This is a genomic window from Acidimicrobiales bacterium (genome assembly GCA_040219085.1).
GTDB lineage: Bacteria > Actinomycetota > Acidimicrobiia > Acidimicrobiales > JAVJTC01 > JAVJTC01.
Genome location: JAVJTC010000009.1, coordinates 1 through 57,671 on the forward strand (window position 1 = coordinate 1; position 57,671 = coordinate 57,671).

At 67.7% G+C, this 57,671-nt stretch carries 53 protein-coding genes (1 of these 53 running past the window's edge); 16 read left to right on the forward strand and 37 right to left on the reverse strand.

The window, feature by feature from the left end; all coding sequences use genetic code 11:
• Positions 1–235 precede the first annotated feature (235 nt).
• The 10 genes from terL to RIE08_03765 all read right to left on the reverse strand — a co-directional run bounded on the left by terL (position 236) and on the right by RIE08_03765 (position 9,782).
• The gene (gene terL, locus RIE08_03720) at positions 236–1,597 is read right to left on the reverse strand and encodes a phage terminase large subunit (GenBank protein ID MEQ8716694.1); all 1,362 of its coding nucleotides are present in this window, start codon (positions 1,595–1,597) and stop codon (positions 236–238) included.
• A complete protein-coding gene (locus RIE08_03725; protein MEQ8716695.1) occupies positions 1,594–2,136 on the reverse strand; it encodes a hypothetical protein in 543 nt (180 codons plus the stop codon). The genes terL and RIE08_03725 overlap by 4 nt, the downstream gene beginning before the upstream one ends.
• Positions 2,137–2,443: 307 nt before the next feature.
• Complete coding sequence (locus tag RIE08_03730; protein ID MEQ8716696.1) at positions 2,444–2,650, reverse strand: hypothetical protein; 207 nt, start codon at positions 2,648–2,650, stop codon at positions 2,444–2,446.
• A gap of 108 nt (positions 2,651–2,758) precedes the next feature.
• Positions 2,759–3,535 carry a GntR family transcriptional regulator gene (locus RIE08_03735; protein MEQ8716697.1) on the reverse strand — a complete coding sequence of 259 codons (777 nt, stop codon included), beginning with the start codon at positions 3,533–3,535 and terminating at the stop codon, positions 2,759–2,761.
• 216 nt (positions 3,536–3,751) lie between these two features.
• Complete coding sequence (locus RIE08_03740) at positions 3,752–4,891, reverse strand: amidohydrolase family protein (GenBank protein ID MEQ8716698.1); 1,140 nt, start codon at positions 4,889–4,891, stop codon at positions 3,752–3,754.
• On the reverse strand, positions 4,888–5,643 hold the full coding sequence (locus RIE08_03745) for an ABC transporter ATP-binding protein (protein ID MEQ8716699.1): 756 nt from the start codon (positions 5,641–5,643) through the stop codon (positions 4,888–4,890). Before RIE08_03745 ends, RIE08_03740 begins: the two co-directional genes overlap by 4 nt.
• A complete protein-coding gene (locus RIE08_03750) occupies positions 5,640–6,485 on the reverse strand; it encodes an ATP-binding cassette domain-containing protein (protein ID MEQ8716700.1) in 846 nt (281 codons plus the stop codon). The genes RIE08_03745 and RIE08_03750 overlap by 4 nt, the downstream gene beginning before the upstream one ends.
• Positions 6,475–7,569: a branched-chain amino acid ABC transporter permease gene (locus RIE08_03755; protein MEQ8716701.1), complete on the reverse strand. Its 1,095-nt coding sequence runs from the start codon at positions 7,567–7,569 to the stop codon at positions 6,475–6,477. Before RIE08_03755 ends, RIE08_03750 begins: the two co-directional genes overlap by 11 nt.
• 6 nt (positions 7,570–7,575) lie before the next feature.
• Positions 7,576–8,436, reverse strand: coding sequence for a branched-chain amino acid ABC transporter permease (locus RIE08_03760; protein ID MEQ8716702.1), 861 nt, complete (start codon positions 8,434–8,436; stop codon positions 7,576–7,578).
• Positions 8,437–8,495: 59 nt separating this feature from the next.
• The gene (locus RIE08_03765; GenBank protein MEQ8716703.1) at positions 8,496–9,782 is read right to left on the reverse strand and encodes an ABC transporter substrate-binding protein; all 1,287 of its coding nucleotides are present in this window, start codon (positions 9,780–9,782) and stop codon (positions 8,496–8,498) included.
• A 252-nt stretch (positions 9,783–10,034) separates the two neighbouring features.
• Between RIE08_03765 and RIE08_03770 the strand changes: the two genes are divergently transcribed.
• Positions 10,035–11,117 carry an aldo/keto reductase gene (locus RIE08_03770; GenBank protein ID MEQ8716704.1) on the forward strand — a complete coding sequence of 361 codons (1,083 nt, stop codon included), beginning with the start codon at positions 10,035–10,037 and terminating at the stop codon, positions 11,115–11,117.
• A gap of 67 nt (positions 11,118–11,184) precedes the next feature.
• Here the strand turns inward: RIE08_03770 and RIE08_03775 are convergent, their stop codons facing one another.
• The 3 genes from RIE08_03775 to RIE08_03785 all read right to left on the reverse strand — a co-directional run bounded on the left by RIE08_03775 (position 11,185) and on the right by RIE08_03785 (position 14,589).
• The gene (locus tag RIE08_03775; protein MEQ8716705.1) at positions 11,185–11,979 is read right to left on the reverse strand and encodes an enoyl-CoA hydratase/isomerase family protein; all 795 of its coding nucleotides are present in this window, start codon (positions 11,977–11,979) and stop codon (positions 11,185–11,187) included.
• A 512-nt stretch (positions 11,980–12,491) separates the two neighbouring features.
• Positions 12,492–13,802, reverse strand: coding sequence for a helicase-related protein (locus RIE08_03780; protein ID MEQ8716706.1), 1,311 nt, complete (start codon positions 13,800–13,802; stop codon positions 12,492–12,494).
• A complete protein-coding gene (locus RIE08_03785; GenBank protein MEQ8716707.1) occupies positions 13,795–14,589 on the reverse strand; it encodes a CBS domain-containing protein in 795 nt (264 codons plus the stop codon). The genes RIE08_03780 and RIE08_03785 overlap by 8 nt, the downstream gene beginning before the upstream one ends.
• Before the next feature lie 774 nt (positions 14,590–15,363).
• On the opposite strand from RIE08_03785, the gene RIE08_03790 reads away from it, so the two are divergent.
• Positions 15,364–16,332 carry a 2-dehydropantoate 2-reductase N-terminal domain-containing protein gene (locus RIE08_03790; GenBank protein MEQ8716708.1) on the forward strand — a complete coding sequence of 323 codons (969 nt, stop codon included), beginning with the start codon at positions 15,364–15,366 and terminating at the stop codon, positions 16,330–16,332.
• 46 nt (positions 16,333–16,378) lie between these two features.
• Positions 16,379–17,053 carry an isochorismatase family cysteine hydrolase gene (locus RIE08_03795; protein MEQ8716709.1) on the forward strand — a complete coding sequence of 225 codons (675 nt, stop codon included), beginning with the start codon at positions 16,379–16,381 and terminating at the stop codon, positions 17,051–17,053.
• Positions 17,054–17,073: 20 nt separating this feature from the next.
• Here RIE08_03795 and RIE08_03800 read toward each other — a convergent pair whose 3' ends face one another.
• Positions 17,074–17,931, reverse strand: a complete 858-nt coding sequence (locus RIE08_03800; protein ID MEQ8716710.1) for a hypothetical protein — start codon at positions 17,929–17,931, stop codon at positions 17,074–17,076.
• A gap of 242 nt (positions 17,932–18,173) precedes the next feature.
• Here RIE08_03800 and RIE08_03805 point away from each other — a divergent pair, with 242 nt between their 5' ends.
• Positions 18,174–18,809: a hypothetical protein gene (locus RIE08_03805; GenBank protein ID MEQ8716711.1), complete on the forward strand. Its 636-nt coding sequence runs from the start codon at positions 18,174–18,176 to the stop codon at positions 18,807–18,809.
• A gap of 3 nt (positions 18,810–18,812) precedes the next feature.
• A complete protein-coding gene (locus RIE08_03810; protein MEQ8716712.1) occupies positions 18,813–19,829 on the forward strand; it encodes a hypothetical protein in 1,017 nt (338 codons plus the stop codon).
• Between the two features lie 36 nt (positions 19,830–19,865).
• On the opposite strand, the gene RIE08_03815 is transcribed toward RIE08_03810, so the two are convergent.
• The 3 genes from RIE08_03815 to RIE08_03825 are packed head-to-tail and all read right to left on the reverse strand — an operon-like array spanning position 19,866 to position 23,169.
• A complete protein-coding gene (locus RIE08_03815) occupies positions 19,866–21,071 on the reverse strand; it encodes a cyclopropane-fatty-acyl-phospholipid synthase family protein (protein MEQ8716713.1) in 1,206 nt (401 codons plus the stop codon).
• Positions 21,068–21,919: a DUF1365 domain-containing protein gene (locus tag RIE08_03820; protein MEQ8716714.1), complete on the reverse strand. Its 852-nt coding sequence runs from the start codon at positions 21,917–21,919 to the stop codon at positions 21,068–21,070. The genes RIE08_03815 and RIE08_03820 overlap by 4 nt, the downstream gene beginning before the upstream one ends.
• Complete coding sequence (locus tag RIE08_03825; GenBank protein MEQ8716715.1) at positions 21,916–23,169, reverse strand: FAD-dependent oxidoreductase; 1,254 nt, start codon at positions 23,167–23,169, stop codon at positions 21,916–21,918. The genes RIE08_03820 and RIE08_03825 overlap by 4 nt, the downstream gene beginning before the upstream one ends.
• Before the next feature lie 91 nt (positions 23,170–23,260).
• On the opposite strand from RIE08_03825, the gene RIE08_03830 reads away from it, so the two are divergent.
• Positions 23,261–24,151 carry a mechanosensitive ion channel family protein gene (locus RIE08_03830; GenBank protein MEQ8716716.1) on the forward strand — a complete coding sequence of 297 codons (891 nt, stop codon included), beginning with the start codon at positions 23,261–23,263 and terminating at the stop codon, positions 24,149–24,151.
• A gap of 5 nt (positions 24,152–24,156) precedes the next feature.
• Here RIE08_03830 and RIE08_03835 read toward each other — a convergent pair whose 3' ends face one another.
• Genes RIE08_03835 through RIE08_03850 form a run of 4 tightly spaced genes read right to left on the reverse strand, consistent with a single transcriptional unit; the run spans position 24,157 to position 27,492 of the window.
• A complete protein-coding gene (locus RIE08_03835) occupies positions 24,157–24,657 on the reverse strand; it encodes a copper resistance protein CopC (GenBank protein ID MEQ8716717.1) in 501 nt (166 codons plus the stop codon).
• 7 nt (positions 24,658–24,664) lie between these two features.
• Entirely contained in the window at positions 24,665–25,339 is a 675-nt protein-coding gene (locus RIE08_03840; protein ID MEQ8716718.1) for a hypothetical protein, read from the reverse strand.
• Between the two features lie 53 nt (positions 25,340–25,392).
• A complete protein-coding gene (locus tag RIE08_03845; protein ID MEQ8716719.1) occupies positions 25,393–25,923 on the reverse strand; it encodes a hypothetical protein in 531 nt (176 codons plus the stop codon).
• 57 nt (positions 25,924–25,980) lie between these two features.
• Positions 25,981–27,492 carry a carboxypeptidase M32 gene (locus tag RIE08_03850; GenBank protein MEQ8716720.1) on the reverse strand — a complete coding sequence of 504 codons (1,512 nt, stop codon included), beginning with the start codon at positions 27,490–27,492 and terminating at the stop codon, positions 25,981–25,983.
• A gap of 100 nt (positions 27,493–27,592) precedes the next feature.
• Between RIE08_03850 and cysS the strand changes: the two genes are divergently transcribed.
• The 4 genes from cysS to RIE08_03870 all read left to right on the forward strand — a co-directional run bounded on the left by cysS (position 27,593) and on the right by RIE08_03870 (position 34,093).
• Positions 27,593–28,966, forward strand: coding sequence for a cysteine--tRNA ligase (cysS, locus tag RIE08_03855; protein MEQ8716721.1), 1,374 nt, complete (start codon positions 27,593–27,595; stop codon positions 28,964–28,966).
• A 38-nt stretch (positions 28,967–29,004) separates the two neighbouring features.
• Positions 29,005–30,042 carry an aminoglycoside phosphotransferase family protein gene (locus RIE08_03860; protein MEQ8716722.1) on the forward strand — a complete coding sequence of 346 codons (1,038 nt, stop codon included), beginning with the start codon at positions 29,005–29,007 and terminating at the stop codon, positions 30,040–30,042.
• A 39-nt stretch (positions 30,043–30,081) separates the two neighbouring features.
• Positions 30,082–32,181, forward strand: coding sequence for a prolyl oligopeptidase family serine peptidase (locus RIE08_03865; protein MEQ8716723.1), 2,100 nt, complete (start codon positions 30,082–30,084; stop codon positions 32,179–32,181).
• A gap of 148 nt (positions 32,182–32,329) precedes the next feature.
• Entirely contained in the window at positions 32,330–34,093 is a 1,764-nt protein-coding gene (locus RIE08_03870; GenBank protein MEQ8716724.1) for an ATP-binding protein, read from the forward strand.
• A 215-nt stretch (positions 34,094–34,308) separates the two neighbouring features.
• Here RIE08_03870 and RIE08_03875 read toward each other — a convergent pair whose 3' ends face one another.
• The 10 genes from RIE08_03875 to RIE08_03920 all read right to left on the reverse strand — a co-directional run bounded on the left by RIE08_03875 (position 34,309) and on the right by RIE08_03920 (position 44,268).
• The gene (locus RIE08_03875; protein MEQ8716725.1) at positions 34,309–35,268 is read right to left on the reverse strand and encodes a transglutaminase family protein; all 960 of its coding nucleotides are present in this window, start codon (positions 35,266–35,268) and stop codon (positions 34,309–34,311) included.
• A gap of 1 nt (position 35,269) precedes the next feature.
• A complete protein-coding gene (locus RIE08_03880; GenBank protein ID MEQ8716726.1) occupies positions 35,270–36,235 on the reverse strand; it encodes an alpha-E domain-containing protein in 966 nt (321 codons plus the stop codon).
• Positions 36,235–37,725, reverse strand: coding sequence for a circularly permuted type 2 ATP-grasp protein (locus tag RIE08_03885; protein MEQ8716727.1), 1,491 nt, complete (start codon positions 37,723–37,725; stop codon positions 36,235–36,237). Before RIE08_03885 ends, RIE08_03880 begins: the two co-directional genes overlap by 1 nt.
• A 102-nt stretch (positions 37,726–37,827) precedes the next feature.
• Positions 37,828–38,847, reverse strand: coding sequence for a glycine betaine ABC transporter substrate-binding protein (locus RIE08_03890; protein MEQ8716728.1), 1,020 nt, complete (start codon positions 38,845–38,847; stop codon positions 37,828–37,830).
• Positions 38,844–39,650, reverse strand: a complete 807-nt coding sequence (locus RIE08_03895) for an ABC transporter permease (GenBank protein ID MEQ8716729.1) — start codon at positions 39,648–39,650, stop codon at positions 38,844–38,846. The genes RIE08_03890 and RIE08_03895 overlap by 4 nt, the downstream gene beginning before the upstream one ends.
• Positions 39,647–40,336, reverse strand: a complete 690-nt coding sequence (locus RIE08_03900; GenBank protein MEQ8716730.1) for an ABC transporter permease — start codon at positions 40,334–40,336, stop codon at positions 39,647–39,649. Before RIE08_03900 ends, RIE08_03895 begins: the two co-directional genes overlap by 4 nt.
• Positions 40,333–41,481 carry an ABC transporter ATP-binding protein gene (locus RIE08_03905; protein ID MEQ8716731.1) on the reverse strand — a complete coding sequence of 383 codons (1,149 nt, stop codon included), beginning with the start codon at positions 41,479–41,481 and terminating at the stop codon, positions 40,333–40,335. The genes RIE08_03900 and RIE08_03905 overlap by 4 nt, the downstream gene beginning before the upstream one ends.
• Before the next feature lie 93 nt (positions 41,482–41,574).
• Complete coding sequence (locus RIE08_03910) at positions 41,575–42,750, reverse strand: MFS transporter (protein ID MEQ8716732.1); 1,176 nt, start codon at positions 42,748–42,750, stop codon at positions 41,575–41,577.
• 66 nt (positions 42,751–42,816) lie between these two features.
• Complete coding sequence (locus tag RIE08_03915; GenBank protein ID MEQ8716733.1) at positions 42,817–43,536, reverse strand: TSUP family transporter; 720 nt, start codon at positions 43,534–43,536, stop codon at positions 42,817–42,819.
• A 3-nt stretch (positions 43,537–43,539) separates the two neighbouring features.
• Positions 43,540–44,268, reverse strand: a complete 729-nt coding sequence (locus tag RIE08_03920; GenBank protein MEQ8716734.1) for a hypothetical protein — start codon at positions 44,266–44,268, stop codon at positions 43,540–43,542.
• Positions 44,269–44,391: 123 nt separating this feature from the next.
• Here RIE08_03920 and RIE08_03925 point away from each other — a divergent pair, with 123 nt between their 5' ends.
• The 6 genes from RIE08_03925 to RIE08_03950 all read left to right on the forward strand — a co-directional run bounded on the left by RIE08_03925 (position 44,392) and on the right by RIE08_03950 (position 53,316).
• Entirely contained in the window at positions 44,392–45,321 is a 930-nt protein-coding gene (locus RIE08_03925) for a DMT family transporter (protein MEQ8716735.1), read from the forward strand.
• A gap of 75 nt (positions 45,322–45,396) precedes the next feature.
• On the forward strand, positions 45,397–46,296 hold the full coding sequence (locus RIE08_03930; protein MEQ8716736.1) for a TIGR03620 family F420-dependent LLM class oxidoreductase: 900 nt from the start codon (positions 45,397–45,399) through the stop codon (positions 46,294–46,296).
• Between the two features lie 42 nt (positions 46,297–46,338).
• On the forward strand, positions 46,339–49,236 hold the full coding sequence (locus RIE08_03935) for a hypothetical protein (GenBank protein ID MEQ8716737.1): 2,898 nt from the start codon (positions 46,339–46,341) through the stop codon (positions 49,234–49,236).
• Positions 49,237–49,401: 165 nt separating this feature from the next.
• Positions 49,402–50,625, forward strand: a complete 1,224-nt coding sequence (locus tag RIE08_03940) for a sugar ABC transporter substrate-binding protein (protein MEQ8716738.1) — start codon at positions 49,402–49,404, stop codon at positions 50,623–50,625.
• A gap of 118 nt (positions 50,626–50,743) precedes the next feature.
• Positions 50,744–51,751 (forward strand): ABC transporter permease, encoded by a 1,008-nt coding sequence (locus RIE08_03945; protein ID MEQ8716739.1) that lies wholly within the window; start codon positions 50,744–50,746, stop codon positions 51,749–51,751.
• The gene (locus RIE08_03950) at positions 51,748–53,316 is read left to right on the forward strand and encodes a sugar ABC transporter ATP-binding protein (protein MEQ8716740.1); all 1,569 of its coding nucleotides are present in this window, start codon (positions 51,748–51,750) and stop codon (positions 53,314–53,316) included. The genes RIE08_03945 and RIE08_03950 overlap by 4 nt, the downstream gene beginning before the upstream one ends.
• Positions 53,317–53,352: 36 nt before the next feature.
• On the opposite strand, the gene RIE08_03955 is transcribed toward RIE08_03950, so the two are convergent.
• The 6 genes from RIE08_03955 to RIE08_03980 form a co-directional block, all read right to left on the reverse strand.
• Positions 53,353–53,745, reverse strand: a complete 393-nt coding sequence (locus RIE08_03955; protein MEQ8716741.1) for a MaoC/PaaZ C-terminal domain-containing protein — start codon at positions 53,743–53,745, stop codon at positions 53,353–53,355.
• On the reverse strand, positions 53,745–54,191 hold the full coding sequence (locus RIE08_03960) for a MaoC family dehydratase N-terminal domain-containing protein (protein ID MEQ8716742.1): 447 nt from the start codon (positions 54,189–54,191) through the stop codon (positions 53,745–53,747). Before RIE08_03960 ends, RIE08_03955 begins: the two co-directional genes overlap by 1 nt.
• A gap of 65 nt (positions 54,192–54,256) precedes the next feature.
• Positions 54,257–55,339: an LLM class flavin-dependent oxidoreductase gene (locus tag RIE08_03965; GenBank protein ID MEQ8716743.1), complete on the reverse strand. Its 1,083-nt coding sequence runs from the start codon at positions 55,337–55,339 to the stop codon at positions 54,257–54,259.
• Positions 55,340–55,352: 13 nt separating this feature from the next.
• Positions 55,353–56,912, reverse strand: coding sequence for a long-chain-fatty-acid--CoA ligase (locus RIE08_03970; GenBank protein MEQ8716744.1), 1,560 nt, complete (start codon positions 56,910–56,912; stop codon positions 55,353–55,355).
• Between the two features lie 91 nt (positions 56,913–57,003).
• On the reverse strand, positions 57,004–57,408 hold the full coding sequence (locus tag RIE08_03975) for a nuclear transport factor 2 family protein (protein ID MEQ8716745.1): 405 nt from the start codon (positions 57,406–57,408) through the stop codon (positions 57,004–57,006).
• A gap of 56 nt (positions 57,409–57,464) precedes the next feature.
• Positions 57,465–57,671 carry the end of an SDR family oxidoreductase gene (locus RIE08_03980; protein MEQ8716746.1) on the reverse strand. Its footprint extends 606 nt past the window's final position, so only the last 207 of its 813 coding nucleotides appear in the window; the start codon falls outside the window, past its right edge; it ends in the stop codon at positions 57,465–57,467.

Consider the following 57,671-nt stretch of genomic DNA (forward strand, 5'->3'; position numbering starts at 1 on the left):
CGACGGCACCGACCACGGCTCGCACCGCGAGCAGGCCTCAATGATCCGCCGCTACATCATCTGGCGGAACCGCAACGCTCAGGACCGAGCACTACGAGAACTCGTCAACCGCGCAAACGTTGCCTGACACGGCACTAGCCCTAGGAATCTTCGAAGAGCTCCAGGGACACCAAGTGCTCACCGGCCAGCGGCCCGGCACCAGCATCACCCAGTCGGCAACACCGGTCGAGTCCCATTAGGTGACGCGGTGGGGGCTGGGCCGGGTGAACAGCTCGAGGGACAGGCCCGCGGCAAGTTCCACGTCGGAGGGAGCCTTGCTTGCGAGCCATCCGTAGGCGCCGGTGAGGGCATCGACCTGGTCGTCGTGCGCGCCGTCGGGGAACATGACGATCTCGTCGAGGAACGCGTCGTTCCAGCCGCCGGCGACAATGCGCACCCGCCCGGTCTCGGCCGCGGACGCGACCGGGGCGGCCCGGACCGTCTTGGGGTCGGTCGGACGCACCGAGTGGACGGTGTAGCCGTCCACGACGTTGCGCTTGTAGTGATCGACGAGAGCCTTGCCCGCCGCAGGGCCTTCTTCGATGAGGATCGTCACGGCGCGGCCATCGGCCTCAGCGATGCGAGCAACCCTGGCTTCGACTTCGGCGGGAGTCCCACGGAACCGGACGATGTTCTCGACGTGGTAGTCGCGACGAGACCGGTCCAAGGCGACCAGACATCCCACGGTCCAGTCGGGGTCGGTCGTCGGCGTTGCCGGGGTCGCGGCGAGGTCCCAGAACCTGACCCGGCGGACGTCACCGGGGACGTCGGTGGCGGCCACGGTGGTGAACCATTCGCGGCGGAAGAGGCGACCGTTTGGGGTGCTGTCCCAGTCGCCGTGGAGGAGCTGCGCGCGGTTGTGGGAGTCGAGACACATCAGGGTCTCGCGGTAGGAGTGGGGGTCGAGGTGGGGGTTATCGTCGAGCCGCGCCGGGTAGAAGCGACGGCGGGGGTCGGCGCCGTCGTTGGTGATGAAGCGGTGCTTCACCCAGTCGTGGCCCTCACCGCCCGGGTTCGACGCTGCACGCATCCGCAACGGCACACGTTCAAGACCGCCGGGGGCCTGCGAGGGGCGGCGCAACCGCGAGAACAGGTACCGGTAGTGGTGTTCGGGAAACTGGGTGAGTTCGTCGAACGCGATGTACTGCCACTGCATCCCCTGGTAACGGTCGCGGCTGCGGTCGGACTCGAGGTAGCCGAAGGTGAGCGTCGCGCCGGTGGGAAACGTCCACGTGGCGGTATCAGAGTCCCAGCGCGCCCGCCCGCTCAACCACTGGTGCGCTAAATCCAACAGCCCGCCCGGCAGGGACTGATGGGTGAGCTGACGGCGGATGACCAGCGCGGAATAGCCCGGCGTGTCAACGTACTGCAAAGCACCCATGAGGAGCGCGACCGACTTGCCACCACCAACTGCACCGCCGTAGAGGGCCTCGCGTTCGAAGTCCAACAAGAACTCGCCCTGAGTACCCGTGGGAGTCAGCGGACAGAAGGGGATGTCCAATAGCTCACGGGCAGGGAGAGTGAGATCGTCGACGTCTGCCTCGTCGGAGCCGGTCACGACGCGATCCCGCCGGCGAAGTCGTCACCGTCGTGGCCGACGCGGACGTTGAACGGCTCGGCACGGCCTGCGTCGAGCTGGGCGCGCTCGCGCTCGACCATCCCGACCACCGCGGCGCGCAGCGCGTCGGTCGCGTCGAGCTTCGCGGTGTTGACCGTCGCCGTCACCGCGACGCCGACCTGGTGCTTCGCAGGGGCGTACAGCCCGGTGATGCGTGCCCGGTAGTCCATCACCCGCATCGCCGAGTTCACCGCTGCCAAGTCCAGTGACTCGCGGTCGATGCGGGGCCACAGCCGGCGCAGCATCGTCTCGGTGCGCTCCAACTCCAGGGCCCGCAGCTCCTCAGAGGCACCGGTGGACATCCACCGCGACAGACCCCGGGTGACCGCCTTGTGGGCGCCGCCCTTGTTCGCATAGCCCAACTGGTCGGCGATCTCGTCGTAGGTCAAACCCGCCCGGCGCATCTCCACCGCCTGGCGGTCACGGTCGGCCCGGGCAATCGCCTCGGGTGACGTCGAATTCCGCTTCTTCTTGCTCATCGAATGGCCCCTTTCGTGACCGTCTCGGAGTCCGGGCCCCACCTCGACGCGTCGATCTAGAAAGATCGACAGCGGCGAGCCGGGCACTCACGGACACGAAGGTCACTCGGCCACTCAGAAACTCGAACGTCTGTTTGGTCGGACCGTAGCATCACCTTCGCCTGCTGGCGTGCCACTAGATTCCGGCGCTCCGAAGTAGGCCCACGCGCCGACGATCCGACCGCCTTCTTCACTACGCCGGCGGCCTGACCGGCCCGGCACCGGATCGTGAGCAGATCCGGACGCGCACGTGCGTGATCGCGCGTGGCTACCGGTTCAGAAATCGCGGCGCTCGCCCTTCCACCTGGGCGGCAACGGCTTCTTTGAAGTCCGACGAGTACAGCGTCACGCGTTCCTTCTCGCCGGCGTACTCGAGTGTTCCCGCGCCGAGGAGTTCGGTGACCTTGCTGAGGATGCGCGTGGTGCTGCGGATGGCGAGGCCGGCGCCGTCAGCGAGTCGTCGAGCGAGCTGCATGGCGCGTGGCGCCCGCAGGTGGAGCTTCGTTGATGAGACCGGCCGCTGCGGAATCAGGAGCGGAGAGCTTCGCTCCTGTGAGCAGGTGGTACCTCGCCCCGGGGCATGTCAAGTCTTGGCCGGAAAGTCTGTTGCGCCGTCGCTCCAGGCCACGGGCTTGTCGAAGAGGGTCCTGTCCAGCTTCTCGATGTGAGCGATGAATTCGTTTATGTCGCGTCGCATCACGTCTTCTGCCGCTGAGCCGTCAGCCTTCTTAAGGGCATCGAGAAGGTCTTGGTGTGTCGAGAGAACTTCGTCGATGCGGGTCGGGTCGTAGGCGACGAAGCGGTTGAGGTGGGCGCCGATGCGGTGGAGTGCTTGAGCTGTCACCACATGGACGGGGTGGCGTGTGGACGCTGCGACAAGTTGGTGGAAGCCTGATGCGTTCGGTACCAGGCTGAGCCCGGCAGTGACCGCCTGACGTGTCCTGTCGAGTTCCTGTTCGAGCCTCTCGATGTCGTCGTGGGTGATGCGGCTCGCGGCCGCGCGGGCGATCGTCGGCTCGAAGGCGAGTCGTCCGTCGATGACGTCGCGGTAGGTGGCTCTTTGGCGTTGTAGGAGCAGCGCCATGTTCATGGCCATGGCACGGGAGTCGACCGGCGCCACGATGGGGCCGCCGGCTGGCCCGGTGCGCATCACGACAACGCCCTGGGTCTCGAGGAGCCGCAGCGCTTCGCGCAGCGTCCCGAGGGACACGTTGTACTGCTCCATGAGTGTGGCCTGGGGGGGCAGCCTGTCGCCGGGCGTGAGCTCCCGGTCGTTGATCCGGTCGACAATTGCCTGAGCGAGCCTCAGCGCCTTCTTTTCGGGGACCCCTGCGGAGTCCCAGTTGCGGTCGTCGTCCATCGGGTTAGTCGTCGCTGTGGAGGGCGTGAATATCAACAATCGTCGGCTCGGTCGGGCGCCGTGGAGTGTATTCGTGCGCTCACAGCACCGAGCCGCTCGGAGGTGATGTTCCCCAGCGAGCCGTATCGGCAGGCGGTGATCGACCGCTACGAAACAGCCCGGCGAGGCCAGCGGCGCAGCGAACATCGTGCGCACTGATCAGGTTCTGCCGCTTACCTACTCTTCGGGGAATCCGAAGACCCTGACGGCGTTGTCGTCGAGGATTTGCTGTCGCTCCTGGTCGGGGACGTCCTCGAACATCTCGTCGAGGAACTCCATCGACTTGGGCCAGGTCGACTCGGAGTGGGGGTAGTCGTTGCCCCACATGAGGTTGTCGATCCCGATCTCGTAGCGGAGCTTGAGAACTGCTGGGTCCTCTTGGAAGATGATGAACATGTTGCGCCGGAAGTAGTCGCTGGGAAGGAATCCCTCGGCGGACTTGTAGTTCGCGTAGACGGGCCGGTCGGTGTAGGTGTAGTCCATCTGGCGCAGCCAGTGAGGCGCCCAGGAACCTTCGTTCTCGGTCGAGACGATCCGAAGGCCCGGGTAGCGTTCCAGTACGCCTGCGAAGATCATGTCGGTCATGGCGTACCGGACCCAGTAGTCCTGGGTGGGTCGGAGCCCGGCTGGTGTGTAGGTGCTGAAGTCGGTGGTGATCTCGCAGGCGGGCACGTTTGCTCGCTGGGTGGCGATGTGCATCATCAACACGGTGCCGGTCTGTTGAGCTGCGTCCCAGAACGGGTCGTAGATGGGGTCGCGGTAAGGCTGTCCGGGGGTCGGCGCGACGGGGATGAACGCGGCGCGGAGGCCGAGGTCGCTGCAGCGCTCGATCTCCTTCGCGGCTTCGCGCGGGTCGTCGACATTCAGCATCGCCACGCCGAGAAGCCGTTCGGGCTGCTTGGCGGAGAACTCGGCGATCCAGTTGTTGTACGCGAGGCAGATTCCGCTCAGCAGCTCGCTGTCGTCGAGGTGGTACCAGAACAGGCCCTGGCTGGGCTGTGCGAGCGCGCCCCACACGCCATCGAGCTCGAGATCTTCGAGCATCGCGTCGGGCTGGTAGGCACCTTCGCGGACGTCTTCCCAGACGCTGACGAAGTCGAGTTCTGACTTGTCGCCGAATCGGCGGCCTGCCTGAGTGACCGAGCCGAGGGTCACGACCTGCTCGTCTCCTAGAAACCAGGCGTCGGCTGGACGGCCGTCCTCGGTCTCGTAGCGTCTCATGTTGGGTGCCCGGTCGCGCACAGCGGCCGGCATGCCGTCCTCGTAGATGTCGGGCGGCTCGACGATGTGGGTGTCTGTCGAGATGACTCTGGTCATTGGCTGTGCCTTTCATGATGAGCGGGTGGGTCAGAAGAACGGTTCCCCAGGTAGGAGTCGACGAGGGTGTCGGGGTCGACGTCTCGTGAGTTCCCTTCGAAGATGCAGGTGCCGTTGCGGAGGATGTAGGTGCGGTCTGAGACGTTGAGGACGTCGCTGTTCTGCTCGACGAGCACGACGCTCATGCCGTTGGGGCGTGAGCCGGAGAGGACTTCGAAGAGCTGTTCGACGATCATCGGGGCGAGCCCGAAGGAGAGTTCGTCGATCAAGAGGAGTCGTGGCCTTGCGACGAGCGCCCGGGCGACGGCGAGAATCCCCTGTTGGCCGCCTGAGAGTTCCGACGCGCGTGACTGCAGCCTCTTCTTCAGAAGTGGGAACTGTTCGAGGGTTTCGTCGAATCGCTCGGACTGGTCGCTTCGGCTCCTCACGCCGACACCGAGCATCCCGAGGCGCAGGTTGTCGCGGACTGTCAGCGTGCCGAGGATTCCTCGACCCTCGGGGAGGTGTCCCAGGCCGAGGCGGGCGCGGGCCTCGGGGGTGCGACGGCCGATGGGCTTCCCGCCGAGTGTGATCGCTCCGCTCCACAGTGGGAGAAGCCCTGAGATCGCGCGGAGAAGCGTCGTCTTGCCTGCGCCGTTCGCGCCGAGGATCGACACGACCTCGTTGTCACCGACGGCCAACGAGACCCCTCGCAGGATCTGGAGGCGGCCGTAGCCGCTCTCCACGTCGCGGACCTCGAGCAGCGCCGTCATGCTGTTCCTCCGTAGCGGAAGGTTCCACCGAGGTAGGCCTTGATGACGTCGGGGTTCTCGACGAGTCGTGCCCGGTCGTCATGGAAGATGATCTCTCCGAGGTGCAACACAGCAACGGTCGGGCAGAGGTCGAGGACGAGGTGGACGTTGTGTTCGATGAACAGCACGCAGGTGTCGCCGGTTTCGATCAGCGACGCGAGACCTGCGATCAGGGTGTCTTGGTCTTTTGCGGAGAGACCCGCTCCGACCTCGTCGAGCAACATCACTGACGGTTCTGCGACGATGCAGCGGGCGACCTCGACGAGCTTTTGGCTTCCAAGTGGCAGCTCGTCGGCTCGTTCGTCTCGCCAGCGCGAGAGGTCGAAGGCCTCGAGCAGTTCGTCGACGCGGTCACCGAGCGCGCTCACGCGGCTGCGATAGGACCGTGTGCCGAGGAACTCTTGGAGGTGTCCTTCTCGTGTTCGTGTCACTGTGCCGAGAGCGACGTTGTCGCAGACGGTCAGTTCCGGAACGAGCCGGGGGGTCTGGAAGGTGCGGGCGACGTGGAGGTCGGCTGCGATTGTTGCTGGGCTCTTTGTGGTGATGTCGACTCCGCCGACGGTGACTTCGCCTTGGTGGGGCCGTACGAAGCCGCCGATCACGTTGAAGAGCGTCGTCTTGCCCGCTCCGTTCGGGCCGATGAGACCGTGAAAGCCCGTGCCGAACTCGGCCGAGCAGCCCTTCAGGACGGTGTTACCGCCGAAGCGCACTTCGAGGTTGCCGATGGAGACCTCGGGCAGCGGCGGAGCGAGCCAATCGGGGTCAGTGTCGCCGATGCTCTCCAGGGAGCGGCTAGTCGACATCGTCGTCGCCCGAGATCGTGAGCTGGCGCCACATGGTCAACGGGTGGATGAGCCGGTCGAGGCGAAGTCGCTTCAGTTGTGTAGGCAGGCTCGCGAGGCCGCCGGGCAGGACAACGATGACGACGATGAGTGTCGTCGCATAGGCGAAGCGCTGGTACAGCGCGAGGGCCTGCAACCATTCGAGCAGGATGACGACGAATGCGGCCCCGATGAGCGAACCAACGATCGAGGCGCCGCCGATGATCATCATCACGAGCAACAAGACGAGGAAACCGAATCCGAAGGCGCTCGGCGTCAAGTACGTCTGCAGTTGAGCGAACAAGACGCCTGCGAGCGCGCCGATAGCTGCGGACCACCCGAAAGCCAGCATCTGGTAGCGCAGCGTCGAGATCCCCAAAGTGTCAGCCGTAGGCCCGAGGTGGCGCACGGTGAGGAGGATCTCTCCGAACCGGCCGCGCAACATCCGAGCTGACAGCGCATAGATCACGAAGAGGCTGCACATGGTCATCGCGTAGACGCTCTCGGACTGGCCCCAGCCTCCGATGCGGATGAGCGGGACAGCCATTCCGGCTCCGCCGCCCGTCAGTCCGTCGAACTGGCTGAAGGACCGCACGATCAGATCCCCGATGGCGAGCGTCGCCACGGCGAGGAAGAAGCCTCGTAGACGAACCGCGGGGAACGCGAGAAGCGAACCGGCGATGGCGGTGCCGACGATTGCCAGAACGAGCGCCAACACGAACGGCAGTCCCCGGTCGACCATGATCGCGGAGCCGTAGGCGCCGAGACCCATGAACGCTGCGTGAGCGACGCCGAGCTGGCCAGTCCAGTTCACCAAGAGACTGAACCCCAGGGCGCTGATCGCGTAGACGCCGATGAGAGTGGCGATGAAGAGTTGATATGAATTCAGCTGGCTTGGAGCGATCGCGGCTGCAACCGCTGCGCCGGCGATCAGCAGCCACCGTGTGGCCCGCCGCCAGTTCGAGTCGCGGCCGTTGCGGAACGGACGCGGGCGGCGCGATCCGCCTCGTTCGGCCGACGTGATCGGAGCCGGTGTCGTCGACTCAGCTCGTGGGGTTGTTGCCATGGCGGCTCAGAACTCCCGTTGTTCGCCGACACCCGAGTAGCCCGCAGGGCGCGCGAGGAGGAACACGACGACGATCACGAGCGCGACCGATGCCTTCATCTGCGAGGAGATGAGCGCCCCCGCCAGGTTCTCGGCGACGCCGATGAGCAGGCCGGCGACGAATGCGACTGCCACAGATGACGCTCCCGCGATAATCGCCGCGACGAACGCCCTCAAGATGACGGTGTCGCCCGAGGCGTCGGAGAGCAGCGTTGACCATGTTTGAAGGGTCAACGCTGCGTACGCGATGACACCCCCGATGGCCCACGCGAGCATCGACGACCGGCCGACTCGGACCCCGAGAAGCCGTGCGATGTCACGACTCTCGGCCATTGCCCGCATCTGAGTACCCAGGTCGGTGCCGAAGAAGCCGCTCAACAAGACGATCACGAACAGTGCCGCGCCGAGGGTCACCAACAGGTTTGTCGGGACGCGTTCGCCGAGCAGGGTCACGTTGTCCGTTGCCCATGAGCTCTCGAAACGTTCCGGGAACGTTCCCCACGTGATCCCTATCAGCGACTTGATGGCCACCGACAGGCCGATCGTCGCGATAAGCAACGGGAAATGGGATCTGCCCTCCAGAGGCCGGATCACGATGATCTCGATCAGCACCGCGAACACTGCCGCGACAACGCCTCCGAGCAGAACGGCGGGCCAAAATGCCATGCCCTCCTCGGTGAACTGCCACGCCACATAGACCGGGAAAAGGCCCATCTCGGCGATCGCGAAGTTCGGGACGTCGGTGAGCCGCCAGATCACGACGATCGCGACTGCGACCAGCCCGTACCAACTGCCGGACTCGAGTCCGCTGATGACCTGACGCAACATCGACGTCGAGTCTCCTCAGCGGTTCCGAACAGAGGTACCGGCTGGTCGCAGCGGTGACATCACGACGGGTCGGTGAACTCGCGGACGATCACCCAGTCCGTGCCATCCCACATGGCGACAGCGGCACCCGTGTTACCTGAATGGCCGCCGGGCAGCGGGCCGAAGGTGACAGCGGGCAGCAGTCCGTTCTCGTAGCCCGACATTGCCTCGGCGGTCGCGTGGAAGTTCTCCCAGGTGAGGTCGTCACCCATGCGTTCGATGACTTCGAAGAAGACATCCGCGATCGCGTACGCATAAAGCGCGAAGCCGTCGTCGACGCTTCCGGGCGCGTACTCCTCCATCACCGCCCGGTAATCGGCGACCGCGTCCGAGTCGAGTGTGGTGAAGGACCGGTTCGTGGTCCCGTACAGGCCGACTGCAGCATCGCCGGCCGGCTCGACAGTGTCCATAGCGCCGGTGCTGGCTGACGATGTGTCCCCGATGAAGATGGGCTCCCATCCCTGGCTTGTCGCTTCTCGCAAGATGAGCGCTGCCTGGACCTGGTTCGTGGCCATGACAACAGCATCGGGATTCGCGTCGCGCACGTTGTTGAGCGCGCCTTCGACCTCGTTGGTCTCGGCGTCGAGGCTCAGCTCGGTGATGACGAGTTCTTGGCCGTTCTTGGGGAGCTGTTCCTCGAGGCCTGCGAGCATCGACTGGCCCAAGTCGTTGTTCTGGCCGATCAGCCCGACGGTGACTGCTCCCTGTTCGAGTAGGAAGTCCGACATCACCCTGGCCTGGTCAGAACGCCCGGTGCCGATGATGTACACCTGCTGCATGTCGGGGTCCGGCGGCAACACCGGTCCGAACAAAGGCAGACCGGACTCTTCGATAAACGGATATGCGCTGGGTATCTGGGCTGAGCCCGCCGGCGAGATAACCGAAAACACGTTGTCCTGGTCGCCGAGACGTCGGAAGTTCGCCTGGACCCGGGCCGGCTCGAGGCCGTCGTCGTAGATCGAGATCTCGACGGAGCGGCCGTTCACGCCGCCCTGCGCGTTCAGATTCGAGACGAAAGCCTCGAGCGCCTCGCGCATCGCTGTGCCGGTTCCAGCTGCGGGGCCTGTGATCGGCAACGAGCTGCCGATCTTGATCGTGTCATCGGACGCGCCCTGTGAGTATTCGACAGGATCCTCACCATCCGACGGTGCCGCGGAATCATCGGACGAACCGTCGCCGGCGCCGTCGTCGGATGCGGTTCCATCCCCATCGCTCGCGCTCGTGTCGTCATCGTCGTCGCCGCATGCGGCAGCGATGAGTGTCAACACGAGCAGGATCGCTATTACGCGACTCCATCTCGACTTCATGTGGTCCTCCCCAGATTCCAAGTCATCGGTGTGGTGGAGGCCGAATCGCGACCAGCACCACCCGACAGGGCCCTGCGGAGACCCTCTCGACAGGCTGACTCGTCGGCCTACCGGAGCGGCCGGGGGGTTGCCGCACGGTGAGAGCGACAGATCGACACGCAATTACAGTATTTGATACATTTAATCGATGGAGTTCTTGGTGTCAACTGGCGCAACTGGAATTCAGCGCCGCTTTCCTCCCCTGAGGTGACAATGAAACTCACCCTTCTCGGCCGAACGGGCATACGGGTCTCTGAGCTGTGCCTCGGGACGATGACCTTCGGAACCGAGTTCGGGTGGGGCGCTGACGAGGCGACCAGTCGTGCGATGTTCGATGCGTTCGTCGAAGCGGGGGGGAACTTCTTCGATACGGCCAACAGCTACACGCGCGGTTCAAGCGAACGGCTCCTCGGCAGCTTCATCAAGGGTGACAGAGACCGCTTCGTTGTCGCGACCAAGTACACGATCTCGCCGGATCACAGCGACCCGAACGCCGGCGGAAACCACAAGAAGAACCTCGTCCGCTCACTCGACGACAGCCTGAGACGACTCGGCACGGACTACGTAGACCTCTACTGGGTGCACGTGTGGGACGCCCTCACCCCAATCGAAGAGACCATCCAGGCGCTGCACGACGTCGTTCGCGCCGGCAAGGTCCTCCATGTCGGCTTCTCGGACTTCCCCGCCTGGCTCGTCGCCCGAGCCGACGCGATCGCGGAACTCGGTCGAACAACTCGTCCAGTGGCAATTCAAGTTGAGTACAACCTTGCGCAACGCGAAGCCGAACGAGAGCTGGCTCCGATGGCAGAGGCGCTCGGGATGAGCGTCCTCGCATGGTCCCCGCTCGGCGGCGGCGCCCTATCGGGAAAGCTGCTTCGCCCGTCGAACGACGAGAGCTACGAGGGCCGAGTCGAATCCAGTGCCGTTCCCCGCGCGTTCGACAAGTACAAGAGCGACCGCGCCACATCCATCACCCGCGAACTCATCCAGGTTGCCGACGAGACCGGATACAGGCCATCGCAACTCGCGATCGCCTGGATTAGGAAGCAATCAGCGCTCAACATCCCGATCGTTGGCGCCCGGACGTTGTCCCACCTGAAGGAAAATCTCGGCGCCACCGACGTCGAAGTGACCGACGAGATGCACGAACGTCTCAACACTGCGAGTCGAATCGAGCTCGGGTTCCCACATGACTTCATCCGAGGCGGGTGGGGAGACTGGTTCGGGACGACACCCGAGCTCATCGACCCGCGACGCCTCGGACCAGCCAGGCGAACCCTGGGCCTCGACCCTTAGGCCACGCCACCGGTTCACACCAAGACAGCGACGGGGCGCACCGTTGCGGCGCCACGGCCCTCAGCGGTCACCGGTTCTCGAACGTCGGGGACCGTCCCTCGACCTGGGCGGTGACCGCTTCTTTGAAGTCGGCCGAGTAGAGGGTCACGCGTTCCTTCTCGCCGGCGTACTCGAGTGTTCCCGCGCCGAGGAGTTCGATGACCTTGTTGAGGATTCTCTTGGTGCTGCGGATGGCGAGGCCGGGACCATCAGCGAGTTGTCGGGCGAGTCCCATGGCCCGTGGCAGGACCTCGCCGGCGGGGAGGGCTTCGTTTATGAGGCCTGCGGCCGCGGCATCAGGAGCGGAGAGCCTCGCTCCAGTGAGGAGGTGGTACTTCGCCCTCGGCATCCCGAGCTGCATCGCCCACATCAAGAACCCGCCGTCCCCCGCCGCGATGCCCTCTTTGGTGACATGCGGGTCATAGATCGAAGCGGTATCCGAGGCGATGATGAGGTCGCAGTACAGGGCGATCGTGGCACCCACTCCGACGGCGTCGCCGTTGAGTGCTGCGATAACGGGCTGGTCAACTTCGAGTAGTGCTGTCACGAGGCGTCGCATCTTCTGCATCCACTCGTAGTTGAAGTCGCCTGGCTCGGCGAGGATCAGGTCGTTGGCGTTGCCGCCGCTACAGAACGTGTCGCCCGCGCCGGTCAACACGATCGCCGAGACGGCCTCGTCCACGGACAGCTCATAGAAGACGTCTCCGATCTCACCATGGAGAGTCTCGTTGACCGCATTGCCGACATCAGGCCGGTCGAGCGTGACGACCGCAATCTGATCGGCGATGTCGACTCGCAGCGCTTCGTAGTCGTAGCTCCCCATGGCCATGCCCCCTGCCGGTCAGTCCTGACGACGCGTGTCGCTCACCCGTCGTCGCACCCATCCACGATCTGACCCTACCGGGGGCGCTCCGACCGAGGCGGATGCGAGGCCCGACCAGCCTGACCCGGCCTCACTGCCGTGCCGCAACAGTGTCGTCAGCCGGTCTCAGGGCCCTTTTGGTGCGTCGACCACCGCCGTGCATCGGATCTCCACGAGGATCCCGGGCACGGCAAGCGAGGTGACGCCCACGGCCGTTCACGCCGGATAGGGCTCCGAGGTGACGGCGGTGCTCTCCACCGAAGCGGCTCCGCCCCCGGAGTGGGTCGACATCTGCCGACACGTCGATGTTGTTCTGACATGGCCGCCCACATGGCACCGTCTCGACGAACTACTCCGACCGTGAACCCACAGACCTCCGCCGCGGTCGACGCTACGTGGTCCGCCGCTGCCTGCCGGACGGCTAGCACCTGCGCGTGGGTGAACGTCTGGACAGTGCCGACCCTGGTCGGGTGCTATGGATCGGCCGGAATGTCGCTGGTTTCGACACGTCGGCCGGCAATGGACTTCCAGAGATCGCGGCTCACAGGATCGCGAATCACCCAGGACGATCTCAGCCTGCCCGATTCAGCTGTCGATTCGCGCCGTCGCGTGTTCCGCACGGAGAAGGCCGCCTCAGATGCCGGGGGATCGTAGTGGACGATCTCGGCAATCGAAGGGAACTCGATGCCCTGCACCCCGGCATCGGTGGCGACAACGATCGTCCCCGAGGCGGCGGTCCGAGAAGGATCGTCGACGTTGTGACTAGGCGTCGAGCCGGTCAGCACGATTGGCTCGACGTCGAAGCGGTCCCGGATCGCGGCAGCGAGATAGCCGGCTGTGCGAGCGAACCCGGAGAAGACGACGACCGGTCCCCCAGCCGCCTCTGTCCGGTCTGCGACCAGTGCCAACAGAGCCTCCATCTTAGCGTCGGATTCGAGGTCGCTGGCTAGGTCTGCGATCTCGTCCAGCTCGTGCGCGACTGCTGAGTCGGACAGCTCTCGTCGACCCGGCCGGTCATCCAGGCTCCCCTGGAATGCCTCTTCGGGTCTCTGCGAAGTGATCATCGGAAGGGAGCTCGCAGCGACGCGGCCGAGAAGTTGACCTGCGACGCGCTCCCACCCGTCAACGTGCGAAGTATCAGCTTCGAAGGCCGCGACACGGTCGGCGACTGCTTGTTCGTCGGGGCTGAACTCCACATCGACGAATTCGAGGCCGGGCCAGGCATCGACTTGATACTTGAGCATCGAAGGAGGTGGGTTCTTGGGCCAGGAGACGCCGGCGGTCGGGACTGTCATGGCGACAAGAACCCGGACCGAGTCCGCGACCCAGAGCCGTTCTAGGACTTCGCGTCGAAGACCTGGCCAGCTGAAGACGTCGTCGAAGACCACGAGGTCCCAGGCCACCTGCAAGAGCTCATCGAGCCTGCCGGGTCGCTTGATGAAGTCGACCGACGTCACGACGAGCGTCGAAGTCGACCAGGGGCTCTCGCCCGGCGGGACGTCGAGTTCCATCTCCCGGTACTCGGGCCCATCGACCACCGTCGAACGGAGTCCGAGGTCCTGCAGGACTGCCTGCCACTGCGCGCTGAGCGTCCGGTGAGCGATGACAACGACGACTCGACCGTCGGGGCTTTTGCGGAGAACCTCTGCGATAGCGGCTGCCCCAGCGCTGACCTTCCCCACCCCCGGCGGGGCCGAGACAACGAGGCGGGTCTGTGAGGGAGCCAATATGACGCGCTCAACAAGGTCGACTCTGAGGCGCTCGCCGGGGTTCCGGTCAGCCATCGTCGACCTCCCTCATTCGAGCGAGCCGCTGAACGACCCATTCCCGGTCAGCTGCGAGGCGCTCGACGTCGCGAGGCTCCGCCTCGCCTCGAAAGTGGAAGACGTCGTTACGGATGTCGCGGATGGCTTGAAGGCGACCGTCGACGACGGTCTTCATCCGGCCGAGCAGTCCCTCGAAGTGGGGCCATCCCACGCGGCTGCAGATGATCTGCCGGAGTTCGTCGAAACTCAACTCCTCAACTGTCGCCGGCAGCCGTCCATCGGCGTACCGGCGTCCGAGATTCGCCTCAATGCAAGCTGACAGCTCGTCGTCATCCATCGATCCCACGACCAGTTGGCGTAGCCCTTGTTCGATCTCTCCGAGGAGGATGAACGGGCGGGCCTGTGCGTAGTAGTAGTCGAGGACATCCCATGGCGTCACTATCGCCTGAGGGCCACGAGGTGACACGACGAGCACCGCTTCGGTCCGGTCGAGCATCTCGAGAACCGGCTCAAGGGGATCTCGGACAGTGACCTTGGGTATCTGGGTGAGGACGTCGTCGACGACGAGATCTTCGATCTTGAGACCTGGCTGGGACTCGAGGAGACGGGCTAGTGACCATAGCGAGAAGACCCCCTGCAGTCGGCCGTTGACATCCTCGACCGTGAGCTGTGAAAACCGCTTCTCCAACATCAGGCGTAACGCGTCGACCACGGGGGTTTCGGCGTCCACACCCACGGGCGGCACAACTTCGTCAGCCGGGAACAGCTTCCCGACTGTGTGGAACGGGTTCGGTGAACTCTCCACCGTCGGGGTTCTCCTCTGGCCTCGGCTACCCGACGCCGATCCTACGCTCCGATGCCGACGAAGGCAGTAGCTGGGTTCAGCAGTGGGCCCCGGCTCTCGCGAGCCAACGCTCAGGAGTCGCATCGTCGGCCAGTCCGAGGACTCATTCACTACCAACCAGGGCGTCACACTAGGAGATCCCCTTCTCGAGGTCTCCTTATGAGCACGGAGCTCCCGCGCTTCCCGCCGGTCGGAGTTGCCAGCGCAGCGGGCGCCCCGCCCCGCACTAGAATGGCGATATGTCTCTAGAGTGGTTCTACTATTCTCTGGAGGCGGTTTCCGCCGCATGGGTTTCCCGAAACCGGCGCGTTCCTATATCGAGGAAATGCGTTCCGCGCCACATCGCGCACGAGGCCGTGACCAGCATGAACGCGGTTTCCTACCGGCCCGACGTGGGCGGGGACGGGCGAATCGGTGGCGCGAAACCCCGGCGGACGAAGTCTAGGGGTGTGGCCGGGGAGGCCTGGGAGCGAGGCGGATGTGCGAGCAGTGCGATCTGCAGGTCTCACGGCGCTCCGGACGGGTCGATCACCGCGATGCAGCGGATTTCCACGAGGATTCCGGGGACGGCGAGAGCGGTGACGCCCACCGCCGTCCACGCCGGGTATGGCTCCGATGTGAAGACGGGTATCGCCTGTGGACCTCAGCCCAGCGGGCCGGCGATCCCGGGGCAATCGACGGTCCGCCCGCTCCCGACCGAGCCGGTGCGCTACACCGGACAACCGGGAGGACACCATGCGGATCATCGTGCACGGCATCGGCGCGGTCGGCGGCACCGTCGCGGCGACGCTGACGTTCGCCGGTCATGAGGTCGTGGGCATCGCCCGTGGCGACCACCTCGACGCGGTCCGGACCAGCGGGCTGAAGATGCGCACGCCCGGCGGCGACCGCGTGGCCCGGTTCGAATGCGTCGGCTCGCCCTCGCAGATCGCGTTGCGCCCCGACGACCACGTGGTCCTTGCGATGAAGTCCCAGCACACCGCCCGGGCGCTCGAACAGCTCGCAGCGGCGGGTCTGAGCGACCAACCGGTCTTCTGCGCCCAGAACGGCGTCGAGAACGAGCGGCTGACGCTGCGCCGATTCCCGAACGTCCACGGCATCACCGTGATCCTGCCCGCCGATTTCGTCACCCCGGGCGAGATCGTCGCGTACGGTGTCCCCCGTCACGGCATCTTCGACATCGGCCGCTACCCCGCCGGGTGCGACGATGCCGACACCGCACTCGCCGAGGCCGCCACATCGGCGGAAATCGAGAGCTTCGTCCAGCCCGATGTGATGCGCAGCAAGTACGGCAAGCTCCTCGTGAACCTCACGAACATCGTCGAAGCCGCTCTCGGCCCCGACGCGGACACCCGCGCCGTGGAGCAGGCGCTGCGAGCGGAGGGCGAGTCGGCATTGACAGCCGCGGGGATCGCCTGGCATGACGTCGGGCCAGCCGACCCCCGGCGCAAACGACTCATGGAAATCCACCCGGTCGAAGGCGTCGAACGGTGCGGGAACTCCTCGACGCAGAGCCTCACCCGCTCGACGGGATCGATCGAGTCCGACCACCTGAACGGCGAGATCGTCCTGCTCGGTCGACTCCACGACGTCCCCACCCCCGTCAACGCCTGGTTCACGGCACTCGCTGCGCGTATGGCCAGGCAGGGTTCGCCGCCCGGGTCCGTCACCCGCGGCGAAGTGCGGGACGCGCTCGGCATCTGATCGCCCGCGTGTGGTCACACGGAGACGGCTCTGCCAGGCTGTGTCGATGTCCGAGAAGGTGTCCGCCGAGCCGTACCCGTGGCCCATCATCGGCCCCTTCGACATCGGTCGCTGCGCGCTCATGAGCATCGACTGGCAGGTCGACTACTGCGCCGCGGACGGGTTCTTCGCCGACATCGGTCTGGACACGGCCCACATCCGCGCCGCGCTGGGTCCCGTCGCCGAGGTCCTCGCGGCGGCGCGAGCGGCGGGGATGTTGATCGTGCACACACGCGAGGGCTACCTCCCGGACCTGTCCGACTGCCCCCCGACGAAGATGGCCCGCGCCGCCGGGCGCGGCCACCCGGTGGGCCGGGAGGGCCGCTACGGATGCCTCCAGATCCGGGGAGAGCCGGGTTGGCAGATCACCGACGAGGTGGCGCCCCTGCCCGGAGAGTGGATCGTCGACAAGCCGGGCCACGGAGCGTTCCATCCCACCGACCTCGATCAGCGGCTCCGCATCGCCGGGGTGGATCTCCTGGTGATCACGGGGACCACCGCGGACTGCTGTGTGAGCGCGACCGTCCGGGAGGCCAACGACCGGGGCTACGACTGTCTCGTGCTGACCGACTGCATCGCCGACGTGTCCGAGGCGCGGACGGCTGCGACCGTCGAGTCGTTCCGGATCAACCCACTCGGCGCCACGGCGGAACGCTCGGCGTTCCTGGATGCCCTCGGGTAGACGGGCCCCGTCCGGCCGGCTCAGCTCACCGCCGTGATGACGGGGAGACTGACCTCGTCTGAGTCGGAGAGGATCTCGTCCCAGCTGATGACGAAACGCCCCGAGGCGACCTCGACCCCGTCGAGATCGAAGACGGCGACCGTGAAGGCCAGCGAGCCCTGCGCCGGCGGTATCTCACGGTCCGCAGCCACCGAGTAGGACCGGGGCCCGACGGCGCCACGGTCGACGCGGGCGCTCGGCGCGAAGATCCGCAGGAGCCGGCGGGATCCGTGCTGGTAGCAGGCCGCGACCCGCAGATCCCGACGGGCGCCGCGGCGGATCTCCACCGAGGTCCCGGCCTCGTCGGCCCAGGCGACTTCGAACCCGTCGCCCACCTCGGCCGCGGGGGTGGGCGCGCCGAGGGGCCGCAGGCGGGCACGGAACCTCGACTTCGGCCCGTCGTTGACGACCGGCACCGTGAACAGCACACCCTCAGCCGGACCGAATGCCCCGTTGGGGTACACACGCACCATCTCCGGGGGCAGGTACACGGACTGCGCAGTGCCGAGCTGTACGGCCGGGGCGAGGGGGTCGGCCACCTCTCCCCTCCGGCGGGATCCGCCGGGTCCGGCCCACCCTGACCCGCGGGTGGCGGCCACCGACCGCTTCGGGACATCAGGGAGCCGGTGTCGCACGGCGACGCCGGTGACGACCGCACACAGCCCGGCGAGAAGCACGACGAGGCCCCACGCGACACCGCCGACCACAGCGACGACGACGACGAGCCCCACCGAGGCCGACGCCGCGATGGCCCGGTCACGGGCGCGGGCGTGCTCACCGGTCCTCACGGCATCGCGGAAGACGTCCGCGAGCGCGCCCATCGTCGTCGTGGTCTGCAACGTCGGTCCTCCCCTGCGAAGACCCACCTACCCCTGCGCTCTCACCATCGGCACCAACCCGCCTCCACCGCAGCGAAATGGCCCGTCCGACCCAGATCTCACGCCCACGGGCGTGACCGGGGTGGCCGGGACGGCTTCGCACGTCCACGGCCCGCCCGCGTTCCCCGAGCACGGGACCCCACGACCTGCAAGTGTGGGAGCCCGTCGAGACCACTCGATCGGAACCACCACCGGGGATCGACATGTTCATCTTTCAGCGCTTTCTGACACTGCAGGGTTCACCACACGCACGCATGGCGTGGGCGATGGCCGTGGCCGAGTTCGTGAATGCCAACACCGACCGCGACTTCTCGCTGTGGCACGGGAACTTCGGGTATCCGCTCGGCACCGTCGCATGGACCACCCGTGCGGAGTCCCGCGCAGAGGTCTCCGCCACGATGGGATCGCTCATGGCGAACGATTCCTACCATGAGCTCGTCGCCAGCGGCATGGAGTTCGTGGCCACTCCGGGAAGTGACCACATGCTCCAACTGATCCACCCCGAGTCGATGCCCGACTCGCCCCCGCCGGTCGGCGCGGCCGTCGAGGTGATCTCGGCGCAACCCGCCAACGGTCACATGATGGACGTCATCGGCTGGGGCATCGAGATCGCCGGTATGCACGCGGAGCTCACCGGCTCCCACGTCGGCTTCTACTCGGACGCCTACGGCGACTACGGCCGGGTGACCTGGATCGCGACCTACACCGACGTCGCTGCCGTCGACACCGCGAATTCCGTCCTGCGTGCGAACTCGGAGTACCTGGCATCGATCGACGGCTCGGGGCAACTGTTCTCGACCGAAGCCGGGTCGAGAGCGCTGGCCACTCGTATCGCCTGAGCGATGGGGAGCGGGCCCCGGTCGACGTCCCTCGCCGTCGTCGTGTGCCTCCTGTTCGCGCCGTTGGTCGTCCTCTCAGGGTGCGCCGGAGGGGACGACGACGGGGCGGAACCCATCGACGACGCCACCGGGCACACCGCCACCTTGCGCGGGGTCGCGCTGACCCCCCGATCGTTCGGCGAGGCCGACGTGGCGACGTTCCTCGATCTCGCCGACAGAGCCGGGGACGTCCTCATGCACGCGGGCGACTGGGCGGACCTGGCGACAGCGGGCAACGCGTTCGAAGTGGTCGAGGTGATCGGCCCCGAGCACGGAATGGTGCCCCTCGTCGTCGTGAGTGCATCGAGCGCCGGGCAACTACTCGCCCCACTCGACGCCGGAACGGTCGACGCCCGCCTCGGCGACCTCGCCGCGTTCGTCACGGCGCACGAGCCGCCCTGGTTGGGGATCGGCAACGAGGTGAACATGCTGGCCGACGAGAACCCCGGCGGCTACGCGGAATGGCTCGAGGTCTGGGAGCGTGCCGTCGACATCGTCGCCACGGCGTCGCCCGGGACGACCGTCTTCCCTGTTCTCCAGTACGAGTGGCTCCTTGGACGCCGCGGCGGCCTCTTCGGGGGAACGCCCGGGGAACCCCGCTGGGAACTACTCGACGGCTTCGACGGAGCCGACGCGATCGGGTTCACGTCCTATCCCGGCCTGGTCGTGGACTCTCCTGACGAGCTACCCCCGGACTACTACGAGCAGATCTCACTACACAGCGACCTGCCCGTCGTCTTCACCGAGATCGGCTGGCAGAGCGACCCCGGGCTCGCGCTGAACCCCGGCTCCGAGGCCGAACAGGCCGATTTCGTCGACCGCTTCTTCGACCTCACCCGGACGCTGCGCCCGGTCATCACCATCTGGCCGTTCGTGCACGCCGAGAGCGTGGAGGCCGAGGCGTTCTCATCGATGGGACTCCGGCGACCCGACGGATCGGCCCGACCGGCCTGGGACCGCTGGCTCGCCGCACCGCGCTGAGCGACGTCGAGCCGTGCCGCAGGGACCCGGCGTCGCTCAGACCGGGCGTGTCCCCACGGTGCCGGGTCGCCAGCCGTCGCGGGCGAAGACCGCCTGGACGACGCTGACGTGGCGCTCCGCGAAGGCCGCCTCGCAGTAGGCGAGGTAGAACTCGAAGCGGCGAAGCAGCCCGCTGGGCAGGCCGAGATCGGCGACCTCGTCGGCGCGTGCGAGCAGACGGTCGCGCCAACGGGCGAGCGTCTCCGCGTAGTGACCGCCCAGGTCCTCGAGATCCACCAGCCGCAGACCGGCCGAGGCGGCACTCACCGTCATCGACGACACCGACGCCAGACATCCCCCGGGGAAGATCCTGCGCTTGATGAAGTCGTGGGTGACCTTGGCGCGTTCGAAGCGGTCGTCGGCGATCACGATGGCCTGGATACCGACCAGACCTTCCGGCTTCACCAATCGCGCGCAGGTGGTGAAGAAGGCGTCGTGATCGCGCCAGTCGACGGCCTCGATCATCTCGACGCTGACGAGCTTGTCGTGGATACCGGTCAGGTTCCGCCAGTCGACCTCGATCAGGTCGATCCTCTCGGTCAGCCCGCGGGCGGCGATGCGCTTGCGCGCGAGGTCCGCCTGTTCACGCGAGATCGTCGTCGTCGTCACGCGGGCGTCGGTGGTCTCGACCGCGCGGATGGACAACCCACCCCACCCCGTCCCGATCTCGAGGAGGTGGTCGTCGGCTCCGACGTCGAGCTTGGCCAGCAGCCGGTCGATCTTGTGTTCCTGCGCCGCGCGCAGCGACACCTCGGGCGAGGCGAAGACACCCGCCGAGTAGGTCATCGTCTCGTCGAGGAAGAGAGAGAAGAAGTCGTTGGAGAGGTCGTAGTGGGCTGCGATGTTCTGTCGGTCACGCCGCGGGTCGGTTCTGCGGACACGGCGGATCGCATCACCGACCGGTCCGCTCATCGAATGGATCCGGTTGCGGAGGTCGTCGAGGGGCGCCGTGCTCGCGACGAGAACTCTCAGCAGACCGACGAGATCGTCGGTCGTCCACCACCCGGCCTCGTACCCGTCACCCAACCCGGTGCTGCCGTCGCGCAGGGTCGCCCGCCACGCGCGCGGATCGACGACATCGACCGCCACTTCGCGCGACGGGTCGCTGCCGAACGTCTCGACGTCGCCGTCCTCGCTGACGACGACGGTTCCGCCGCGGATGCGTCGGGCGAGGGCCGTGACGACGGTACGGGCGGGATTCACGTCGACCTCCTCGATCGCAGACGCAGCGGTGCTCCGTCAGGATGGTCCACCACCGGGACCCGCTTTCGCCATAGCTTCGCCGCCTGGAGATGGATCGCGGTCGACACCCGGTGGGTCATCAGGGGATGGCCGGTGACGAGCCTCGTGATCGCGCCGCGATCGAGATCCCGTCGTGTGGCCACGAGTGAGGCGGTGAACACGGGCCTGCCCGACCGCGCCGCGTCCAGCGAGACCGAGACCCGTCGACCCGGGGTGGTCGAGGTCAGGTGGTACTCCAGGTCCATGGGCATGAACGGTGAAACGTGCAGCTTTTTGTCGAAGTGGGCTTCCCAACGCCCACCGTTGCGACCCGGACCACCGGGATCGATGACGTAGGCGTGACGCTGTTTCCACGGGGTGTTCATGACGGACAGGACCTGTGCGACGACGACGTCCGTGTCGCGTTCGTCGTGGCACCAGTAGATGGCGATGGGGTTGAAGCACCACCCCCAGGTCCGAAGGTGGGCGAGGACCGTGACGGGCCCGGCGGGTCGGAACCCGAGCCGGTCCTCCACGAGTGAGCGGATCGTCTCCGCGAGCGGCACGGAGGGGTCGCCCAGGTGGTCACGACGATCGAACCGGACCGGCCTCAGCGGCCCCTGCGACGCCAACGGTGAGACGGCGAGAGCCTCGTCCACGCGCTCGACGTCGAGGTGCACCATCGCCACCCGGTAGGAGAAGGCGTGTTCGACGGGCTCGATACGCCGATGTCTGACGGTTCCCTCGTACAGACCCGCCGGAACCGCCTGCGCCACGCCGGCCGCCCGGCCAACCAACGGCTCTGCGGCGAGGGCAGCGGCCGCACTCATGCGACGGTGGCCGTCCGGATCGACCTGACGGCCTCGTGCGCGCTGCGGGCGCCGTCCTCGTGGAAGCCGTAGCCGAGCCACGCACCCGCATACCAGGTCCTACGGACACCCTGTATCCGCTCACGTTGCCGCTGCGCATCCATGGCGGCCACGTCGAACACGGGATGGGAGTACCGGAAGCGACCGAGGACTGTCTCGGGATCGACGAGGTCCGTGGCGTTGAGGGTCACGCAGATCTCGTGACGGCTCTCGATCCGCTGGAGACGGTTCATGTGATAGGTGACGGCCACCCGGCCACGGTCCACCCCGTCGACCAGTACGTTCCACGATGCCCAGGCCCGTCGGGCCCTCGGCAGCACCGATTCATCGGTGTGGAGCACCGCGTCGTTGTCCTGATAGCGGACTGCGCCGAGAATCTCGTCCTCCGCCGGAGTCGGGTCCCCGAGCATCGCCAGCGCCTGGTCGCTGTGGACTGCGACGACGACACCGTCGAAGCGGTCCGTTCCCCGGTCGGTCGTCACATCGACCCCGGCGGGATCCCGCAGGATCCGGCGCACCGGTGTGGCGGTGTGGATCCGGTCGGCGAACGGCGCTGTCGCCGCGTCCACCCAACGGCGGGCACCGCCGGTGATCGTGCGCCACTGCGGGCGCCCGGTCAGCTCCAAGAGGCCGTGGTGGTCGAGAAAGGAGAGCAGAGCCCGGGCCGGGAACCGATCGAACGAGGCCGGATCCGCGGACCACACGGCGGCGCCGAGCGGGATCAGATAGTGGTCCCTGAACCGGTCCGACCAGGTTCCGCGTGCGAGCAGCTCCGCAAGGGTGGTGGTGTCGTCCGCCGGGTGCTCCGCCAGCCATGTGCGGGCAGCGCGGTTGAAACGGACGATGTCAGCGAGCATCCGCAGATGACCGGCGTCGACAAGGCGCCGCGCCTGCGGGAAGACCCCGGTCCGCGTTCCGCCCGCCCACTCCACACCACGGCCGGGATCCGTGACGCTGAAACTCATCTCGCTGGGCTGGGTCGCCACACCGAGTTCTTCGAAGAGCGCGGTCAGTATCGGGTAGTTGCGGTCGTTGTGGACGATGAACCCCGTGTCGACGGCGAAGTCACCGTCGTCGAGCTCGACGTCCACGGTGTTCACGTGCCCGCCGATGCGTCCCGCCGCCTCGAAGACGGTGATCTCGTGGTCGGTCGACAACTCGCGCGCCGCAACGACACCGGCGACACCCGTTCCGATGATCGCGATCCGCATGTTCCCCCCTACGATCGGGCGACGTCTCCGGATGCGGTCGCCGAGAGCCTAGGCGGCCGCCCGCCGATGCCCGCAGCCCGCAGGAACCCGCATGCGAACCATCGCAGCCATACTCGAGAGAGCCCAGGACGTCGTCGACGTCGATTCGCTGGGCGACGCCATCGACACCGACGGCCTCACCGCCTGGGACTGGGGCACCGCCGGGATCATCATGGCGGTCGCGATCGTTCTGTCTCCGATCGTGCGACGCATCGTGGTCTCCGTCTTCGAGCGCTCCGGAAGCGACCCGCTGATCGCGAACCTGGTAGGGCGCCTGTCCGTCTACACGACGATCCTCGTCGGACTCGTGTACGCCCTCGAGGAACTCGGCGTGGCCATCGGACCGGTCCTCGGCGCACTCGGCATCGCCGGTATCGCGGTCGCGTTCGCTCTCCAGGACATCCTCGCCAACTTCGTCGGCGGTGTGATCATCCAGCTCCGGCGGCCCTTCACAACCGGCGACGAGATCTCCTCCGGCGGGCACATCGGCACCGTCGTGTCGGTCGACGCCCGTTCGGTGATGATCCGCACACTCGACGGCGAGATCGTCCACATCCCGAGCTCCATGGTCATCAAGGAGCCGCTCGTCAACTACACCGCCGAGTCGCAGCGTCGCACGACTCTGATGGTCGGTGTGGCCTACGACACCGACCTGACCCGGGCCGAGGAGGTCCTCCTCGAGGCCACCACGTCGGTCGCGGGGGTACGCAACCGGCCCGCCCCCCAGGCTCTCGTCGAACAGTTCGGCGAGTCGAGCATCGACTTCGCCGTGCGCTTCTGGCACGACGCGCACATCGGCGACATGTGGAAGATCCGTCACGAGGTCGCGACCGCGGTGAAGCGCGGACTCGACGACGCCGCGATCACGATCCCGTTTCCTCAGCGTGTCCACTGGTTCGGCGCGGAGTCGGCCGATCGCGGGGACGAGGCGGATTCCCCGTAGTCGGTTCAGGCCCTGCGACGCCGGCCGGTACGGCGCATGAGGGCGAGGAAGCCGGCGCCGCCGACACCCACGATGCCGACGGCGATCACCGCCGTGAGCCAGCCCGGCGCGCCGGATCCGCCGTCGTCGAGCGGCGGCGCGTCCGGGTCGAAGGTGAAGGCGTAGGCCGCCTCCTGGCCGTCACCGTCGAACGACCGGACCCGCCAGGTGACGACGTGCTCGCCCGGTTGGTCCAGCGCCGCCATGTCGAAACGGACCAGCAGGTCGTCGACGATCTCGGTGGTGCCGGAGATGCTCGATCCGTCCGGCGACTCGACGGAGACGACCGCGGCGGACACCGGCGTGAGGAAACGGATCTCCACGCGGTCCACGACGCCGCCGACGTCCTGACCGGGCGCGGGTGAGAACTCATCGACCTCGGAATGAGCGGCGGCGGGCGCGACGAACACCATGACCACGAGGCCGAGAGCCCCGAGTGCGCTCGCCACGACCCGTCGCCACGTCATCGCACGATCACCCGAAGTCCACGCAGGCGATCTTGTTGTCGAGGAGGTCGACGGGGTGGACCACGAACGCCACGGCGTCGTCACCGGCCACCATGTCGTTCTCGGCGGTCATGAAGCCGCGCCCTTCCTCGTCGGCAGTGAAGGCCAGGTGGATCTCGTTGGGCGGCATGTCGCTGCCGTCGGGATCGAACCTGTAGTGCGGCCCGCCGTTGTCCGCACAGGGCTCCGCGTGGACGTGGGAGATGTAGTCCTCACCGGGGATCAGGCCGAAGACCTCGGTGGTGACGGTCGTTCCGCCGTCGTGGCGGGCCAGCTGAGCCGTCCCGGTCACGTCGTCGTAGCCGTCCGGTCGGGTGTCGAGCAGGACGAAAGAGCCCTCGACGACCTCCGCTCCGGCGACCTCACTCGCGGGCGTGGCGTCAGGATCTCCCATGTTCATGTCCATGCCGTCGCCCATGTCCATGTCGTCGCCGCCTTCGGCGGACCCACCATCATCCATCGCCATGTCGCCGTCGTCGGCGGACCCACCATCATCCATCGCCATGTCGCCGCCGTCGGCTGACCCACCATCTTCGGATGTGCCCACCTCGTCGTCATCGTCGCCGCACGCGGCGGCGATCAGGGCGAACGCGAAGAGCACGGCCAGGACGCGCGCCAGGCGCGCCGGTTTCTTCGATCTCATCTGTTTTCCTCTCCATCGTCGTCTCGGGCATCGCGGCGTCCGCCGCGATCTGCTCACACCACGACGATGCGGGGCGGACCACGGGGCGGGCCGGGGCGGGCCACCAGCCGCGCGATCGGGCGCAGCGACACGACCGGCGGAGGCGACGCGGCGCAGACCGGTGCACGGAACCGTCGTCGGGCCAGACGGGCGACGACCACCTCCGCCAGACGGAAGAGGCGGGCGAGAAGCCACGCCACCGGCAACTGCGCGGCCAGTCCGAGCAGCACCGCCGGTGAGGCGAGGCCGCCCGGGTCCAAAGCACCGAGAGTGTGCTCGGTGACCTCGATCAGCGTGTAGATGACCACCTGCGCGACTGCGAGTCCCGCCAGGGTGGGGTGCTGACCGCTCCGGCGCAGTGAGCTGACGGCACCGACGGCGAGCGCTCCACCTGCGAGAAGCGTCGCCAGCGGCGCGACGACAGCCATATAGGTGTGACCGACCGGCGTAACGGCGCCGTAGCCGAGACCGTGGCCGATGATCGCGCCTGCGCCGGCGAGTGGAAGTACGAGCGCGAGGTTCCCGCGTCGCTTCGGGGTCGCCATACGTCGCGATGATGTCACGCCAGTCCGGCTGTGGGTCATCGCGCCCGCACGGCCCGCTCAGACCTCGATGCCGTAGACCGCGGTCACCCGGGCCCGCAGATGCCCCACCAGGTCGTCGGCAGCGAGCTCGCGGCCGGTGGCCCGGACCATCAGGTCGCTCGCGTCGACCAGCGATGCCGAGGAGTGCACGTTCTCCCGCAACCACCCCAGAAGAGGCGCGAAGTCCCCCGACGCGAACATCTCGTCGACGTCGCCGATCGCGCGTCGAGCGGCTTCGAACAGTTGAGCCGCCGCCAGGTTGCCGAGCGTGTAGGTGGGGAAGTAGCCGAACGCCCCCATGGACCAGTGGATGTCCTGAAGGACGCCGTCGGCCACATCCGGGGACCGGATGCCGAGCATCTCGTCGTACATGTCGTCCCATGCGCCGGGAAGGTCGTCGACAGCGAGGTCACCCGACATCAACGCCCGTTCCAACTCGAAGCGGGCCATGATGTGGAGGTTGTAGGTGGCCTCGTCGGCCTCGACGCGGATCAGGCTCGGCTTCACCACGTTCAGAGCCCGCCAGAGGTCCTCGGCGGAGTGGCCGGCGGCATCGGGGAATGCGACCACGAAACGGGGATGCATCCATCGCACCGTGCTCAGACGTCTCCCCACGAGGTTCTCCCAGAGCCTGGACTGGGACTCGTGGATGCCCAGCGACACGGCGCTGCCGGCGGGTGTGCCCTCGAGGTCCTCGGGCAGTCCCATCTCGTAGAGGGCGTGGCCCGCCTCATGGATGGCCGAATAGATGGCCATCCGGACGTCGTCGGGCGCGGCCCTCCACGTCACGCGCACGTCGCGGGTGCCGAAGCTGATGGAGAAGGGATGGGCCGCCGGGTCGAGGCGACCGCGCGAGAACTCGTATCCCAGGCCGGCGATCACATCCTCTGCGAGGGCCTTCTGGGCGTCGACGTCGAAACCACCCGTGACGGGCGACAGGTCGATCTCGACGCCCGAGTCGGCGACAGCAGCCACGATCGGAACCAGTTGCTCGCGCAGCGCTGCGAAGACGGGTGCGATGTCGGCCTCGGTGGCGCCCGGTTCGTAGAGGTCGATCAGGGCGTCGTAGCGCCGCAGGGCGAGGCCCGCGGCGACGTAGGCGTCGGCCACGTCGGTGGCGACGGCGAGACTCTCGACCAACTCGTCGCGGAAGACCGAGAAGTCATTTTCGGCCCGGGCCTTCTGCCACGCGGCCTGCGCCCGACTCTGGACCTCGGCCTGACGACGTGCCAGATCCCCGGGCACCGCGCGGGCCCGGTCGATCTCGCGTCGGACGAGGCGCACCTGAGCGCCCATGACCGGGTCGGAACCCACGGCGTCCGCGGCTACCTCCAGCGCGTCGGACAAGGCCGGGTCGGTCATCCGCTCGTGGTGCATGCCGGCCAGCGCCGACAGGACCCGACCCCGGGCGGGCTGACCCTCCGGCGGCATCATCGTCTCCTGATCCCACGACAGCACCGCCGTGGCCGTGCCGAGGGCCGAGATGTCCCGCCAGCGCTCGAGGAGATCGGCACCCGTCGCGGTCGCCATGAGATCCAACGCTAGCGGCCGGGCCATCCGGCGACGCCGCCGGAACCGACACCACGACCTCGTTCCGCGGACGGCGGGCGGCTCACTAGGGTTGTCGCCCATGCTGAGGTTCACCGACACCCTGTCGGGACGCGTCGTCGAGTTCGAACCCGCGGTCGCCGGCCGCGTGTCGATCTACGCATGTGGCCCGACCGTCTACGACGTCCCCCACCTCGGCCACGCGCGCACCGCTCTCACCTACGACGTCGTCGCCCGGTACCTGCGTTGGCGTGGCTACGAGGTCACTCTCGTCGCCAACGTCACCGACATCGACGACAAGATCATCGCCCGGGCCCACGCCGAGGGCACGACCGAGGCCGACGTCGCCCGCCGTTACGAGGACGTCTACATCGCCGAGATGCGCCGCCTGGGGATCGCCGACCCCGACCACCGGCCCCACGCCACCGACTACGTCGACGAGATGATCGCCTTCGTCGAGAAACTCGTCGACGCAGGCGCCGCCTACGTCATCGAAGACGCGGGTGTCTACTTCGACGTCTCGGCCTACCCGGACTACGGACTCCTCGTCCACCGCAGCGCGGATGACCTGCGGGAAGGAGCGGGGGCCCGGGTCGACGTCGACGAGCACAAAAACAACCCACTCGACTTCGCACTCTGGAAGGCCGCCAAGCCCGGCGAACCCGCCTGGGACTCGCCGTGGATGCCGGGCCGGCCCGGATGGCACATCGAGTGCGTCGCCATGTCACTCGGCCTCCTCGGCGACGGTTTCGACATCCACGGCGGCGGCTCGGACCTGGTGTTCCCCCACCACGAGAACGAACGGGCGGAGTCCGAGGCCGCGGGTCACTCCTTCGCCCGCCACTGGCTGCACTCGGCGATGGTCAACATCGAGGGCGAGAAGATGGCCAAGTCGGCCGGGAACTTCGTCACGTTGGGCGACGTCCTCGACACCCACGACCCCCGGGCGCTGCGCGTCGCGATGCTCCAGACCCACTACCGCTCCACGATGGAGATCTCCGAGGCCGTGATGGCGTCGGCCACCGCGGCCGTCGAGCGACTCGACGCGTTCGAGCGCCGCCTCGGCGGCCTCTCTGCGGGGGCAGCCGGCGCCGACGACGAGGTGACCGCCCGCTTCACCGCGGCGATGGACGAGGACTTCGCCACACCCGCCGCTCTCGCCATCGTGTTCGAGACGGTCCGTGCCGGCCACAGCGCTCTCGACAGCGAGGACCGGGACGCAGCGGCCACCGCGCTCGCGACCGTCCGCGAGTTGTCGGGCGTTCTCGGCATCGAAGGCGGCTCCGGTGGAGCCGGGGGGGACGAGGAGGAGATCGAGGAGCTCGTCGCCGCCCGCCAGAAGGCCCGCGTCGAACGCGACTTCGCCGAGGCCGACCGGATCCGTGACGAACTCCACACCCGCGGCATCGAGGTCGAGGACACCCCCGACGGCTCCGTGTGGCACCGCACCGGTTGACCCACCGCCCACCGGCACTGCCCCGCTCCACCGGGGACGTGGACGCCACGTTCCTCTCCCGGGTCCTCGCTACGGGCCCCGATGCGCGGATCGACATCCATGGGACCGAGAACGGCACGACAGGACGGGTCCGTGCCACCGTGCGGGCTCCAGGGACCGAACCAACCGACGTGTTCGTGAAGGTTCCCTCCGGGCGTCGGCGGGCGCGCATGCTCGCCGAGATCCCCGCGTTGACCGCCGCCGAGGCGCGCTTCTACTCCCAACTCGGCGACGAGGTCCCCGACGCTCCCGCGCACCACTACGCCGCTCACGCCCGGGGCCGCTTCGCCATCGTGCTCGAAGATCTGACCGGCCGGTGCACGCTTCACGACGGCGGCCATCCCTGCACGCCGGCCGAGGCCGCGGCGGTCGTCGACGTCCTCGCGAGACTCCACGGGACGTTCTGGGACGATCCACGGCTCGAGTCACAGGGCTCCCTCGGCTGGCTCGGAAGCCTCCGTAGACGCGAGACGCGTCTGGGAGACCTCCTCGCGGTACCCCTGACCGAGCTCGGGCTCCGCCGCGCCGCGAACCTCATCCCACCGGAGCTTCGGTCGCCAGCCCGCCGCCACGCCCGACGCCGCCGGTCCCACATGGAGGTGCTCGCCGCCGGCCCGACAACTCTGGTCCACGCCGACTGCCATCCGGGGAACATCGCCTTCACCCGGCAGAGTCCTCCCGGAGCGGTGCTGTGCGACTGGCAGATGGTGAGAACGGGGTCGTGGGCCCGCGACGTCGCCTACTTCCTGGCGACGGGGCTCGACGCACGCGTACGCCGCTCCCACGGCATCGATCTGTTCGAGCGCTACCTGGAGGGCCTCGCCGCGGCCGGTGGCCCGGCTCTCGACCCGGCGCAGGCCGACATCGTGAGGCGCGCCCACACCGTCGTGGCGTTCGAGGCGATGGTGGTCACCATCGGCGTTGGAGGTCTCATGGGTGCCGAGGTGATCGAGGCCCTGGTGGCGCGCACGGCCCGGGCGGTCATCGACGACGACGCCTTCACAGCACTGTCCACGCTCGTGACGCACTGTAGGTAGCCTCGGCGCACCCGGTCCCCAACCCCCACGGACGAGCCCGTGCCCGACACCGTCGACGACCTCCCCCGTCGCCACGCCCGCAGCCAGCGATTCACCCTCGGGCGACCGCGGACCTTTCGAGTTGCCGCGGACGGGTCACGGGTGAGCTTTCTGCGGTCGAGCGCCGGCGACGATCCCGTGAACCGGCTGTGGGTGCTCGACGTGGACTCCGCCACCGAACGCGAGGTGGTCGACCCCGCGGGCCTCGGGACCGGTGACAGGGAGATCGCAGAGGCGGAACTGGCACGCCGTGAACGCGCCCGGGAATCCGCCGGCGGGATCGTCGGCTACGACACCGATCGTGACCTGTCGATCGCCGTGTTCGTGGCCGACGGCGCCATCCACCTCGCCGACCTCACCGACCAGGGGCGGCCGACCCGCCGCCTCGACACGATCGGTGCTCCCTTCGACCCGCGCCTGTCCCCGGATGGGAGCCGTGTGGCCTATGCCACGGGCAGCGATCTTGGTGTGACCACCACCGCCGGCAATTCGGCCTCCACGGTCGTCGCCAGGGCCGAGGATCCCGATGTCACCTGGGGCCGGGCCGAGTTCATCGCAGCGGAGGAGATGCGCCGTTTCCGCGGGTTCTGGTGGGCGCCGGACGGGTCATCGCTGCTCGCAACCCGAGTCGACACCACCGACGTCGCCCGATGGTGGATCTCATCGCCGGTCGAACCCTGGTCGGAGCCCCGTCCGGTCGCCTACCCCGCGGCCGGGACGGCCAACGCGCGCGTCGAACTCGTCGTCCTTCCCGTCCGACGAGGTGGATCCCCCGTCACCGTGGACTGGTCGGCCGGTGGCACCTGGGAGTACCTCGCCGACGTCTCGTGGACCGCCGGGTCCCTCCCGTTCGTCGTCGTGCAGTCGCGGGACCAGCGGACGCTCGCCGTCCTCGAGTTCGACGCCGAAACCGGCGCCACGCACGAGATCCACCGCCAACACGACGAGCACTGGGTGGAGATCGTCCCCGGGGCACCGTGCAGAGTCGGTGACCGCCTGGTGACCGTCGCCGACCGCGACGGCGCTCGCCGTATCCTGATCGACGGCGTGCCTGCGACACCCCCGGACCTCCAGGTCAGCGGGATCGTCGACGTCGACACGGACCGGATCCTCCTCACGGCGACCACCGACGCCACCGAGAGTCAGCTGTGGCGACTGGATGCGGACGGGTCCCTGCGTGAGCTCACCCAGGAGCCCGGGATCCACACCGCGGTCGCCCGGAGCACGATCTCGGTGGTCTCCGCCGCGTCGCTGGACCACGACGGTGCTGTGACCACGGTGTTCCGCGGCGAGGACGCCGTTGCGACGCTGCATGACCACTCGTGGTCACCCGGCGAACCGCCGTCCGTGACCCTGCTGCGGGTCGGGGAACGGGCCGTCAACACCGCTCTCGTGTTGCCGCGCGGTCACGACGGCACGACCAGGCTGCCCGTGCTCCTCGATCCCTACGGCGGGCCGCACGCCCTGCGGGTCCAGAAGGCCCGCGGCGCCTACACCGTCCCGCAGTGGTTCGCTGACCAGGGTTTCGCCGTCGTGATCGCCGACGGTCGCGGGACACCCGGTCGGGGGCCGGAGTTCGAGCGGGCGGTGCGCGGCGACCTCGCGGGGCCCGTCCTCGAGGACCAGGTGACGGCACTCCACGGAGTCGCCGAAGAGCACCCGTTCCTCGACCTGACCCGCGTGGCCATCCGCGGCTGGTCCTTCGGTGGGTACCTGGCAGCCCTGGCGGTGATCCGCAGGCCCGATGTGTTCCGGGCGGCCATCGCCGGCGCCCCCGTCACCGACTGGCGCCTCTATGACACCCACTACACCGAGCGCTATCTGGGCCACCCCGGAACCGAACCTCAGAACTACGCGCGGACCGACCTGTGCGCGGAGGCGGCGGGGCTGACACGGCCGCTGATGCTCGTGCACGGCCTCGCGGACGACAACGTCGTGGCGGCCCACACTCTCGCCCTGTCCCGCGCTCTGCTCGAGGCAGGTCGCCCCCACGAGGTACTCCCGCTGTCGGGCGTGACCCACATGACGCCCCAGGAGACCGTGGCGGAGAACCTGCTGCGGCTGCAGGTGGACTTCCTGCGGCGACACCTCGGCGGCTGAGTCCCGGCCCCGACGGCGCCTCGTGGGCTCAACACGACCCTGCCGGGATGGGTGCACTTCGGGCTCGGTGGCGCGTGAGGGTGAGTTTGAGTGAGTTTGGCGGAAATGGCCTCTGGCGGAATCCGCCAAACTCCGCCAAACTGTCGCAGTGCCCCTCTCCGCAACAGAACTTGACCGGGTCCTGGATCGCATTGCCGAAGGTGCTGTTCCCGCCACACTCGAGTCGAAGGAGCTCGACTTCAAGCGCCAGCCGGACAGCCGAGGCGATGCCATCAAGACGCTGGCGGACGCCGCGGCGTGCTTCGCGAACGCCGACGGTGGGACGGTCGTCATGGGGATCGCGAACTCCACGGCCGGTGTCGAGGCCTTCCGCGGGTGCGACTTGGACCCGCAGGTGTGCCAAAGAAGGATCTACGAGCTGACCGACCCGCCCCTGATGGTTGGTGCCAGGACGGTCCAGCGATCCGACGTCACGTTGCTGGTAGTCGATGTGCTGCGCAGCTTCGAGATCCACGCCGACAAGCAGGGCCGGTCCAGTCATCGGGTTGGTACCGACTGTCTCCCACTCTCGCCCCAGGAACATCGTCGGCTTCGTGAAGAACGTCTCGGGGTCGACTGGTCTGCACAGCCGTCCGAACTCCGAGTCGCCGACATCGCGCCTCGTGCACTCGAGTCGGCTCGGGAGGCGCTGCAGCGCTTCCCAGACGATCGGCGGCCGCTGGCGGCGCTCTCCGACGACGACCTCCTGAGCGCGCTCGGCGTGGTCGACTCGGATGGCCACCTCCTCCGGGCTGGTGAGGTCTTGTTCTGCGAACCGCCGGCCGACGAGTCGGTTGTCGTGTACCAGCACCGTCCGACACCTGGTGGCGAAACAGCACTGGTCGAGCGGATCAGTCTCCCCACGGTGCTCGCCTTCGAACGCACGATGGAGCTGGTGTGGGCGCGTCGCAACGTGACGCCGCTCAACCTCCCAGCCGGTCAGCAGCTCGAGATCAGCGACTTCCCCGAGGCCGCGGTCAGGGAGGCGCTGTCGAACGCCCTCTTGCATCGCGACTACCGATTGCCGGGCCCGGTCAACATCGAGCACTCGCCCACGTCATTCGTGGTCATCTCGCCGGGACCGCTCGTTGGCAGCGTGACGCCTGAGAACATCCTCACCCACGCATCGACGCCCCGGAATCCGGCGTTGGCGAAGGCCTCGCGACTGCTTCGGCTTGCGGAAGAGACGGGTCGGGGCGTCGACCGAATGGTTCGGGAGATGATTCGGATCGGGCACGACCCGCCAGTGATCGAAGAGGGGATCGACTTCGTACGAGTGGCGCTCTCCGGTGGCGCACCGCGAAGTTCCATCGTCAGGTACGTCGCGGACCTCGGCCCTGAGGAGCGCGACGACACCGACGCGATGCTGATCCTCTTCACCCTCTGCCAACAGAGAACGATCACGGCTGAGCAGATCGCGCCGGTGCTGCAGAAGGCTGAGCCGGAAGCCGAGAACATCCTTCGGCGGCTGTCCCAAGAGCGCTCAGGGATGATCGAGCCAACTCGTGAATCGGGCTCGCGCCGCAAGGGCCAGTACCGCCTCCGGGCGGATGCGCTGAAGGCGCTTGGCACCGCTGTTCGCTACCACCGGCGGACGGTCGACGAGATCGACCGCAAGGTGATTGCCCATCTGCACGAATACGGGAAGATCACCAACCGGACTCTGCAGAACCTGTTCGACATCGACGTCTATCGGGCTCGGGACATCCTTGCCGACCTCCAACAGCGTGAGATGATCGTCCGGGTGTCGGAGGCGAAGCGAGGGCCCAGCGTCGAGTACGGGCCAGGGCCGAAGCTTCCCCGAAGACGCAGGAGCCGGTCGGGCACCGACAGCTCCAAGCCGGCCAGTCCCGACGACGAGCGGCTCTTCTAGGCCGAGCTCACGCCTGCTCCGATCTGGGAAACCGACCCGATCTCGGCGTCGGATCTGGGGGATCGCCGACGATCTGTACGTCGACATCGCCTTCATGCCGCTGTGCGATGGCGCCGGCGAGCCGTCACCAAGCAGTCACCCCCGGACACCGATTTGTGAAGGTCAGACCTCAGTTTCGCGCGAAACCGCAGGTCCGCCAGACCGCTGGGACAGATCTACTGCTGCTGCTGCTGTTGCTGCTGCTGCTCGTAGCGTTCGCGGAAGCGAGCCTGGGCCGCCGTCTCCTCACGCCGACTGGCCGCCGAGTGGGCGATGAACTCCCGGGCGCTGCGACGGATCTCGACCCCGGCCGTCACATCGGAGTCCACGTCCCCGGCGTACACGCCCCGCATCGGAGGGACGTCGTCATAGTCGCGTCCGTGGCCGATCTTCACATGACGGGCGCCGACGTCGAGCCCGTTGGTCGGATCCAGAGCCAACCACCCCGAACCCGGCACGGCCGCCTCGAACCACGCATGCGTCTCGACCACCACGGTCATGTCGGTCGTGTCCTCACCGGTCGAGTCATCCGCGGTGAACAGGTAGCCCGAGACGTAGCGCGCGGGGATTCCCGCACGACGACAGGCCGCAACCGCCAGGTGGGCGTAGTCCTGACAGACGCCCTGCCCCCGTTCCAGAACCTCGTCGAGGTCGATGCCCACGTGGGTGGTACCCGATGCGTACTCGATGGCGGCGTGCGTGGAGTCCGATACCGAACGCACATGGCTGACCACGTCGCCACCACCGAGACCGTCGGCAAAATCGGCGAGCCTCGACCCGCCCTCGGTGTGGGGTGAGACGTCGAGGTAGTCGAGGTGTTCCTCGACGAAGACCTCGTCGGTCAACGCGCTCAACGGCACCGCGGGCGGGCGGTCGACCGGCCGGTCACTGGTGATGACCGTCGCTTCCGCGATGATGTCGAGGCGCTCGTGCGGTGGGCGGACACCGAACGTGTCGACCCGGGTCCCCCAGTAGTCGAAGTGGTGCGCGCTGCGTGAACCCGGCACCGATGACAGCCGGAAAGCGATCACCTGCTGATACTCGTCGTTCGCGGGACAGGCCCGCAGCTCGTTGTAGGACTCCCTCACGACGTCCGCGTAGACGAGGGTCGTGTGGAAGACGATGTCGAAACGCATGTCAGCGCCCTCCCGGGAAGACCTGCTGTGCGTGGAGCGGTTCGCCCCCGGCGAGCAGGAAGAACTCCGCGGCGATCGCCGCGGTGGCGTCACGTATCTGGTCCTCGATCTGGTCGAGGTTGGCTGGCAGGTCCCGACAGATCTCGGCCGAATCGCCCCAGGCGAGGCCCGAACCGAGTTGACCGAGAACTCTCTGTGAGCGCAGCGGTCCCGCTGACCCGGGTCGCTGCGCGAGGGTCGCCAACTGCTCCGCGGCGTGCTCGATGCAGAACCGGACGCTCCGCGGGAAGTCGGCCGACTGCAACAGGAACGTCGCGAGGTCATCGACGTCAGAGGAGAAGTGGTGGACCCGGCGGAATGCCTGGAGCCCGGAGGCCGCCCGCAGGATCAGGCCGATATCGCCGAAACCGCCGACGACGCTGCGCTCGTGGACCGACATCAGTCGACACGACATGAGTGCCCGTTCCAACCAGGCACCGACGAGGAAGAACCGGTGGCCCTCGTCGCGCAACATGGCGTCGTGGACGATTCCCGAGAGCGTCTGGATCCGGGTGCGGACGAGGGCATAGAGCTCGAAGGGCCGTAGGCGCAGATCCTTGGCCAGATCCCGGTTGGCGAGCTCGAGATAGAAGGCGTTGGCGCTGCGCCACAGCTCGAGGGGAAGCTGCTCCCGTACGGCCCGGAAGTTCTCGCGCACGGATCCGACCGCATAGACGATCGAGCCCGGGTTCGTCTCACCCCACACGAGGAACGCCGGGACCGTCGTCGCGTCGGCCCGCTCGCCGGTCTCGGCGAAGGCGTCCTCCAGGTGCAGGACGTCGAGAAGGCCGCCCCACAGCGTGGCGGATGTCCCGGCGCGGGCCTGCAGTGACCACTGGTAGCTGACATCGAGGATCCGGGCGGTGTCTTCGGCCCGCACGGAGTAGCGGCCGGCCCAGAACAGGTTCTCCGCGTGACGCGACAGCATCAGCGCCTCGCCTTCTCGTCGGCACGAAGGTCTGCGATCTCCGCATCGGACATGAGTACCCAGGTGTCCTTGGACCCTCCGCCCTGGGAGGAGTTCACCACCAGTGAGCCCTCCGGGAGCGCGACCCGCGTGAGCCCGCCCGGAACCACCTCCACCTTGTCACCCGTGAGGATGAAGGGCCGCAGGTCGAGATGGCGGCCGGCGCAACCACCGTCGACGAGCGTGGGGGACCGCGACAGGGAGACGACCTCCTGGGCTATCCAGTTGCGGGGATCGGCGGTGATGTCGGCGGCCGCCTTGGCCAGTTCGGCGTCGCTGGCCTGTGGGCCGATCACGATGCCGTAACCGCCCGACTCGGCGACCGGCTTGACGACCAGTTCGTCCAGTCTGGCGAGCACGGCCTCACGCTGGTCTTCGTCCCAGAGGAGATAGGTGTCGACGTTGGCGATCACCGGCTCTTCGTCGAGGTAGTAGCGGATCAGGTCCGGAACGAAGGGATAGACGGCCTTGTCGTCGGCGACTCCGTTGCCGACCGCGTTCGCAAGGGTGACGTTTCCGGCGCGTGCCGCGCTCATGATCCCCGGGACGCCGAGCATCGACGACTTCTCGAAGACCACCGGGTCGAGGAACTCGTCGTCGATCCGGCGGTAGACGACATCGACGCGTTCGAGACCGGAGGTCGTGCGCATCGCCACGACGTGGTCGTCGACGATGAGGTCCCGCCCTTCGACGAGCTGCACCCCCATCTGCTGCGCGAGGAAGGCGTGCTCGAAGTAGGCCGAGTTGTACACCCCGGGGGTGAGCACGACGACGGTGGGCGAGTCGCCTGCCGATGGCGGTGCGACGCTGCGCAGCGAGTCGAGCAGCATCCGGCCGTAGTCGTCGACGGGTCGCACGTCGTGGCGGGCGAAGACACCCGGGATCACCTTCGTCATGACCGCACGGTTCTCCAGAACGTAGGAGATACCGCTTGGGTTCCGGACGTTGTCCTCGAGAACGCGGAACTCGCCGGCACCGTCGCGGACGATGTCGACGCCCGAGACGAGACAGCGGGCGCCGAGTGGGGCGGCCAGGCCCATGGCCTCACGGCGGAACCCGTCCGACGACATCACGAGCCACCGTGGGACGATCCCGTCGTTGACGGCAGCCTGCTCGCCCACGTAGAGGTCCTCGAGGAACCGGTTGAGAGCCGTGACCCTTTGAGCGAGACCCCGTTCGAGGACGTCCCACTCCGACGCGGTGATGATCCGCGGGATCAGGTCCATCGGCCATGTGCGCTCTATCCCGGACTGTTCGCCGTAGACGGTGAAGGTGATGCCCTGGGTGCGGAAGAAGTCGTCACGAGACCGCGAACGCCGTCCGAGCTCGGCATCGCTCAGCTGCGAGAACCATCGGACCAGCGCCTCGTAGGTCGGGCGGACGACCCCGTCCGCGGAGAACGCCTCGTCGAAGAATCCATCACAGCGGTAGTCGTCGAAGAGCGTGGTCATGTCGACCCGACCCTACCGGCGCGACCGGGGCGGGGCCGAAAGTTCGGCCCCGCCCCGTCAGATCGGCGTCAGCTTCGCAGCGGATCGCCACGAAGCGTCGGATCAGTTGAAGGTCAGCCCGTAGACGTCGGTGAGGCCGATGAGGCAGAACTCGCGCTCGGGGCATTCGGGCGGCCCGCCGAACACGAGAACGTCGGAGACACCCGCGAGGTCAGACGTGGTCGAGAGCCCGTAGGTCTGTGCGGTCTCCGCGGTCACGACGATGCCGTTGCGGTCCTCCGCGGGAGCCGGATCCAGCACGGTCACGCCCGAGCCCTCGATGATGGTGCGCAACTGCGCGGCGGCCTCGGCGGCGTCGGCCGGGACCGTCGCTTCGGCGTCGTTGAAGATCGTGTACGTCCCGACGTACTCGGGATAGAGGTCGATCTCACCGGAGGTGAGGGCGGGCGCCACGACCTCGCGGGCACCCATCTGGAAGGTGCGGGAGATGTCGGCTCCGGCGGACTCGAGAGCCTGGGCGTAGAGCTCGGCCACGATCTCCTGCTCGAAGAAGTTGGTCGAACCGACGTTCAGCGATGCATCGACGGGGTCACCGCTCCAGGGGACGATGCCGTTGTCGGCGAGCCATGTGGCGGCGGCCTCGTCGGGGTCGATCAGGTCCTGGGTGACCTGGCGGTTCAGCTCGGTGAGCTCGGCTGTGGTCAGCGGGGCCGAGACCGCGTTGAGCACGGCTGCGACCTCGGGGGTCACCGCGTCGGTGCGAATCGCCGGGATGAGATTCTCGATCTGCTGGAGGCCGAGATCGTCGTCGAGCAGGACCCAGCCGTTGGCTGCGATGTCCGCGTCCGAGGTGAACAGGAGCGCGACGTCGATGTCGCCGTCGGCGAGCGCCTGCTTGGTGATGGGTCCGCCCACGTCGAGCGGGACGAACTCCAACACTCCGGTCACTTCGGCTGCACCATCATCCGCGGCAGCACCATCATCCGCGGCAGCACCGTCATCGAAGGCAGCACCATCATCCGCGGCAGCCGTGTCGTCATCGTCGTCACCGCATGCGGCTGCGATGAGGGCCAACGTCAGCACGAGCGCGAGCAACTTGGTGAACTTGGGGATTCGCGTCATTGGGGGTTCCTCTCCTTGTGCGCGGCCTTCATGGGTATCGGGTCCGGAGCGATTTCCGACGCTCGGTCTTCGCTCTGCGTCGAGGCGCGACGCCGTCGCGGCCCACCGCTGCGACGCACACCCGCAGGCACCAACAGGCGCCCTGCGGCGGCGAAGAACACCTCTGCGGCGATGACGAGGACCGCGAGCACGAGCGCCCCGGCCACCAACTCGCCGTCGTCCTGTTGCGCGAGCCCGTCGACGACCAGGCGGCCGAGACCGCCGAAACCGAAGACGGCGACGAACGCAGCGGTGGCGAGAACCTGCACCACGGCGATCCTCAGGCCGCTGATCACGAGCGGCAACGCCACGGGGAACTCGACGCGCAGAGCGCGGTCACGACCCCTGTAGCCCATTCCGCGGGCCGCATCCCGCACGCCGTCGGGCACCTCGGCCATCCCCGTGTAGGTGTTGATCAGGATCGGCGGGATCGCCAGGGCCACGAGCGCGACCAGGCCCACCACCGGCCCGACGACGGGCAGTTCGTCACGCCCCCAGAGCTGTTGCGCCAGAGCCATCAGACCGAACGTCGGCACGGCCCGCCCGATGTTGCCCACATTGATCGCGGCGGTTCCGAACCGGCGGAGGTGGCCGAGCCAGATTCCGAGCGGCAGCGCCACGATCGTGGCGATGACCACCGCGCCGAGGGAGTAGCGGAGGTGCTCGGCGACGCGCGCGAGGATTCCGAGCCGACCCCACCAGTTGTCGGCCGTCGTGAGGAAGTCGAACGTGTCGGACACGAACGCGAGCGTGGGAGCGGTCACGGAGCGGCCCTCCGCCTCGTCCAGGGCGTGACGAGACGCTGGAAGAGTGCGAGGAGGAGATCGGCCACGATCGCCAGCGCGACGGACCCGATCACTCCCACCATGATCTGGGTCCGGAAGCCGCCGAGCGTGCGACCGAGCCCGCGGATGATGAGCTGACCGAAGCTGTCGAGTCCGATGATCGCAGTCACCGTCACGAGACCGACCGTGGTGACGGTCGCGATGCGCACGCCTGAGATGATGGCCGGCAGGGCGAGCGGCAGTTCGACGCGCCACCTTCGCATACGAGGCGTGTAGCCCATTCCGTCCGCGGCTTCGCGGACATGGTCCGGCACGGCGTCGAGGCCGTCGACGATGTTGCGGATGAGGATCAGCAGCGTGTAGCTGACCAGGGGGATGAGCGCGGTCGTGCGGTTGACGCCGGTGATCGGCACGAGAAAGGCGAGCAGCGCCAGCGAGGGGATGGTGTAGAGGAAGCCCGCGACGCCCAGCACTGGCGGCAGCAGCCACCGCCGTTCCACCGCGAAGAGCGCCACCGGCAGCGACACGAGCAGTCCGAGCCCCACCGCCAGCACGGTGAGGATCACGTGCTCACGCGCTGCGCTGTAGATGACGTCGGTGTTGTCGCCGACCCAGGACCAGTCCATCCACGAGTCGACGTCGTAGCGGGGTTGGGCGAGGATCACGAAAGCGCGCCCACCCGGACGCTCTCGAGGGTGAGCATGCCGACATAGCGGCCGGCGTCGATGACGACGGCGACCTCGATGTGCGACGACACGATCGCGTCGAGTGCGTCCCGCAATGTTGTCGAGCCGTCGATCACGGAGCGGAACTCCCGGGCATCGGCGTCGCCGGCGCGTGCGCAGCCGTTCAAATCGGCCGCGCCGACCCAGCCGAGGATCCGCTCACCGGACAGGACGCCGACCCAGTCCGTGCGATGTTCGGCCATCACGGCGCGCGCCCGGTCCACGGACGCGCCCTCGTCGACGACGGGGCCGCGGCCCACCTCGATGTCGTCCACGATGACGAGAGACAGACGCTTCAGCGCCCGGTCCTGACCCAGGAAGTCCTCGACGAAGGCGTTGGCGGGATTCCTCAGCATCTCGGCCGGTGGGGCGTACTGCTCGAGCACGCCCCCGACGTTCAACAAGGCGATGCGGTCGCCCACCTTGATCGCCTCGTCGATGTCGTGGGTCACGAGAACGATGGTCTTGCCGACCCGGGACTGCAGATCCAACAGCTCGTCCTGGAGTCGTGTCCTCACGATGGGGTCCACGGCGCTGTAGGGCTCGTCCATCAACAGGACCGGGGGATCCGCAGCGAGCGCCCGGGCGACGCCGACGCGCTGCTGTTGCCCACCTGACAGCTCCGGCGGGTACCGCCCCAACAGCTCGCTGTCGAGCCCGACGACCTCGACCAGTTCCTCGACGCGGTCCCGGATCTGTTCCTTCGACCAGCCGAGCAGGCGCGGAACCGTCGCGATGTTCGCTGCAATGGTCAAGTGCGGGAACAGCCCGGTCTGTTGGATCACGTATCCGATGTGGCGACGCAGCTCGTGAGCGGGCAGGGAGCGCGCATCGACGCCGCCGATGGTGATCGTGCCCGCCGACGGCTCCACGAGGCGGTTGATCATCTTGAGCGTCGTCGTCTTCCCACAGCCGGAGGGACCCACGAGCACGACGATCGATCCGGGAGTCACCTCGAGATCCAGAGACGACACCGCGGGCGAGGACGAGCCCGGGAACGTCTTCGACAGTCCGGTGAGCTCGATACCCACAGCGGACGAGTCGAACAGAGAGCGGGTTGGGGCGTTGGCCCGTTCACGTCGCATCGGATCCCACCTCCTCGGTGGACTGCCGAGGGTAGTCGGCGGTCGGGCCAGGACGCGGGGTCGTCCGCGACCGGGCCCCGATGCCGGACGCGTTCACCCCGAGGTTGCGACGGCGGTCACACTTCCCGGAGAACCCGACGGCCGCGCGAGCAACAGCCCGGCTGCAGCAGCCACGGCTGCCACGACGACCGCGGAGACGATGAAGACGGGTCGGGCCCCCCCTGCGGCGTAGGCCGGAGCCGCGAGCGCTCCGGCGAGTCCCGCCACTGCGAGCGAGACACCGCCGACGAGCCCCTGGCCGGCCACCTGGTCCTCGTCGGGGGCGGCGCGTGCGACTGCGGCGGCGACGGCCGGGAAGCCGACGGCTGTCATCGCCGCCTCCCCGACTCCGAGTGCGACGAGGATCCACGGCTCACGCACGAGGCCGTACAGAAGGAGCATCGGGGTGGTCGCGGCGGCTGCGACGAGCGCGGCGCGATCCGGGCCGAATCGGTCGGCGAGACGTCCGCCGAAGGGGGCGAGGACCATGAAGGGTGCCGCGTAGACGGCCAACGAGACCCCGATGAACGTCGTCGACACGCCGAGATCCGTGAGGTACCGGGCCCAGAGAGCGTCGTAGATCCCCTCGGGAGCGAAGAGGGCGACACCGAGGAGCGTCGCGACGATGAGCGGGCGACGGCGCACGAGGCGGCGCACCTGGCCGCGGGCCACGACCGCCGCCTCGGCCTCGGGTACCGGAACGACGAGGACGAACGGGATGACTGCGACGACGGCCACCGCGACGATCGCGAAGGCGGCGTTCAGGGAGCCGGCGTCGGCGAGAAGCCCGCCGACCAGAGGTCCGACGACGACCCCGGCGAGCTGCGCACTCGTGAGCAGGCCCACCGTGGCGCCCGCCCGTTCCCGCCCGGCACGGCCTGCGAGTCCCTTCACGATCGGATCCCACACACCGAAGGCGAGGCCGCCCAGGACCCGCGCCGCGATCATCTGGGCGAGTCCGTCGCCGTAGGCGAACCAGACGAGGGATCCCGTCGACGCGAGCAACGCCCCCACCAACAGGTGCTTGGCCTGACCGCGATCGGCGTGGCGGGCGAGGCCGAGTTGGCCCACCAGAGCCGCGACGAAGAACGAACCGGCGACGAGACCCAGGGAGCTCGTCGGGAGGCCGCGCTCGTCCTGGAGCTCGGCGAGGAGCGTGAACACCATGGATCCGCCGACGCCGAGCACGAACGAGCCGGCACCGAGCACCGTGAGGAGTCGTCGGTTCACCGGGCCAGTCTGGCCGTACCGGGTTCTGCCGCGCCCGTGGTTTGCGACATCACCGCCCGCCGCGCCTCAATCCACCAGGACCCGGACCAACAAGATGGTCGCGGCGAGCGCTGACACGGCGAGCACGGCGGGACGGGTATGACCCCTGTCGATCAAGGGCCGCAACGGGCCGGAGAGGGCGAAGCCGGCCACCGCGGCGGGGACCACGAAGACGGCGAGTTCGAGATCCCGCGTTCCGAACTCGCCGGTCAGCGCCAACGTCGTCAACGACATCACCACGCCGATCACGAAGATGGCACCGAGAGTCGACCGCAGCTCGGGCCCGGAGCGGCCCTGCAGCACCAGGGCGATCGGCGGCCCGCCCACCGACGTGGTTGTCGACGAGAACCCGGCGACCGCACCGGCCCCGAACATGGTCCCCCGGTTCTCGACGATCGAGACTCCCGACGCCGACGCGACGACCGCGCTCAACACGATCGCGGCGAGGGCCAGCGACAGACCGCGGGTGGACAACACGGCGACGGCGAGCGCTCCGAGCACGGAACCCGGTACCCGACCCACGACGATCCAGCCGGCGCCGGAGATGTCGAGGGTGGTCCGCTCACGGATGGCTGCGAAGAGGGTGAGGAAGAACGCGGCGAGCAGCAACGGCCCCGGGACGAGGTCTGGCTCGAGTTGGATGACGACCGGAGCCGACACGACGTTCATCCCGAACCCGACCGACCCCTGCAGAACCGCCCCGACGAGGACGACCGCCATGACGGCGACCAACTCGCCGGTCGACATGGGTCAGGCTCGCCCGATCCGGGACTCCCGGCCGCTGCGCAGGTCGTCGAATCCCTGCAGGGTCACGCCGAGCACGGGCCCCATGACGAAGGGGTAGACGAGCGAGGCGAAGCCGTAGGGGCCGGCGAGTGCGACGCCGGCGGTGACGACCCCCACGTCGAGGGCCACGCGCGTCGCGACCCGTGACCGACCCCGGTCCCCCATCGCCGCCATGATCAACTCGTAGGGCCCGCCCGAGTCCGTCGCCTGGACGAACGCCGCGATCCCCGCTGCGATCGCCACGATTCCCACTGTCATGAACGCGACCTCAGCCGCAATGGAATCGGCGTCGTTGAGGAGATGCGTGAACAGGTCCACGGTGAGACCGTTGGCGATCACCCACGCGAGCGCAACCGGACCCGGCCGTCGACCGAGCGCGGCAGCGACGACGAAGAGCGCGCCTCCTACGATCCATCCCGCCTGGCCGTGGCTGACGTCGATCCGCTCCGAGAGTCCCAACAGCAGGACGTCGTAGGGCGGAACACCCCGGCCGGCCTTCACGAATGCAACGGCCCCGAGACCGACGAAGATCGCAGCGATCGCGGTCGCGGCGATCTGGCGGAGCGGAGAGACGACACGGCGACCGGCGGGCGCCACGGTGATGGCGGCCTGGCGGGTGATGACGACGAAGTCGGTCCAGCGGCGACGCGTCGGCCTGTCGAGGCCGGCTCGTTCTCGGCGGCGGGTACCCATCACAGTGCCGAGTATGCCGTCTGTCCCGGCGGCGACAACGTCGACCGGACGCGCAGCGGGGCCTCTCCACGACCACCTGGTGCACTCGGCCCGTAGGGTGATCGCGACGATCCGGAGACTGCCGTGAGCACCCCAGCCGACAGTGCCGCGCAACGCGGAACGACGACCCCCGGTGAGAGGTCCCGCCGCACCGGCGGCACCGCTCTCGGCGCGGCCGTCGCCGGTGTGGTCCTGTTCTCGACGGGCCCCGTGATCGTCGCCGACGCCGACCTCGAGGGGCTGGCCTTCGCCTTCTGGCGCCTGTGGACGGCGACCGTCGTCATGAACCTGATCCTCCTGGCCCGGAGGCGGCGCCTGGACCGGGCCGTGCTGGTGGCCACCGCCCCCGCCGGCCTGGCACTCGGGGTCAACATGGCCCTGTTCTTCTCCGCGGTCCAACAGACGAGCGTTGCGAACGCGACCCTCATCTCGGTGCTGTCGCCGATACCCCTGCTGATCGCGGGGCGCTTCGTCTTCGGCGAATCAGCCACCGGCCGTGACGTCGCGTGGATCCTCCTCGCCATCGCCGGGGCCGCGCTCGTGCTGCGCTCGTCCAACACAGAGGGGACCGGCGACCTCGGCGGCGACCTCCTCGCTCTCGGTTCGATGGTGGCTCTCGCCGTGTACTTCGCGGCCGGCAAGCGCGCCCGTCACACGGTGGACACCCTCGGGTTCATGGCAGGGCTGTTCGCGTGGGGGGCGATCATCATCACCCCCATCGCCGTGCTGTCCGGGCAGGCGCTCATCCCCGACGGCACCGGAGGCGAGACCTGGCTGCGGGTCGCGCTCGTCGTCGCACTCCCCGGCACCGGCCATGTTCTGACGAACTTCGCCCACAACGGCGTACCTCTCTCCGTCGTCGGGATCCTCCAGTTGGCCAATCCCGTGGGCGCCGCCCTGCTCGCATTCTGGCTACTCGACCAGCAGGTGGCCGCCCTGCAGGTGGTCGGCATGGTCATCGTGATCGGCGCCCTCGGCGTGTACACGTACCAGCGATCCGAGCGGGGCGCCTGAGCCGGCGACCGACATGAGATGATCGCCCCGGCTCCGGCGACGGTACGTCGGACGGAATCGGAGGAGTCGACCGCGATGACAGCGCTGATCGGTGCCGGAAAATGGGGAGTGTGGTTCGGCGGCTTCGACGCGCACCCGGCCACGACGTTGCGGTCGACCGCGCAGGAGCTCGAGAGGGCCGGCTGGGGCTGCCTGTGGATCCCCGAGTCCTCGGGGCGCGACGCCATGGTCACGGCCGCGATCCTGCTCGAGGCGACGTCGCAGCTCACCGTCGCGACGGGCATCGCCCAGATCCAGGCGCGACACCCGCTCACCACGGTTGCGGCCCAGCAGACACTCGCTGAGGCATCCGGCGGGCGGTTCCTGCTCGGCCTCGGCGTCAGCCATGCGCCGCTGGTCACCGGGGCGAGGTCCCTCCCCTACGACAAGCCCCTCGCGACGATGACGGCCTACCTCGAGGCGATGGAACAGGCGCCCTATCGCGGACCGAGGCCGGCGGCACCGAGCCCGCTCGTCCTCGCCGCCCTCGGACCTCGCATGGTGGAGCTCGCCGCGTCGCACGCCGACGGCGCCCACCCTTACCTCGTCACGCCGGACCACACCGCGAGCGCCCGGGAGATGCTGGGCCCCGGGCCGCTGCTCGCTCCCGAACAGACGGTGGTCATCGACGGCGATGCCCGCCACGCCCGTGACCTGGCCCGGCGTTGGCTGAGCACCTACCTCGGCCTACCCAACTACGCCAGGAACATCGTGCGCATGGGGTTCGGGGAGTCCGACCTGTCCGGTCCCAGCGACCGCCTCGTCGATGCCCTCGTCGCCCACGGCGACGTGGAGACGGTTGCCGCCCGCTGCCGCGCCCACCTCGAAGCGGGTGCCGATCACGTCGCCATCCAGGTCCTCGCGGACGCCGACCGCACGACGATCCCGGCTGAAGCCTGGAGCGCCCTGGCGACGACGCTCGACCTCGACACGTGACGAACGGGTCCGCGCACGTCAGCGGCTAGCCTCCGTGCGGAGATGTTCGGCGAGCGCGGTTCCACGCGCAACGGGGTGATGGTCATGGCTTGCAGACGCTGGTTCCGAGGCGCCGTCGCGGCAGCCGCAGTTGTCGCGGTCCTGGCTACGGCCACCTTCACCGCGGCCGGACCGGCGGCCGCCGACGACCCACCGACGTCGACGAGTGACTTCGTCCCCCTCGCCATCGAGGGCTTCGAACAGACCGTGGCGGGCCCCGGTGGACTCGTCCCGAATCCGGACGGAAGCTCGCTCAACGACTACATCTGGTCCTCGGCCGAGTTCGACGGGGCCCTCGTTGTCGGCACGGTCCGCGGCGTGCTCGATCTCTTCGACGACGACGGCCGCGGCGACCTCACCCGGTTCCGCGCGGAGATCTGGCGCTACGAGTGGGCCGGAAACGGCGGCGCAGAGGGGACCTGGACGAAGGTCCACGAGTCGCCGCTGCTCGCCGGGGCCATCCCGCGCGACTTCGGCTACCGCAACATGACCTCGTGTGGAGGCCGGCTCTACGTGGCGACCATCGGGGTCGCGCCCCGGATCCTCATGTCGAACGACGGCATCACGTTCGTCGAGGCGAGCCGTCGCGGCCTTCCGAGCGGCGACCTCGGCTTCCGCGGCCTCACCTGTCTGAACGGGTGGCTCATGACCTCCCCGCTCGGAACGACCGCCGACCCCGACATCGCCGCCAATCCGGTGATGCTCGCCAACCGGTTCCCGACGTTCGGCACCTGGCAGGAGATCAGCCTCCCCGGATTCGGCAACCCCGACAACCTCGGCGTGTTCGCCACGACCCTGTGGGACCGTGACGGCGACGGCCGCGACGACACCATCGTCGCCGGCACGATCAACCGCACCACCGGCGCGGAGGTGTGGGTCAACACGAGGCCGTGCGGCTTCTTCAGGTGCACCGGTGCCGTCGGAAGCTGGGAGAAGCTCCTCGACTACGGCGGCGGTCGACCCTTCGACCCGCCATGGTTGCGCAACGACGGGGAGTGGGGACCGGCCAACGCCGGCGTGGCCTGGATGGTCGAGTTCCAGGGCGACATCTACATGGGCATGGCCGAGTCCGGATTCTCCCCGACCGGCCTGAGCCTCGCGGAGATCATCGTCCTGCACCGCGACGGCACCTGGAACGTCGTGGCGGGTTACCCCCGCGCCGGATGGGAGGGAGTCACCAGCCCGGCGGACTTCTCGGCCTTCGCGACGTTCGGAGGCACGGCGTCGAGCTATGTGAACCTCCTGTCACTGGGCGGGGTACCGCAGTTCCTCACCGTGGGTCCGTCGGAGGCGATCCCCTATCCCCTCGTCGGCAACTCGTGCGACCCCGACGTCGACCCGGACAACCCCGACTGCCTTCCGACCAGCGACCGCGGTCCCGGCATGCTCCCCTTCTCCGACCCGGGCGGGCCGCCACCGTTCTTCGCCACCGGCGCCTACGACGGGACCATCGCAGGGCTCTACGGACTCTTCCTCGGGACATTCGGGGTGGACCTCGGTACCCCACCGACGAGCGGCGACGGCTGGGACGCCATCCACCCGCTGGCGCGGTCGATCGTGATGATCGAACTCATCTTGGACCAGCAGATCGCCAACTACATCTGGCAACTGGAGGCGCACGAAGACCGCCTCTACGTCACCTCGCTCGACACCTTCGTCGGCGACGGCTTCGAGATGTACTCCACCACCGGCGGCACCAGCCCGACATGGGACGTCGTGTTCACCGACGGCCTGGGTACCGGGGCCAACTACGGCGGTCGCAGTCTCCTCTCCACCGACTACGGGCTCGTCGTCGGTACGGCGAACCCATTCGGCGGCGAGGGACCCCGCGGCGGAGCAGAGGTGTGGCTCGGCACCTGCGCCGTCGACTCACCTCCCCTGGCGGACGCGGGTCCCGACCAGCAGTTCCCCGACGAGACGCAAGGGGCGCCTGTCAGCTTCGACCTGGCAGGCAGCGCAAGCGACGGGTTCTGCGGCTCGGTCGAAACCACCACGTGGTACGAGGGCGACTGTGCAGGCAGTCTCGACACCACCGTCGCCACGGACCTCGAGCCCACCGGCCTCGAGCGGACCGCCGGTGACCCGGTGGCGAGCTACGACTTCGCTCTCGTCGTCACCGACGACGAGTCCAACACGACCTGTGACGACATGACCGTCGCAATCGGCACGGCCTCGTTGCCGACGGTCACAATCGACGGGATCGCCGGCGGCAGCGGATGCGGCCTCGAGGCCTTCACGGGTGGCCAGATCCCCGCGCAGTGCGACGACGGACTACCCGAGTTCGCCGACTCCGACCTGGACAACGTGGTCGCGACAACACTGACCGCCGTGTGCGAAGACGGCGATGGCGGCGCAATCGCCTGCGTGTTCGACGAGACCGACCCGAACACCGAGATCGCCGCGACCTCAGGGACGCCGGTCGATTCGGCCGACATCGTCATCGACAACGTCGCCACCGCCCAGCCGCGCCCCGTGATCACGGTGACGACCACCGATCCGGTGACCGGATTCACCGCTTCGACGTCGCTTCAGATCGACACCGACAGGGTGAACGCGGAGCTCGGGGTCGTCGCCGAGATGACCGGAACGTCGGTACGTAGCGGCCTGTTCCGCTGGCGCGGCCAGGTCTCGGTGCTCATCGAAGACCGCGACGGCACACCGGTTTCGGGCGTCGAGGTCACCGTGGTCCAGGACGGGCTCTTCCAGACGGTCGACGCGACGGTGTGCACAACCGGATTCGATGGCCGGTGCTCGGTTGTCGTCGGTCCGTTCCTGGGCTCGACCGCATCCTTCACCGTCGGCGATCTGACCCTGCCGGGGTCCGCCGGTTTCCACCTCGATGGCATCGACGACACGGTGATCCTCGAACGTCCGCCGGGCCTCAGCGGGCTGTTCTCGTGAGTTGAAGGCACGCACCCCGGCAGGTCCCGGCACGGGACAGACCTGAGGGGGCGCGGCCTCATCGCGGGGAATTCAAACTAGCGTTTGGCTGGCTCAGGACGATTCTGAGCCTCTACAGTCTCTGAAGCTGTTTCACAGCATCCACCTAGGAGGGGGAATACCTCGATGAAGTCACGAACGCGTTCGCGCCTTTGGCGTCTGCTCGCACTACTACTGGTCTTCACAATGATCGCCGCTGCCTGCGGCGATGATGACGACGACACGTCCGCATCGGGCGACGACGGCACCTCATCGGATGACGGCGCATCGGGCGACGACGGCGCATCGGGCGACGACGGCGACATGATGGAGGCACCGGGCACCACGTTCGGTGACGACCAGACCCTCATCGATGCCGCTCTCAGCGCCACCGGCGAGGTCACCGAGGCCCCCAGCATCACCGTGGGCTACCTCCAGTGGGTGTACGCCGACGAAGCCGGCAAGCGCATCGAGGACGCCGCCAAGGACGCCGTCGACTTCTTCGGATGGGGCTTCGAGACCTGCGACGCAGGTGGCGACCCCGCTCAGATGCCCATCTGCGGAAACCAGCTGCTGGACAAGGGCATCGACGTGATGCTCACCGACGGCATCCCCGAGGCCTTCATCACCGACATCATCGAGCGGGCCGAATCCGAAGGTGTCCCCATCTTCTCGGCCGGCGGCGAGGTCGACCCCCGTGACAACTACCTGCAGGGTCTTGCCTCCGACGACACCGACCTGGGACGCCAGCTGGCGCTGTGGGTCGCCGAGGAGTTCCCCGACGGGGCTCGCATGCTCGTGCAGACCTTCCCGGCCGCGTGGAGCGACAAGCGCATCAACGGCCTCAACGAGGCCATCGACAACGGTGCGAACATCGAGATCGTCGACACCTGGGAAGCCGACCCGACCAACATGGTCGACGGCACCGCCCAGGACGTGACGAACAAGATCACCCAGTTCGGCGACATCGACGTCGTGTGGATCAACTTCTCCGTGGCCTCCATCGGCGCCGCCCAGGCGATCGGCGCCATCGACGAGGCGGACCGTCCCGCTCTGGTGACGTTCTACGCCAACCCCGGCACCCTCACCGACATCCGTGAGGGTCGTCTGACCGCGGCGGTCGACGAGAAGCTCGAGTGGCAGAGCTGGGGCAACGTGGACGCCGTCGCACAGCTCCTCGCCCGCGACGAGCAGCCTTCCCAGGAGCGGGCACCGGACTACGGCGGGCTGAACTTCTCGTCCCGTCAGGTCATCACGGCCGACAACCTCCCGCCCGAGGGCGAGATCGTCCCGGCGCCGCCGCCAGGCAGCTACGAGGACTTCTTCAAGACCAAATGGTGCAACGAGTTCACCGGCGTCGCCGGTTGCTGATCGGAGTCCCGAAGGACAGCGGACTCTGAGCTTCTGAGGGCCGGCGGTGGCGGATGCCACTGCCGGCCCTTTTCTTCTGTAACCTCATGCCGCCACAAGGGGTGGCACTGGAGGGGGAATGAGCGACATCTCGGCAGACGCGCCGTCCAACGTGCAGGCGACGCGCGCCCGATTCGACCTGATCGACTTCATGTCACGCTTCGGGGTGATCGTCACGCTGCTCGGCTGCGTGGTCTTCTTCTCGACGCAGGACGACCGGTTCCTGTCGATGGCGAACATGCGGACGACACTCGCCATCGGTTCACCGTTGCTGATCCTGGCCCTGGGGCTCACGGTCGTTCTTGCGATGGGCGACTTCGACCTGTCCATCGCGGGTATGTCGTCGGCGGCGGGAGCAACCGTCGTCGTGCTCATCGTCAACCACGGCTGGGGGTGGGGCTGGGCGGTGCTGGTCGCGGTCGGATTCGGCATCATCGCCGGAGCCATCAACGGCTACCTCGTGGCGTACATAGGCACCCCGTCGTTCATCACGACACTGGCGACGGGAATCGTTCTGGCCGGTATCCAGGTGACGCTCACCGACAACCGCTTCATCACCGGCGCGGGCGAGATGGCCGACTCGTACCGTGATCTCGGTGTCGGCAAGCCGGAACCGCTGACGGAGTTCTCCTCGCCCGTATGGATAGCCGCCGGGCTCGCGATCATCTTGTGGCTGTTCCTCGCCAAGACCGAGGTCGGCCGCTACATGTACGCGATCGGCGGCAACCAGGAGGCGGCCCGCCTGGCCGGCATCCGGGTGAAGCTGCTCCGGGCCGCCGGCTTCGTCGTAGTGAGCCTCACCGCGGTCATCGCCGCCGTCGTCGAGACGGCCCGGACCGCATCGACCATCCCGAACTCGGCCGACTCGCTGTTGCTACCCGCCTTCGCAGCAGCCTTTCTCGGCGCAGCAGCGTCGCGGCGCGGGCAGTTCAACGTCTGGGGCACGGTCCTCGGCGTGATCTTCCTGAAGGTCGTCGACTCGGGACTCACGTTCATGGGATACGAGCAGGACATCCAGAACATCGCGCAGGGATCCATCCTCGTCGGCGCCATGTTGCTGAGCCGGCTGGGGGCCAGCCGCCGATGACGACGGTGGAGGAGTCGCCCGCGGCGTCGCAACACGGCACGCCGTTCCTCGAGATCGCCGGACTCTCGAAGTCATACCCCGGTGTGAAGGCCGTCCAGAACGTGGACCTGACCTTCGTCACCGGGGAGACCGTCGGCCTGGTCGGCAAGAACGGCGCCGGCAAGAGCACGCTCATCAAGATGATCGCCGCGGCGGTGCGCCCCGACGAGGGGACCATGCACCTCGACGGCAAGGTCCTCGACCTCCACCAGCCCGTGCAGGCAACGCGTGCCGGCCTCGCATTCGTACACCAGGACCTCTACGACGTGCCCGACCTGTCGGTCGCGGAGAACGTCATGCTCGGTCTGGGATTCCCCCGCCGCTTCGGTGGCCTCATCGACTGGCCCGAGCTCTACAGCCAGGCCCGGGCGGTGATCAACGACCTCGAGGTCGATATCGACCCGAAGACGGCCGTCGGGAGCCTCTCGGTCGCGCAGCAACGCCTCGTGATGATCGCCCGTGGGCTGGCTCAGAAGGCCCGCCTTCTCGTTCTCGACGAGCCCAGCGCCTCGCTCACCGACGAGGAGATCGACCATCTCTTCGCCGTCGTACGCCGCCTCCGAGAGCGCGGGATCGCCGTCATCTACGTGTCGCACCGACTCGAGGAGATCTTCGAACTCACCGAGCGGGTCGTCGTCATGCGGGACGGCAGGGTTGTCGCCGACGAACGGACCGAGGATCTCGACCGCCGCAGCCTCATCACCCACATCACGGGCCAGGAGAACGCCCAGTCGGCGCGTGAGCGGCGTGAGAGCCGTGGTATCGGCGGGCGGCCTGACACCAAGGTCGTCCTCGAGGTGACCGACATCGCCACCAACACAGGGGTCGAGGGGTGCTCGTTCGACCTGCGCGCGGGAGAGATCCTGGGGATCGGGGGCCTGGTGGGCGCAGGGCGCACGGAGCTGGTCCGGGCGATCTTCGGCGCCGACCGTCACACTCGCGGCACCATCGCCGTGCACGGTCGCCAGGTGAAGATCACCAGCCCGGTGGATGCGATGCACGCCGGGTTGGCGCTTCTGCCTGAGGATCGCAAGACCCAGGGAAACGTGATGGACTTCTCGATCCGCCACAACATCACTCTGGCGTCACTCCCCAAGCACCGGCTCATGCCCAACGTCGCCGCCCCCTCACCGGCGTCCGAGCGCAAGGAGGCGCGCAGGATCATCGAGCGCCTCGACGTCGCCACCCCCACGGACACCAAAGAGGTCCGGCTCCTGTCCGGCGGCAACCAGCAGAAGGTCGTCATCGGCCGCTGGATGTCCCAGGGAGCCGACATCTTGATCTTCGACGAGCCCACCCACGGCGTAGACGTCGGCGGCAAGGACGAGATCTACGAGGTGATCGAGGAACTCGCCACGCAGGGCAAGGCGATCATCCTGATCTCATCGGAGTTCAACGAGCTGGTCGGCATCTGCCACCGCGTCATCGCCATGCACGAGGGCCGTTTCGTCGGCGAGGTCGAAGGCGACGCCGTCACCGAACAGGCCATCATCGAGCTCTGCTACGGACACACCGACGACGCCTGAGCGCTCGGCACGCCCATCCTCGCAAGCCTGTGGAAGTCAGGTCATCTGGACGACGGCGGTGCCGGCGACGACGGGATGATCGCCATCTCGGGCGAGCCAGACGTCGCAGGTGACGAGGTCTCCCTCGACGGCGGTGACCTTGCCGCCGGCTACCACGCGGTCACCCGCGAAGACGTTGTCGAGGAACCGCACCTTCATGTTGCGGACCTTGTCGTCACCACCGGCCCATGCGGCGAGCATCGAACCGATGTAGGCCCAGTTGTTCGGACCCTGGTTGACGGCCTTGTCTCCCATACCGAGCTTCTTCACGACCTCGACGTCCCAGTGGATGGGATTCGGGTCCTGCAGCAGAGCGGCCATCGTCTTCATCTTCTCGGTGTCGACCGGGTCGATCACCAGCTCCGGGATCTCATCACCGACAGCGACCATCAGTCGTCCCTCCTCGGGAACACGAACGCGTTTGTTGACACACCGGCCACCTCACCCGACGAGTCGACGACATCGAGCACGAAGGTGACGATGTCGAAGACGCCGGCCTTACGGCCCTCCTTGCGCTTGATCTCGGTGATCCTCCCCTTGACCGAGTAGGTCTCGCCGAGGCGGAAGGGCTTGCGGATGTCGATCTCGGCCTCGCCGAACATCACACCACTGTCAGCGGTGGCATCGACGAGTTGAAACAGGCCGTCGATGCTGACTCCCATGCCGGCGATGGCCGCGTAGTAGCAGAACATCGGCAGCGCCACGCCGTCGACGGCCGGCGTGGCACCCACGACGTCGCGGGTCAGCCAGTCCTTGTAGTCCTCGAGCTCGTAGGTGCCGCCGGGTAGCTCATGGCCCACCATCGTGTTGAGCTCGTCGAGGTCGGGTATGGGCACGTGTGGTGTCCTCTCTCGTCTTCGTGTCTGGTCAGTGGCTGATCGGATCGCACCGCCGGGAGGCGCTACCAGCGACACGCCTCGGGGATCGCCGGATGCGTCGGGGCCGGGTACTTGGCGTGCAGCGGCTGCACGACCTCCTCGCCGAAGCGGAGGATCTGCTCGCGGGTGGCCTCGAACGACGGTCCGGACACCATCCGGAAACGGATCGTGAAGTAATCCACGCCGAGCTCGGTGTGATACTGCTCGAGCCGCTCACGACACTGCTCGGGCGTGCCGACGATGATGTGCGGACGAGCCGAGTCCGCAGTGATCTTCTCGGGCGAGTCGAACTCGGGGTGATGGGCCAGGATCCCCTGCCGGCAGTAGAAACGCATCTCGTCCACGTAGTGCGTGCCGAACTGGGCGGCCGCGTCCTCGAAGGAGTCCGCCACCCAGCCGTTGCGCATGAGGACGATGAAAGGCTCCTTGCCCTCCTCCTGCGCTGTGCGGCGGTAGGCCCCGGCCTGCTCCTCCCACACCGCGGGCAGGATCGGGAAGTCGTCGCAGGTCCAGGACTCCGCGTAGCGGCCGCAGCGGGCGATGGACTTCGGGAACTGACCGCCACCCCAGAACGGGAAGCGGGGCTGCTGATAGGAGTTGGGCGTCAGCAACCCGTCGCGGACCTCGTGGAAGTCCGAACTCCAGTCGAAGCGCTCACCCTTGGACGCGAGCGCCTTCTCGATGAGCTCGACACCGTCGAGAAAGCGGCCGAGCATCCGTTCGGAGGGCACACCGAACTGGCCCCAGTAGCCGTCGTGGTAGCCCCGGCCCCAGGTCATGTAGAGGCGGCCCTTGGAGATGTTGTCGATCAGCGCACACTGCTCGGCCACGTGCATGGGGTGGTAGAGCGTGTTCACGAGGCAGTACGAACCGAGTGCGACCCGTTCGGTCTCGTGGGCGAGGATCATCAAGAGGTTGAGGGGCGAACCGAAGTACGACTCGGTACGTCCGTGACGGTCCGGGACCTGGATCGAGTGGAACCCGGCCTGTTCGGCCAGGATCCCCTCGGTGATCATCGCGTCGAGAGTCGCAGAGGCGTTCTCGGGCGTCGGCAGGGGCTGGTCGTACCCACCGGCGTTCGTGTCGATGAGGTAGCCGATGCGCATGCGACAGCCCCTCTCAGACCTGTCGCTCGTTGTCTTCCCAGTACGGCGCCCGCAGATCCCGCTTGAGGATCTTGCCGGTGGGCGCCTTGGGGAGCGAGTCGATGAACTCGACGGAGCGGGGCTTCTGGTACGACGCGAGGTTCTCGCGGGCCGTGTCGATGATCTCCTGCTCGGTCGCCTCGGTCCCCGGCTTCAACACGACGTAGGCCTTGACCGACTCACCCCACTCGTCGTCGGGGATCCCGATGACGGCCACCTCGAGGACATTGGGATGCTTCGAGATGGCCTCCTCGACCTGCACGGAGTAGATGTTCTCGCCCCCGGAGATGATCATGTCCTTGGCCCGGTCCACGATGAAGACGTAACGCTCCTCGTCCATGGTGGCCATGTCCCCCGTCCACATCCAGCCGTCCTTGATCGTCTCGGCCGTGAGGTCCGGGCGGCGGAAGTAACCGACCATGTTGGCCTCGGACTTCACGATGATCTCGCCGGCCGTCTCGCCGTCGCAGGGGACGTCGTTGCCCTCGGGGTCCACGACGCGCACCGAGCTTATGAAGCCCTCCCGGCCACACGACTTGAGGCGCTCGGGGTGGTAGTCGTCGCCGATCGCCCGGATGTGGTCCTCCTGGGACAGGAAGCACATGGTCGTGCCCTCGGTCTGGCCGTAGCCCTGGATGAGGGTGCACGGGAACTTGTCCAACGCCTCGGCGATCACCCGCGACGGCATCGGCCCACCGCCGTACTGGATGTTGCGCAGGCTCGAGATGTCGTAGTCGTCGAAGTTCTCGACGGCCATCATCCAGTTGAGCATCGTCGTCACACCCAGGAACGCGGAGACCTTCTCCTTCTCGATGAGCTCCATCGCGAGCTTCGCGTCGAAGTTCATGAGCACGAGCGGGCAGCCGTGCGCGAGGTAGTTGATGGCCAACACGACCGGGATGTGGAACATCTGGCCGGTCAACATGTAGACGTCGCTGGGGACGATCCGTTCGGCCACGGTCTGGTTGAGCATGCCGTGGAACACCGAGTTGTGCGTGTGCAGCGCGCCCTTGGACTCGCCGGTCGTGCCGCCGGTGTACAAGATGAACAGCGGGTCGTCGCCACCGAGCTCGGCGGAGCCGGCGGGCTCCGCGTCGGAGGCCCGTTCGATCATGGCCTCGTAGCTGCCGTCGCCACCTTCGCCGTAGCTGATCCAGTGCTCGACGCACTCCACCTGGGTCATGATCTCGTCGGCCACCCCGACGAACTGCCCCTGGGTGATGAAGACCTTCGGCTCGGCGCCGTTGATGATCCTCGCGAGCTCGGGCGCGGAGAGCCGCCAGTTCAGCGGCTGGGTGATGAGCCCGCACCGTCCGGCGGCGAAGTACAGGGCCGCGTACTCCACGGAGTTCTGGCTCAGGATGCCGACGCGGTCACCACGCTCGAGGCCGAGCGCCATGAGCCCGTTGGCCAGACGACGCACGTGCTCGTCGAGCTGCGCGAAAGTCACCCGGGTCCCGGTGGTCGCGTCGATGATCGCCTCGTTGTCCGGCGTCTGGCGGGCCCACTTGGCCGGGATCATCCCGATGTTCATCCTGAGTCTCCTGTCGTGTCGTACGGGGAACACGCGGCGGGGCGGCGTGACCTGGAGGCCACGACCACCCCGGCACGGGGTCGGGCCTGTCTCAGTAGGGGAGATCGAGAAGCAGGTGACGCTTCTTGAGCTTCCACTCGCCGTCGACGAGGACGACGTCGTCGGTGTATACGCCGCTCGAGATGACGGTGAGTGCACCGTCCTTGACCGTGATGAGGGTGAGATACGAGACGGTCGTCGCAGATGTCTCGGTCTCGTTCTGGAAGAAGATGTTGGTGACGACGTGACGACGCTGGTCGTCCTGGTCCTCGAGCGAACCCTCGAAGAGACCGTTGATGGTCTCGCGGCCCTCGAAGATCATCGGATCGTTGCCCGTGATCACGAGCTCGAAGACGCCGTCGTCCACGAACATGTTCAGCAGGAAGTCGAGGTCGGGCGTGTCGTACGCGACCCCGGCACGGTTGAGAAGTTCGGTGATGGCTTGCTTGTCGGCCATTGTGATGTGTCTCCTGTCGGAAGGGCTTGCTGGTGGACCTGATGGGTGAAGGTGGCTCAGATGATGCCGAGGTCGCTCGCCTGGCCACGCCATGCGAGTGAGCCACCGTCGATGAGGTAGTAGGCGCCGTTGATGAAGCTCGCCTCGGGGCTGGCCAGGAAGCAGACGAGTTCTGCGACCTCCTCAGGCCTGCCCAGGCGGGGGATCAAGGCGGTCCCGATGAGCGCCTTCTCGAACGCTTCGGGATCGTCGGACTGCTTGAC

Excerpts from the sequence above, each read along its gene's own strand:
- RIE08_03725 (MEQ8716695.1), bottom strand. The coding sequence starts at position 2,136 with ATGAGCAAGAAGAAGCGGAATTCGACGTCACCCGAGGCGATTGCCCGG.
- RIE08_03730 (MEQ8716696.1), bottom strand. The coding sequence starts at position 2,650 with ATGCAGCTCGCTCGACGACTCGCTGACGGCGCCGGCCTCGCCATCCGC.
- RIE08_03735 (MEQ8716697.1), bottom strand. The coding sequence starts at position 3,535 with ATGGACGACGACCGCAACTGGGACTCCGCAGGGGTCCCCGAAAAGAAG.
- RIE08_03740 (MEQ8716698.1), bottom strand. The coding sequence starts at position 4,891 with ATGACCAGAGTCATCTCGACAGACACCCACATCGTCGAGCCGCCCGAC.
- RIE08_03745 (MEQ8716699.1), bottom strand. The coding sequence starts at position 5,643 with ATGACGGCGCTGCTCGAGGTCCGCGACGTGGAGAGCGGCTACGGCCGC.
- RIE08_03750 (MEQ8716700.1), bottom strand. The coding sequence starts at position 6,485 with ATGTCGACTAGCCGCTCCCTGGAGAGCATCGGCGACACTGACCCCGAT.
- RIE08_03755 (MEQ8716701.1), bottom strand. The coding sequence starts at position 7,569 with ATGGCAACAACCCCACGAGCTGAGTCGACGACACCGGCTCCGATCACG.
- RIE08_03760 (MEQ8716702.1), bottom strand. The coding sequence starts at position 8,436 with ATGTTGCGTCAGGTCATCAGCGGACTCGAGTCCGGCAGTTGGTACGGG.
- RIE08_03765 (MEQ8716703.1), bottom strand. The coding sequence starts at position 9,782 with ATGAAGTCGAGATGGAGTCGCGTAATAGCGATCCTGCTCGTGTTGACA.
- RIE08_03770 (MEQ8716704.1), top strand. The coding sequence starts at position 10,035 with ATGAAACTCACCCTTCTCGGCCGAACGGGCATACGGGTCTCTGAGCTG.
- RIE08_03775 (MEQ8716705.1), bottom strand. The coding sequence starts at position 11,979 with ATGGGGAGCTACGACTACGAAGCGCTGCGAGTCGACATCGCCGATCAG.
- RIE08_03780 (MEQ8716706.1), bottom strand. The coding sequence starts at position 13,802 with ATGGCTGACCGGAACCCCGGCGAGCGCCTCAGAGTCGACCTTGTTGAG.
- RIE08_03790 (MEQ8716708.1), top strand. The coding sequence starts at position 15,364 with ATGCGGATCATCGTGCACGGCATCGGCGCGGTCGGCGGCACCGTCGCG.
- RIE08_03795 (MEQ8716709.1), top strand. The coding sequence starts at position 16,379 with ATGTCCGAGAAGGTGTCCGCCGAGCCGTACCCGTGGCCCATCATCGGC.
- RIE08_03805 (MEQ8716711.1), top strand. The coding sequence starts at position 18,174 with ATGTTCATCTTTCAGCGCTTTCTGACACTGCAGGGTTCACCACACGCA.
- RIE08_03810 (MEQ8716712.1), top strand. The coding sequence starts at position 18,813 with ATGGGGAGCGGGCCCCGGTCGACGTCCCTCGCCGTCGTCGTGTGCCTC.
- RIE08_03820 (MEQ8716714.1), bottom strand. The coding sequence starts at position 21,919 with ATGAGTGCGGCCGCTGCCCTCGCCGCAGAGCCGTTGGTTGGCCGGGCG.
- RIE08_03825 (MEQ8716715.1), bottom strand. The coding sequence starts at position 23,169 with ATGCGGATCGCGATCATCGGAACGGGTGTCGCCGGTGTCGTTGCGGCG.
- RIE08_03830 (MEQ8716716.1), top strand. The coding sequence starts at position 23,261 with ATGCGAACCATCGCAGCCATACTCGAGAGAGCCCAGGACGTCGTCGAC.
- RIE08_03835 (MEQ8716717.1), bottom strand. The coding sequence starts at position 24,657 with ATGACGTGGCGACGGGTCGTGGCGAGCGCACTCGGGGCTCTCGGCCTC.
- RIE08_03840 (MEQ8716718.1), bottom strand. The coding sequence starts at position 25,339 with ATGAGATCGAAGAAACCGGCGCGCCTGGCGCGCGTCCTGGCCGTGCTC.
- RIE08_03845 (MEQ8716719.1), bottom strand. The coding sequence starts at position 25,923 with ATGGCGACCCCGAAGCGACGCGGGAACCTCGCGCTCGTACTTCCACTC.
- RIE08_03850 (MEQ8716720.1), bottom strand. The coding sequence starts at position 27,492 with ATGGCGACCGCGACGGGTGCCGATCTCCTCGAGCGCTGGCGGGACATC.
- cysS (MEQ8716721.1), top strand. The coding sequence starts at position 27,593 with ATGCTGAGGTTCACCGACACCCTGTCGGGACGCGTCGTCGAGTTCGAA.
- RIE08_03875 (MEQ8716725.1), bottom strand. The coding sequence starts at position 35,268 with ATGCGTTTCGACATCGTCTTCCACACGACCCTCGTCTACGCGGACGTC.
- RIE08_03880 (MEQ8716726.1), bottom strand. The coding sequence starts at position 36,235 with ATGCTGTCGCGTCACGCGGAGAACCTGTTCTGGGCCGGCCGCTACTCC.
- RIE08_03885 (MEQ8716727.1), bottom strand. The coding sequence starts at position 37,725 with ATGACCACGCTCTTCGACGACTACCGCTGTGATGGATTCTTCGACGAG.
- RIE08_03890 (MEQ8716728.1), bottom strand. The coding sequence starts at position 38,847 with ATGACGCGAATCCCCAAGTTCACCAAGTTGCTCGCGCTCGTGCTGACG.
- RIE08_03905 (MEQ8716731.1), bottom strand. The coding sequence starts at position 41,481 with ATGCGACGTGAACGGGCCAACGCCCCAACCCGCTCTCTGTTCGACTCG.
- RIE08_03915 (MEQ8716733.1), bottom strand. The coding sequence starts at position 43,536 with ATGTCGACCGGCGAGTTGGTCGCCGTCATGGCGGTCGTCCTCGTCGGG.
- RIE08_03920 (MEQ8716734.1), bottom strand. The coding sequence starts at position 44,268 with ATGGGTACCCGCCGCCGAGAACGAGCCGGCCTCGACAGGCCGACGCGT.
- RIE08_03930 (MEQ8716736.1), top strand. The coding sequence starts at position 45,397 with ATGACAGCGCTGATCGGTGCCGGAAAATGGGGAGTGTGGTTCGGCGGC.
- RIE08_03935 (MEQ8716737.1), top strand. The coding sequence starts at position 46,339 with ATGTTCGGCGAGCGCGGTTCCACGCGCAACGGGGTGATGGTCATGGCT.
- RIE08_03940 (MEQ8716738.1), top strand. The coding sequence starts at position 49,402 with ATGAAGTCACGAACGCGTTCGCGCCTTTGGCGTCTGCTCGCACTACTA.
- RIE08_03945 (MEQ8716739.1), top strand. The coding sequence starts at position 50,744 with ATGAGCGACATCTCGGCAGACGCGCCGTCCAACGTGCAGGCGACGCGC.
- RIE08_03950 (MEQ8716740.1), top strand. The coding sequence starts at position 51,748 with ATGACGACGGTGGAGGAGTCGCCCGCGGCGTCGCAACACGGCACGCCG.
- RIE08_03955 (MEQ8716741.1), bottom strand. The coding sequence starts at position 53,745 with ATGGTCGCTGTCGGTGATGAGATCCCGGAGCTGGTGATCGACCCGGTC.
- RIE08_03965 (MEQ8716743.1), bottom strand. The coding sequence starts at position 55,339 with ATGCGCATCGGCTACCTCATCGACACGAACGCCGGTGGGTACGACCAG.
- RIE08_03970 (MEQ8716744.1), bottom strand. The coding sequence starts at position 56,912 with ATGAACATCGGGATGATCCCGGCCAAGTGGGCCCGCCAGACGCCGGAC.
- RIE08_03975 (MEQ8716745.1), bottom strand. The coding sequence starts at position 57,408 with ATGGCCGACAAGCAAGCCATCACCGAACTTCTCAACCGTGCCGGGGTC.